This window comes from Microbulbifer bruguierae, from assembly GCF_029869925.1.
GTDB classification, from domain to species: domain Bacteria; phylum Pseudomonadota; class Gammaproteobacteria; order Pseudomonadales; family Cellvibrionaceae; genus Microbulbifer; species Microbulbifer bruguierae.
This window is the reverse complement of sequence record NZ_CP118605.1, coordinates 2800687-2858357: the sequence shown is the minus strand read 5'-3', so window position 1 is coordinate 2858357 and position 57671 is coordinate 2800687. Positions and strand designations below refer to the sequence as shown.

The following is a 57671-nucleotide window of genomic DNA, read 5'->3' as shown; positions in this document are numbered from 1 at the left end:
GTCGCCGGTTCTCGATAGTGCTGGTGGTGGGGTTTTGCTTTCTGCGGTGATTCTGTGTCCACTTCCTGCGCACTGGCCGCCGCTCCGGCCGCCATCACTGGCATCGCTAACAGTACCGCCATCAATTTTTTATACATGGCTTTGTCTTCCGTGTTCCCGGTCTGGTTACGGAGAGAAGCCTAATACGCAGAACGTCGGTGAAGGGAATCCGGGGTGGCAATCAGTGCCTTTCTGAGCGGCGGGGAGCGCGGGACCGCAATTGCCCGCGCAACCAGTGGTAACGCGGGCAAGGCCGGGGTTATCCAGGCAGGCGTTATTCGGCCAATGCCTTTTTCTGTAACTCGATCAGTTCCCGGATGCCCGCTTTACCCAGTGCCAGCATCTCGGCAAATTGCTGCTCGGTGAAGGGCGCCCCTTCAGCAGTACCCTGTACCTCGATCATGCCGCCATCTTCGGCCATCACCAGGTTCATGTCGGTATCCGCATGACTGTCTTCCGGATAATCCAGATCCAGCACCGCGTGGCCCTGGTATATACCGACCGAAATCGCCGCCACCATATTGATCAGCGGATCAGTGGTGATCATTTTTTCCCGCTGCATAAAACGCAGAGCATCCACCAACGCCACACAGGCCCCGGTAATGGACGCGGTACGGGTGCCGCCGTCCGCCTGGATCACATCGCAGTCCAGGGTGATCTGGTGTTCACCCAGCAGTTTCAGATCCACCGCCGCACGCAGGGAACGGCCGATAAGACGCTGGATTTCCACCGTGCGCCCACCCTGTTTGCCGCGTGCCGCCTCGCGCCCCATACGGGTACCGGTGGAACGCGGCAACATCCCGTACTCGGCCGTGATCCAGCCGCTGCCCTGACCGCGCAGGAAGCGCGGGACCTCCGCCGCGACCGATGCATTACACAGCACCTTGGTGTCTCCGAACTCCACCAGTACAGAGCCCTCCGCGTGGCGCGTGTACTGGCGCGTAATGCGCACATCGCGCAGTTGTTCAGGATTGCGGCCACTGGGTCGCTGCATATAACACCTCGAATTTAAAAGAATCCCTAAAAGCCCGGCATTATAGCCGTCAAATCCTGCAATCACCCTGTGCTATGCTTTGCCGCTCTTTCCCACTGAGCAGCCTTTATCGGAGCAGGGCAGAATGGCCAACAACAAAGTGCGCAGCATGACCGCCTTCGGGCGCGCCGAAGTCAATTACTCCACCGGTACGGCCATATGGGAGATGCGCTCGGTCAACCACCGCTATCTGGAACCCCATTTCCGCCTGCCGGAAGCAGCGCGGGCACTGGAGCCGAAACTGCGGGAAACCCTGCGCAAAACCCTCAACCGCGGCAAGGTGGAAATGACCCTGACGCTGAAGCCCAATGTCGGTGAAGCGTCCCGACTGCAGGTAAACCAGCCGCTGGTGGAAGAACTGATTAAAGCCGCCAACCTGGTCGTCCCAGCCGCCGACAGCCTCTCCCTCAACCCGTTGGAAATTCTCAAGTGGCCGGGTGTGATCGCCGAGCCGGCAACCGATACCAATGAGCAGTCCAATGCCATTTTCGAAAGCTTCAACCAGGCCCTGCAGCAGGTACTGGAAAATCGCGAGCGCGAAGGTGCGGAGCTGGCCGGCTTTATCGAGGCACGCATCAAAAGTATCGGCGAACAGGTCACCGAAGTCCGCGCACTGCTGCCACAAATACTGGAAAATCAGCGCGAAAAACTGCGCACCCGCCTGCAGGAACTGCTGACGGAAATCGACCGGGATCGCATCGAGCAGGAAATTGCCCTGCTGGCACAGAAAGCCGATGTCGATGAAGAACTCGACCGTCTCGACGCCCACATCACTGAAACCCGCCGCGTATTGAAAAACGGCGGCGCCATCGGCCGCCGGCTGGATTTCCTGATGCAGGAATTCAATCGTGAAGCGAACACCCTGTCGTCAAAATCTGTGGTGACAGATACCACCCAGGCGGCGGTAGAACTCAAGGTGTTGATAGAGCAGATGCGTGAGCAGGTGCAGAACATCGAATAATTCTCGGATGTCCCGCAATACGAACAGGAAGCACGCACTACTGATCGCCAAGCAGTGGCCCGAACCCGCCTCCACCGCCGCCGGTCGACGTACACTGGATATTCTCGATCTGTTATCCGAGGCTGGTTATGCGGTGGAGATTGCCAGCCCGGCGCAGCCCACGCCGTTTCAGGCAAAGACCGGTTATGCAGAGCACCAGATCGAGGTGAATGAATCCAGCTTTGACGACTGGGTTCGCACGCTGGATCCGACCCTGGTGATTTACGATCGCTTCGTGATGGAGGAACAGTTTGGCTGGCGGGTGCGGGCGCAATGTCCAGACGCCATCACACTGCTCGACACCAGCGATTTTCACAGCCTGCGCGAGGCGCGCCACCAGGCGCTGAAAAGCGGTGAGCCGGTGAACCTGTTCAATGCCACCGCGGAGCGGGAAGTGGCGGCCATGGCCCGCTGCGATCTCACCATCATGATTTCGGAAGTCGAGGTGGAGCTGCTGAAACAGCACTTCTGCCTGCCGGACTGGCAGCTGCACTACCTGCCGTTTCTGGTGCGGGCGCTACCGGACCCGGAAACACTGCCCGGTTTCGAGCAACGGCAGCACCTGGTAATGATCGGGGGTTACAAACACGCGCCCAACCGCGATGCCACCGTCTGGTTTGCGCAGCAGGTGTGGCCGCGGCTGCATCCACTGCTGCCCGGAGTGGAGTGCCACGTGTACGGCGCCTACTCGGATCACGCCATGCATCGCCTCAGTGATCCGGCAACCGGGTTTCGGGTGCACGGGCGTACCGAGGATGCGCTGGCAACCCTGGCCCGCTACCGGGTGAACCTGGCACCGCTGCGCTTTGGCGCCGGGCAGAAGGGCAAGATTCTGGAAGGCTGGCTCACCGGCACGCCCACGGTCACCACCCCCATCGGCGCCGAGTCCATGGCAGCTGAAAATGCCTGGAGCTATGCGCTCAGCGATAGCCCCGAGCAGTTTGCCGCAACCACTGCGCAGCTTTATCAGAACCCGTCCGCGTGGCTCGCCGCGAGGGACGCCGGTATACGCGCACTGGAAAGCGGGTTTTCCTACCCGCACCACGCGGCAGCATTTATCGAGCGACTCGAAACCATCGCGACGAATCTGGAAGCCCACCGCAACCGCCAGATCTGGGGCCGCATTCTTCGGCGTACCGAGCACCGCGCCGAAGAGTTTATGAGCCGCTGGATCGAAGCCAAGAACAACGCGCAAAGCGACAGGTAACCGCCTGGTGTAACTGTCCGCACAGGGCTTTGACAAAAAGACACGGTAAAGACCGCCGCAAACGTTTCCATGCATAATTTCAGACCCGTCACCACCATCGCCGCGGCGCAACTATTTGGCACCTCTCTCTGGTTCAGCGCCAACAGCGCGGCGGATGATCTCGCCCGCAGCTGGCAGGTGGATACCACCGATGTGGGCTGGCTGACGAGTGCGGTACAGGGGGGCTTTATTCTCGGCACCCTGGTGCTGGCCCTCGGCGGTATCGCCGACCGCTATCGCGCCAGCAGGCTGTTTGTGGTCAGCGCGCTGGCAGGGGCACTGTTCAACGGGTGTTTTGCATGGCTTTCCCACGGAATGGGCAGCGCACTGGTGTTTCGCTTTCTGGTGGGCGTCTGTCTCGCGGGTATTTATCCACTGGGAATGAAACTTGTCGTCAGCTGGGCGCCGGAGCGGGCCGGGTCCGCGCTCGCGCAACTGGTGGCCATGCTGACCCTCGGCACGGCACTGCCTCACGGGTTGCGGGAGCTGGGTACGGGACTGCCGTGGCAACTGATCATCACCGCGTCCTCGTTGCTGGCGGTACTGGCGGCGCTGCTGATCCACCGGCTTGGCGACGGCCCGCACCTCCCTCAGCCCACAAAATCCAAGGCTTTACCTGTGCGCAGCGGTTTCACCCAGCCGGCAGTTTTGCAAGCCTTCCGCATCCCCGCCTTTCGCGCCGCCGCCTGGGGCTACTTCGGGCACATGTGGGAGCTGTATGCGTTTTGGGCGATTGTGCCGCTATTGGTATCGAGCACGCTGCTGGTTGAGCAGTACCCTGTGCTGGGTATTTCGGGCCTGTCGTTTGCGATTATCGCGGCGGGAGCTGTGGGCTGCCTGCTGGGCGGGGCGCTGTCACGGCACATTGGCAGCAGCCGGGTGGCGCTGGGGGCACTGACCGCATCCGGCAGTTGCGCGCTGTTGTTTGCAGTGTTCTGGGACCATTTGCCGGCAGCCACACTGGTGATCCTGCTGCTCATCTGGGGCGCTGCGGTGATTGCCGACTCACCGCAGTTTTCCGCCCTGTCTGCCACCGCTTGCCCGCGGGAGCTGGTGGGCGCGGCTCTGGCGATTCAGAACTCGATCGGTTTCGCCATTACCGTGGTATCCATCACCGGCGTCAGCGCACTGTTTCAGCTGACCGGGCCAGAAGCCGTGTGGCTGCTACTGCCTGGCCCGGTGTTCGGGGTGCTCGGTTTTATCGTTGCCAGCCGACATCAGCCGCTGGCGCAGAGATACACTTAGCCCGCCTGTTGCGCCCGTTCCACATATTCCTGGTACGCGGGGATGGCTACCGCGAAGATTGTGCCGATATAGGCGATGCCCAGCACGATACTCAGAACAAAAGCCACGATTACGCCGGTTGAATTGCGGGTTACCCGCGGGCCAAAGCTGTTGATGCCATCGGTGCCCGGAAAGAACAGCAGATATATGATCAATATAAAGTTCAGCAATGGCACAAACATCAGCAGCGACCACCACCCGGATCGCCCGAGATCATGCAGGCGGCGGATATACACCGAAAGCCCGAAGACCACACTGAACACCACGGTGATCCCGTTGACGATCAGTCCCAACGTCAAGTTGATCGGCACCAGAATTGCGGCGGCAATACCGCCAATGGCCATCAACAGAAAGGCGCCCAAAAATCCGTAAGTAACAAACCGCATACGACCAAGCCGGCCATCGAATGCAAAAAATTTGGGGCTCACTTGCTGGTGATCGAGGCCTGTATCCAGATCAGACGTTTGCGGAGACGCATAGGGATTGGCGACGGTGGACATAACAGTTTCCTTGTATTGTTTTTGTGACCCGGCCTGCGTACTCGCAGGCGCGCTCTCTTCGCGCCGGCGAGACCGGGTCCCGGATTATTGCAATGCAGGAAAAATTGGACAACCTCCAGCGGATTCGCCAATCGAAGTAACCGGAAACCTACCTGACCGGGCTATTTCCCCCTGCATAGCGAAACCAGCGCCAAGCTGGAATTACCCAAGTCATGCAAGCGACGAATGTAGAGCGAAAAGCCGTAGGCAACGCCGAAGCGACTATGGATTAGACCAGAAAGCGTTTGCGCCCGAGGCGGCCGGAGAATGAAAAAAGCTTTGGAGCTGCGGCGGCTAACTCTCTTGGATTTTATGCACCGCTATACAGATTTTTTATTTATCGGTGAAACTACCAAATTCATCCTAATTTTGTCGCGTAAATCATATTTTTGTCCGACCCTGACCATGAGGTTCGGACAACTATCTCCGTTATAGACGGGTATTAGGAAAATTTCTTGGAACAAACCGTTTTCCTGTGCAACGGCGATGTCCGCCCGGCAGATCGATAACCGGCGAGGCCAGGCTTTCCCCTCAGTGATTAAAGGGGAGGGAAGCCCCTCATCAGGTGGGACACTGCCGTCTTTCCCTTTCGGGTCTGGTGATCCTGTCAAACACAATATTCAGGAGATATCAGTAACAATGAAACCAATCCATCTGACAACCAAATGGGCCGGCGCCTTTTTCGGCGCATCGGCACTGCTGCTCGGAACTGCATTTTCCGCGCTGGCAGTGGAACCCGGGCTTTCGGCAACGACCGTCGCGCAAGCAGAAGTCGTCACCGACCGCATCATTATCAAATACAAAAATACCCTGGCCGGCGCCAATGCAAGCAGCATGTCACAGACCGCTCTGGAGCGCTCAGCCCATGTCGCTGGCCACGGCCTCGATCACGTGCGCCGCCTGGGGACCGGTGCGCAACTGCTGAAGCTGAAGAAGCGCACGGACAAGACCGAACTGGACGCCATCATCAGCCGTTTGCAGCAGGATCCGGAGGTGGAATACGCGGAGCCCGATCTGATGATGCATGCGCTCGCCACCCCGGATGACACCTATTACAGCTCTCAATGGCACTACTACGAGTCCACCGGGGGGCTGAATCTGCCCACTGCCTGGGATACCACCCAGGGTGAGGGTATTGTGGTTGCGGTGATCGACACCGGCTACCTGCCCCACGCGGACCTCGCTGCCAATATCCTTCCGGGTTACGACATGATTTCCGACACCTTTGTTTCCCGTGATGGTAATGGCCGCGACTCGGATCCCTCCGATCCCGGAGACTGGACGCTCAACAACGACTGTTACTCCGGCTGGCAGGCTACCAGCTCGAGCTGGCACGGCACCCACGTGGCGGGCACCATTGCCGCGGTAACCGACAACGGCAGCGGGGTAGCGGGTGTCGCCTACAAAGCCAAGGTGGTTCCGGTGCGTGTGCTGGGCCGCTGTGGTGGCTACACGTCGGATATCGCCGACGGCATTGTCTGGAGTGCGGGCGGGTCGGTCTCCGGGGTACCCAGCAACCCCAACCCGGCCAAGGTCTTGAACCTGTCCCTGGGGGGCGGCGGCAGCTGCGGTACCACCACCCAGAACGCCATCAACACGGCGCGCGGTCTGGGCGCCACGGTAGTGGTGGCGGCGGGCAACTCCAGCACCAACGCCTCCAGTGCCACGCCGGCCAACTGTTCCGGGGTGGTTACCGTAGCCTCGGTGGACCGCAGCGGCGGCCGCGCCTGGTACTCCAACTACGGCAGCGTGGTGGATGTAGCGGCGCCTGGCGGCGACACCTCGGTGGCGGCCAATGGCGTTCTGTCCACACTCAATAACGGCAGCACCACTCCCGGCAGCGATGTCTATGCCTACTACCAGGGCACCAGTATGGCAACGCCCCATGTCGCCGGTGCCGCTGCGCTGATTTATTCCATGGACACCACCCTTGGACCAGACGATGTGGAGAGCATTCTTACCAGTACCGCTCGCAGCTTCCCGGCCAGTTGCAGCCAGTGTGGCTCGGGCATAGTCGACGCGGCCGCGGCCGTTGCCTACGCCGGTGGCGGAAGCAGTAGCGGGGGCAGCAGCAGTAGCAGTAGTAGCAGCGGTGGAAGCAGCAGTAGTGGTGGTAGCAGTGGCGGCGAGGCCAGCGGCTGGATCGAAACCAACCTCTCCGACAGCCGCCGCAGATGGCAGCACTTCACCCTGGACGTAGATTCCGGGATTTCCAACCTGAATGTGGATATGTACGGTGGCAGCGGCGACGCAGACCTCTACGTGCGCTACGGCGCCCAACCCACGACCGGCAGTTACGATTGCCGTCCCTACCTGAACGGCAACACCGAGAGCTGTAGTTTCACCAGCCCGGCGGCCGGGACCTGGTATATCAGCATCCGCGCGTATCGAACCTATTCCGGGGTGACCCTGGAGGCCGCCGCGACCCCCTGATTTCTGCCTGGTGCAGATTGCGCCAACCCAACCCTTTGGCCGGCAGATTGCCGGCCTTTTTTGTGCCCGGATACCGTTAAGACAAACACTATTTTCCCGCCTCCAGCACGATCCTGTAGCGGGCCTCCCCGCTTTCCAACCGCGCAAAGGCATCATTGATACGGCTCATGGGGAAGTGTTCGACCAGCGGCGCAATCTGGTGGCGGGCGGCGAACTCGAGCATATCGGCGATGGTTGCAGGGCTGCCGACGGGCGATCCCGATACCTGGCGCTGAGACATCAGGAGATTGAACACATTGAGGTCCAGCGGCGCGGTGGTAGCGCCGACGAAGTGCAGTCGCCCGCGGGGCTTGAGGGTAGCGAGATAGGCGTTCCAGTCGAGCTTCACATTTACGGTGGAGATGATCAGGTCGAACCGGCTGGCGGCGGCTTTCAGTGCTTCGGGATCGCGGCTGTTGAGGGTGTGGTGCGCACCCAGCGCCAGTGCCTCGTCGCGCTTGTTGTCGCTGGAGGTAAACGCAGTCACATCGCACCCCCAGGCGTTGAGGAACTGCAGCGCCAGATGCCCCAGACCACCGATACCGATAACTGCCGCGCGGCTATTGGGTTTGATGCTGAACTGTACCAGCGGGTTGTACACGGTGATGCCGGCACAGAACAGGGGGCCGACCACTTTCGGATCGAGCCCTTCCGGAATGGGTACCACACTGCTGGCACTGGCACGCACCTTATCGGCGAAACCACCGTGATGGCCGATGATGGTGGGCTGGGCCTGGGCACAGAGATTGTGGTGGCCGTTATCGCACTCGCCGCAATGACCGCAGAAACCTGCGTGCCAGCCGAGCCCCACGCGCTGGTCTTTTTGCAGATGGGTCACACCGTCGCCGAGGTCGGTAATGCGCCCGACCACCTCGTGTCCCGGCACCAGCGGGTAGGCACTCATACCCCATTCATTGTTCACCACACTCAGGTCGCTGTGGCACAAGCCGCAGAACTCTACGGAAATTTCTACCTGCCCGGGCTTGAGCTCCCCAGGATCGTAACGGAATGGCTTGAGTTCGGCACCGGCGGCGTCGGCGGCATAAGCGTTGATCATGATGGCTCCGTCTGGTCTGGTTGCATGTCGTTAAAAAATCTCGCGGATTTCGAAATCCGGTCTCCCAGGACATTGTTCACGTCGCCGCCTGTGGCAACATTACCCGCGAGGTCAAAACAACCATAACGATATAGACAACTTGCGAGGTTCCCGTGGGGCTCGTCACCGCCGCCATTCCCTTTTTTCTGCTCGCTGTACTGATTGAACTGGCACTGGACCGCTGGCGCGGCTGGGGGCTGTACCGGTTAAACGACGCTATCGGCAGTCTCAGCGCGGGGATTCTCAGCCGGATTCTGGGGCTGGTGCGGGTGGGCATCCTGATGCTCATTTACATCCCCCTTTACCAGTGGATGCTGCCCACGTATCAGGACCTCGGCATTGCCTGGTCCATGGACAACCCGTGGCATCTGCTGCTCGCGGTGATCGCCTACGACTTCTGCTATTACTGGAAGCACCGCATCAGCCACGAGATCAACATCTTCTGGGCCGAGCATCTGGTGCACCACCAGAGCGAGGACTACAACCTCACCACCGCACTGCGCCAGTCCAGTGACCTGGTGCCGCTGGGCTGGATCTTCTACCTGCCGCTGCTGCTGATCGGCATGCCGCCGGAACTGCTGATCACTGCCGGCGCCATCGACCTGATCTACCAGTTCTGGGTCCACACCCAGAAATTCCCCAAGGTGCGCTGGATGGAGTGGCTACTGGTCACCCCCTCCAACCACCGGGTACACCACGCTCAGAACAAGGTGTATGTAGATCGAAATTACGGCGGTGTACTGATCGTGTGGGACCGGTTGTTTGGTACCTATCAGGAAGAACTGGAGCAGGAGCCCTGTATCTACGGGGTGCGCAAACCGCTCAATACGTTCGATCCACTGGCGGCCAACCTGCAACACTTCAAGCGAATGTGGCTGGACGCGGTTTACACCAAAAGCTGGAAGGAAAAGCTCACCCTGTGGTTCCGCGCCACCGGCTACCGACCCGCAGATGCAGAGGCGGCGATGCCGGTCCCCAGTTGCGACCTGGTTCATTTCCGCCGTTTCGACCCCGAGATCGCATCGGGCCTGCGCTGGTACGCCCTGGCCCAGCACCTGATTTACTCCGGTGCCACCCTGGCCCTGCTGTGGTACGGCAAACATCTTACCTGGGGTACGGCGACGCTGATGGTGTTAATGCTGGTAGTCGGCTTGGTAGTGAACGGTCGCATACTTGACGGTGAAGTCCGCTCCCGCAGCTGGGAGCTCGCCAGGCTGTCGTCCCTGGTGGTATCACTGCCGCTGATGCCATCCGCGCTGTGGGCACCTGTGACCGGCTACTCAATTCTTAGTATGACTGTTTGGTGTTTATTGGTTTTTTCTGGCAAGAACGATACAGTCAATTCCGTTCGCAACTAGCAACAGGAATCTCGTGGTAGCCGCACACCCTCCCCAAAAGGCAAGGCGGCTGAGGTTCCCCTGGCGCTCCCGGCCGGGAAAGGGGTGTCGGCCACTTTGCTGACCGGTACCCCGAAATACCCAACACCCTATTTCCCCCAACCCCGGCCGGGGGACTGCCTGTACTCCGTTCGCACGCCGCCGCCCGCTTTCGCTATAATCCCCGCCCACTCCAAATTCCAGTTATCCAGCAAGGTCCAGCGTGTCTAAAGGTACTCTCTATACGGTCTCCGCGCCTTCCGGCGCCGGCAAAACCAGTCTCGTCAAGGCGTTAATCGAGAACGACAGCCAGGTCACCGTATCTGTGTCCCACACCACGCGGCCCATGCGGCCCGGTGAGACAGACGGGATCAACTATCATTTCGTGAGCCGCGATGAGTTCGTGGAGATGCTCGGCCGGGCCGCGTTTCTGGAACACGCTCAGGTTTTCGAGAATTTCTACGGCACTTCCAAGGCCTGGGTTGAAGAGACCCTCGCCAGTGGCCGCGACGTGATTTTAGAGATCGACTGGCAGGGCGCCGCCCAGGTGCGCAAACAGATACCGGAAACCGTGGGAATCTTTATCCTGCCGCCTTCGCAACAGGCGCTACAGGAACGCCTGACCGGGCGCGGCCAGGACGCGCAGAGTGTGATCGACAAACGCATGGCGCAGGCGATCAACGAAATGTCCCACTATGTGGAAACGGATTACCTGATCATCAACGACGACTTCACTGCGGCACTGACCGAACTGCGCGCCATTCTGGTCGCCGAACGCCAGCGCCTTGCGCGCCAGCAGGTAGAGCACGCAGCGTTGCTGCAGTCGCTGTTGCGCAAGCAGTAGGGCGACGCACCCCGCTTTAAAAAATTCAGTGGCGTATTCATAGCATCATATGTGCACTGTTCGATTTGCGTACACCGCGCGGTCCGGTAGAATAGCTACCCCCAGTCTGTCCGGGCACTGACCCGACGGACAACAGAATTCGCCAATTCTCGCCCATTCGGGCGAACTCACACTGGAACAGAAGCTTTATGGCCCGTATTACCGTTGAAGATTGCCTCGATCACGTAGACAACCGCTTTGAGCTGGTCATTGTTGGCAGCAAGCGCGCCCGCCAGATCGCCACCGGCGGCCGGGATCCGATGGTTCCTGAAGAAAACGACAAGCCCACCGTGATCGCCCTGCGCGAAATCGAAGAAGGCTTCGTGGACGCAAGTATTCTCGACGAGCCGGAAGAAGAGCCGGTGCGCCACGTCACCCCGGCGCCGGTTTTCCTGTCCGAGCAGGATCTGTAATCCAGTTTGACCGTATTAATGCAGGATTTGCAGGAAACCTAAGAGGCGAGCGCGGCTTTGCACACCATCGACAGTCTGGCCCATCGCCTCTCGTCCTACCTTCCCTCCGATCAGATTCAGTTCGTCCGCCGCGCCTATTTTTATGCGGAACAGGCCCACGAAGGCCAGACCCGGCGATCCGGAGAGCCCTACATCACGCACCCCCTCGCCGTTGCCACCGTACTGGCCGGTATGCATATGGACGCCCAGAGCCTGGCCGCGGCCATGCTGCACGATGTGATTGAGGACACCGGCGTACCCAAGGCGGCGCTGGCGGAACAGTTCGGTGAGGAGGTCGCGGATCTGGTGGACGGGGTTTCCAAGCTGACCCAGTTCGAGACCGACAGCCCGGCGGAAAAGCAGGCGGAAAACTTCCAGAAAATGGCCCTGGCGATGGCGCGGGATATCCGCGTGATCCTGGTCAAACTGGCCGACCGCCTGCACAACATGCGCACCCTGGGCGCCCTCAAACCGGAGAAGCGCGCGCGCATCGCCCGCGAGACTCTGGAAATCTACGCGCCTATCGCCAACCGCCTCGGCATGAACGACGTGCGGATCGAATTTGAAGACCGCGCCTTTTTCGCTATTCACCCGCTGCGCGCCAGCCGCCTGCGCGCTGCGCTGGTCGCTGCACGGGGCAACCGCAAGGAGTTACTGGAAAAACTCCAGAACTCCATCGAGCTGCGAATGGAGCGGGAAAATATCGATGCGCTGGTCATCGGCCGCGAAAAACACCTGTACAGCATTTACCAGAAGATGCGCTCGAAGAAGAAGTCGTTCAAGGAAATCATGGACGTCTATGCCTTCCGCATCATCGTCGACAGTGTCGACACCTGCTATCGCTCCCTCGGGGTTATCCACAACCTGTACAAGCCGGTCATTACCGAGTTCAAGGACTACATCGCCATCCCCAAATCCAATGGCTACCAGTCCCTGCACACGGTTCTGCTGGGCATGCACGGGGTGCCGATCGAGGTACAGATCCGCACCAAGGAAATGGACGAGATGGCGAATAGCGGTATCGCCGCTCACTGGCTGTACAAATCCTCCGGCGATGAAGTACTCAATACCGGCGGTACCAGCCAGGTGCGCGCGCGCCGCTGGGTACAGGGGCTGCTGGAAATGCAGCAGCGCGCTGGCGACTCGCTGGAATTTATCGAGAACGTGAAGATCGATCTGTTCCCGGACGAGGTGTACGTGTTCACCCCCAAAGGCAAGATCATCGACCTGCCCGCCGGGGCCACCGCAGTGGACTTTGCCTACTCGGTCCACACCGATATCGGCAATTCCTGTGTCGCAGTGCGGATCAACCAGCGCTTGGCGCCACTGTCACAGCCACTGGAAAGTGGGCAGAAAGTAGAGATCCTCACCAGCAAGAACGTGCAGCCGAATCCCAACTGGCTCAACTTCGTGGTGACCGCGAAAGCACGCAGCGCTATCCGCCACTATCTCAAGCACCAGCGCCACCACGATTCCATCGCCCTGGGGCAGCGGCTGCTGGAAAAGGCCCTGGCCAAATTCCACCTGAAGCTTTCCGAGCTGGGTGAGGAGCAGATCCAGCGCGGGGTCAAAGAGGCGCGCTGCGAGAGCTTCGACAACCTGCTGGAAGAAATTGGCCTCGGCAACCGCGCGGCCTATTCCGCCGCCAAACTGCTGGTGCCACCGGGCACGGTAGAGACCGAGGCGAGCAATATCTCTTCACCGCTGACCATCGATGCCCAGGAGGGCATGATGATCAGCTTTGCGCGCTGCTGCCGCCCGATCCCCGGCGATACGATTATCGGCCATATCAGTTCCGGTAAAGGGGTGGTGGTACACCGGGATACCTGCCGCAATGCGGCGGAGCTGCGGGAGCACCCGGAAAACATTATGGCGGTGAACTGGTCCCCGGATGTGAAGGGGGAGTTTCTCGGCGATGTGCGGGTAGAAGTCGAATCCGAACGGGGCATCATCGCCCGTCTTGCCACGCGTATCACGGAGGAGGGCGCGAGCATTGAGCAGATCCACGTGGACGAAAAGGACGCGCAGCACAGCGTGATCGCGCTGACCCTGGAAGTGGCCAACCGGGTTCACCTGGCACGGGTGATGAAACGCCTGCGCAACCTGCCCGCTGTGCTCAAGATTGCCCGCCCGTAACTTATCAAGTTTCTGAACGGATTCTATAAGTTCGCAGTTGTCCGGCGCGAAGGCAAAGTTACCGATAACTTTGCCACCTCCCAGCGTACTGCCCAGCACCTCTACCCATTACCTCTACCCATTACCTCTACCCATTGCCTCTACCCATTGCCTCTGCTCACTACCTGTGCTCAGTGGTAGTCGGATGATCCGGCCCGCCCCCGGTGCCCACCCGCCAAACAACCTGCCGGCGATCGTTTGTCGCGCGGGCACCGGGGGTGGGCCTCTGTGGTTGGGGCGAACTGGCGGATGTTTTTGCAGAAAAATTGTGAAAATGAACGACGCATTGCGCGATTAATTCAGGAATGTGGATGGGTTCGCATATCGTCCGTATCGCCCCGTCATTGCTCCCCAAACCCCATAAACCGCGCTATATTCTCCCGCTTTCTTTTTCAGCAAGCAGGCCTTGTCAGGCCGGGAGAAGTAATCCATGCCCAATCGCGCCGTGATAAAAACCGATAAGGCACCGGCCGCAATCGGCAGCTATTCGCAAGCCGTCAAAGTGGACAACACCGTCTACCTGTCCGGTCAGATTCCCCTGGTTCCAGAAACCATGGAGCTGATATCCGACGATTTCAGGGAGCAGGCGGTTCAGGTATTCAAAAACCTGCGCGCCGTTTGTGAAGCCGCCAACGGTTCACTGGACACTATCGTAAAGCTGAATCTTTATCTGACCGACCTCAGCAACTTCGCCACCGTCAATGAGGTCATGGAAGAAATTTTCACCAAGCCCTTCCCGGCGCGTGCGGCCGTAGGTGTCAGCGAGCTGCCCAAAGGCGCGCAGTTTGAAGCCGAAGCGGTGATGGTGATTTAACACAGAAATTCGCACAGGCGGCGCCGCCCGACCTATGGGCGGCGCGAAGAGAAGGGAATCAATCGTTTTCCAGCAGGGTGGTGTAACCCGCGCGGTAATCCGGGTACAGCATCCGATAGCCACTAGCCAGCATGCGTTTGTTGCTCAATTTTTTCGAGCGGCGCTCGCTGGTGGCCACTTCCTCTCGCAGATGCGCGCTGGTGTAACCCATAGATTTTGCCAGCCAGCTCTGCAACTCGTACATCGGCACCGGCGTGCAGTCGGCGCCGATATACAAACGCTCAATCTCCATGCCTTTCTTTTGCCCCTCGATCAGATGGGCGAGAAAGCCTACTGCATCGTCCACATGGATACGGTTGCTGAACTGCGGCGGCAACGGCGGCGCACAGCGGCCGGCACGCACCTGGGACAGCAGGCGGTCGCGGCCGGGGCCATAGATTCCTGCAAAACGCACCACGCAGGTTTCCGTCACTGAGGACTGAACAATCTTTTCCGCGGCCAGCAGGGCCTCACCCTGATAGCTGCCAGGCAGGGGTTGCGAGCGCTCATCCAACCACTGGTCACCGCTCTGTCCGTACACCCGGGTGGAGGATATCCACAGGAACAGGCGCGGGGGCCTGGGCAAATCTGCCAGCGACTGACGCAGGGCGTTGGCGGTTTCCACGTAGGCGCGCTGGTAAGCCTGCGGGGTGCTGGCGCCAGGAGTGAAGGTGGCAATGACGATATCGGCACCGCCGCTCAGATGGCGGTGAATATCCTGCGGTTTGGTCGCGTCGCCGCGGCGCCAGTTGACCACGTCGGCGCGCCGCTTGCGCGCCAGTGCCTGCAACGGATTGCGCCGCACGCCAAATACATCGTACGCGTTGCGATCCAGCTTCAATGCCAGACGGGTCCCCAGATCACCGCAACCGAAGATCCAGACTTTTTCCTTTGTCATAACCGCTTGAATAAACCCCCGGATGCCGAAGATCGGCCCCTGATGTATTGCGCGCCACGGGACAGGACACCGAATCGACGCTTCCCGAAAACAATGAAGATAAGAGAATTTTTATGGGTTACTGCGAATTCTCAGTCACAAACCCCATTTATAACCTGTTTGCCGCTCACAATCTGTGACCGGGACCCGCAGTATACTGTGGGCCCCCGCACTCATCAGCCACGAAATGCTAACTTCGCGACTTCACCATCCGGAAAATGAGCAGTAGCACGATGGCGCCGATCACCGCAGTGATGATGTCGCCCAGGGAAAACCCCGTTACCGGGCCGCCAATGCCAACCATCGAGCCGAGCCAGCCGCCGATAAAGGCACCCACGATACCGATGACCATTGTGACAATCCAGCCACCGGGATCCGGGCCCGGCAAGATCCATTTGGCCAGCGCGCCTGCAATCAGGCCAAGAATAATCCAAGACAAGATTCCCATAGCGATTCTCCGCTTGTGTGTACGTTGAACACTTGCCCTTACACATATAGCAAGAAAAGCGCCATGGCACCGGTCGAGCGGCAGTTTAATAGCAAAAATTACTATTAATAAACTTTGCTAATAGCATTTTTTTCTAGGTTGAGACATTTATCCACCCCTATTCGAGATTTGCTGGTCCCCAGGGGGCATTTATGAATAAACTCTATCGCCAAGTTTTATCTGATTGCGATCGCTATGACACTCAACGAATTGCGCTACATCGTTACCCTGGCCCAGGAGCAGCATTTTGGCCGCGCCGCAGAACGCTGCTTTGTAAGCCAGCCCACCCTGTCCATCGCCGTCAAAAAACTGGAAAAAGAACTGGGCGTGGCATTGTTTGAACGCTCCAAGACCCGTGTGCAGGCGACGCCGCTCGGGGAGCGGATCGTAGCCCAGGCGCAACTGGTGCTGGAGCAGTCCGCCGCCATCAAGGATATCGCCAGCGCCGGTAAGGACCAGTTGAGCAGCCCGCTTTCCGTAGGCGCCATCTTTACCATTGGCCCCTACCTTTTCCCCCACTTTATCCCTCAATTGCAGCAATTGGCGCCTCAGATGCCGCTGTATGTAGAAGAGGGCTACACCTCGACCCTGCGCGCACGATTGCGCAAGGGCGAGCTGGACGCAGTGATTCTCGCGCTGCCATTTACCGAGCCTGATGTGGTCACCCAGCCCCTTTACGACGAACCTTTCGTGGTGCTGATGCCCTCGGATCATCCGCTCGCCAGTTATGATGCGCTGGCACCGGAGCAATTGTGTGAAGACAATGTGCTGCTGCTAGGGGAGGGCCACTGCTTCCGCGATCAGGTGCTCGAGGCCTGCCCACAACTGCAGCAATCGATTGAAAAAGAGGCGGGCAGCGGGCATATCCGCACCGCTGCCGACGGCAGCTCCCTGGAAACTCTGCGCCACATGGTGGCCTCGCGCCTCGGCATCACCGTACTGCCCCTGTCAGCGGCTGCCGCTTCCCAGTATGCCTCTGGCGTGCTGGTAACCCGTCCGTTCGTCGCACCGGCACCACAGCGCACCGTAGCGCTGGCCTGGCGCGCCAGTTTCCCACGCCATCGCGCCATCGATATGCTGCGCGACGCCATTAACCAGTGCCAGCTCAAGAGTTCGTGAACCCCGATCGAAACCAGCCTGACCAGCCAGAAAAGACGCTCGCGGAAACTCCCGTCACTGCCCTCAAAGGTGTCGGCGCCAAGCTGGCGGAAACACTGGCCAAGCTCAATATCAGCTCCCTGCAGGATTTACTGTTCCACCTGCCGCTGCGTTACCAGGACCGCACCCGGGTGGTACCGCTGGCGGGCCTGCGACCGGGGATGGATGCCGTGGTGGAAGGCGAGGTGCGCGCCGCCGACGTGGTTTTCGGCCGCCGTCGCAGTCTCGCGGTGCGCCTGCAGGACACTACCGGCAGTATTACCCTGCGCTTCTTCCACTTCACCGCCGCCCAGAAAAACCGCCTCGCCCCCGGCGCCCGGGTGCGCTGCTATGGCGAAGCCCGCCGCGGCAGTGCCGGTGTAGAACTGTATCACCCGGAAACCGAAATCATCGGCGAGGAAATCTCGCCAGCGGCAGAAACACTCACTCCGGTTTATCCCCTCACCGAGGGCCTCGGACAGGGGCGCCTGCGCGCATTGATCGGCCAGGGGCTGGACTGGCTGGCCCAGGGCAATGTCACCGAACTGGTACCGGCATCACTGTTACCCAAAGCACTGCGGATGCCATTGGCCGGCGCACTGATGTACCTGCATCAGCCGCCGGCGGACGCGGACCTCGCACAGCTTGCCGAAGGCCAACATCCGGCACAGCAGCGGCTGGCGCTGGAGGAGCTGCTCGCTCACCACCTGAGCCTGCTGGAGCTGCGTCGCAGTGCATCCAAAGTGTCCGCGCCCCCGCTGGAAGCCAACGCCGCACTGGAGCGGGATTTCCTCGCGCGCCTGCCGTTTTCACCCACCAATGCCCAGCAGCGTGTGGGCCGGGAAATTGCCGACGACCTCGCCGGTACGGCCCCCATGATGCGTCTGCTGCAGGGGGACGTCGGCGCCGGCAAAACCCTGGTCGCCGCTCGCGCGGCACTGCAGGCCATCGGCGCCGGTTACCAGTGCGCGGTGATGGCACCGACAGAGGTCCTCGCCGAGCAGCACCGGATCAATTTCTGCGGCTGGCTGGAGCCCCTCGGTATTACCGTGGCCTGGCTCACCGGCAGCATGAAGGTTTCGGAAAGACGCGCACAACTGGCGGCGATTGCAAATGGCGATGCGCAGCTGGTCGTGGGTACCCACGCTCTGTTCCAGGAAGGGGTGGCATTCCACCGCCTGGCACTGGTGATCATCGACGAACAGCACCGCTTCGGCGTGGCACAGCGACTGCAACTGCGTGAGAAAGGCGCCGTCGAGGGCGCTCCAGGGGACCAACAGCGCACCCAGCCCCATCAGTTGATCATGACCGCAACCCCAATTCCGCGCACCCTGGCGATGTCCGCGTTTGCCGATCTCGACTGCTCGGTGATCGACGAGCTGCCTCCCGGACGCCAGCCTATCAACACCGTCGCCATCTCCAGTGAGCGCCGCTATGACGTCATGGAGCGGGTACAGAATGCGGTGCGCGAAGGGCGCCAGGCCTACTGGGTGTGCACCCTGATCGAAGAATCGGAGACTCTGCAGGCCCAGGCCGCGGAATCTACAGCGGAAGAGCTGGCAGACACCCTGGACGGTGTGCGCGTAGCGCTGGTGCACGGGCGCATGAAGCCCGATGCCAAGGACCTGGTGATGAAAGCGTTCAAGGCCGGGGAGGTGGACCTGCTGGTGGCAACCACAGTGATCGAGGTGGGAGTGGACGTGCCCAATGCCAGCCTGATGATTATCGAAAACCCCGAGCGCCTCGGGCTCGCCCAGCTCCATCAGTTAAGAGGGCGGGTCGGCAGGGGAAGTATCGCCAGTCACTGCGTGCTGATGTACAGCACACCGCTGTCCGCCAATGGCCGCGCGCGCCTGCAGGCCCTGCGCACTCATGCGGACGGGTTCGCGATTGCCGAAGAGGACCTGCGCCTGCGCGGCCCGGGAGAAATCCTCGGCACCCGCCAGACCGGCGAAATCCAGCATCGCATCGCCGACCTGCAGCGGGATGCCCACCTGCTGCCACAGATTCAGAAAATTGCCGCGGCACCGGAGCTCAGTAGCCCAGCCCGCAGTGCCCTGATCCGTCGCTGGCTACACAACAAGCCGCGCTTTGCGGAAGCCTGACACAACCTCCTGCTCCTGAGCTCCAGCCCCATCTCCAGCCCATCCCCAACCTGCAGGATAAATACGCCGCCAGCGCGCCCTTCCACTATCGGTAACACCGCAGAACCGGTATCGATTTTGCAAACTTGTCCACATCGGTAATGAGACACAATTATTGTTTAGACCAATTGGTCAACAATAGTCATTAATATTTTTGCGCTCAACTTCGAGCAATGGCAGCCTCCCCCAAAAGGGCTAACTCATGTCCACTAACAGGGTGATTACAAAAACCCGATTACCGGCTGGCCCAAGTTGCCGGGCAGGCCACCACATTCACGATTACCGAATCAGAATCAGGAAGATTCCCAGTGAACATCTCCAGCGCGCCCACAACTCTTTTCAGTCTCCTGTTGTCGACAGTTCTGTCTGCCTCCCCGGTCTCGGCACAAAGTCTGTTCAGCAGCAGCGACAAGCCCGTACCTACAATCACTCTGGCCAAGGCGGAGATCCTCGCAGATATTCCCACCCCCATGCAGGGCAACGACATCAACGCCCTGCTCGCACAGGCGGCCGGCGGCGGGCTATCGGCCGCCAAAGAAGCTTCCAGTCGTGCATTTAGTGCGCAGTTGCGCAGCAAGCTCGACAACGGCCTGCGGACGCTACTCACTGAAGAGGAAGTACCCGTGGGCACCGATAGCGGCGCGCTGACCCTGCACCACGCGGTGGACATTGCGGTGATCAAGCAGTTGAGCGGCCTCGACAACCGCGGTGACTATGAAATTGAGCAGGGTAACCTCAGTGCCAGCGGGGACTTCCACCTGCGTCTGCAGGCCCCCGATGGTGCGCTGCTGATCGATAAACACCTGGATATCGCCGACCTGCGCCTCAAGGGCAACTACGAGATCAGGACCCCGCTGGGCGACGGTACTATAGAAGACGATACCGAGGCGCAACTCACGGTACTGTGTGACACCCTGGTAAAACGAATTCTCGACCGCATTGATGGCGACCTTAAGGCGAGTAACCTACAGAAACTTGCCACTAGCCAATGAATTCTGCGGTGGGCCCCCGGGCCCACCCGCTGCCCTATCTTCCGGCCCGCCATCCCCGGTCACGCCATTCCCACCTATACCAACTTCCGATCCCGAACCGTGACGACACACACATAGCCGACCGATACTGACGCACAAGTCACGGAAAAATTTTGCTCTCCCCGGTAATAAATGGCAGCCTGTAACTGTTTTTTCATAAATACAGAGCGAAAAAATTCGCCGTATCAAAAAATAATCCCCGTGCGCATAAAAAATAATACCGGGAGCGAGAATGAGAGCTTTAGCAATTCGCGGACTGGCATTCGCCGGTCTGCTCACCATCACGTCCGCAACACAGGCCCAGAGCAGTTTCTGGGGTGGTAATGACCAGGTCCCGAGCCTGAATATTGCCCCCGCAACCCTCCGGATCGATGTGCCCATGCCGGTCTCCGGCGACGATCTACAGTTAATGCTGGCGCAGGCGGCCAACGGCGGCGGACTGGCAGACCTCAAGCAGGAAGCTGTACGCACCTACACCCAACATCTACAGGGCGAATTAACTCGGCTGCTGCACGATCATCTGGAAGATGAACGGATTCCGCTGGTAAAGCAGGAGGGCGTGCTTACCCTGCAGAATGATCTGAAACTCAAGGTGATCAAGCACCTGAGCGCGATGAAGCCCAAAGGCGACTACGATCTGGAGCAGGGCAATGTGGCCCTGAGTGGCGAATTCCACTACCTGTTGAAACACAACGACGGCACCACCCTGCAGGAAAAACACATCGCCCTCCGCGACCTCGGTATCACCAGCAAATACCGCGTGCGCAATTACCGCGACGGCCGCACCAACGACGACAACACCGAAGAAGCGATCAAAGATGCCCTGAGCAAACTGGCGGAAGAGCTGATGGAGTCGCTGGAAGACGACCTGGAAGCAGACAAGCTGCGGGAAATCGCCGCACGGTAGTAAAAGGCCCCCGCTGAAAATGAAAAAGGGCGAACCGAGGTTCGCCCTTTTTTGCGTCCGCCCATGCCGGCAGCCGGCCTCAGGAAGTCGCTGTGCGCTCCTCGCCGCTATTCACCACACTGTGATAGTTGTCGTCGTCGAAGGTGCCCAGATTCAATGCTCCCTCGCTCTTGGCAACAATGGTGGTCACTACCGCATCACCAGTAATATTCACCGCCGTGCGCACCATGTCCAGCAGGCGATCCACACCCATCACGATCGCAATGCCTTCCAGCGGTAGACCCACCTGCTGCAGCACCATTGCCAGCATGATCAGACCAACACCGGGAACACCGGCGGTACCGATGGAGGCCAGAGTCGCGGTCAGGATCACCGTGAGATACCCCATCAGACCAATTTCGATACCGTACAGCTGGGAGATGAACACCGTCGCCACACCCTGCATGATCGCGGTGCCATCCATATTGATGGTGGCTCCCAGGGGGATGGTGAAAGACGCCACCTTGTTATCCACACCCAGGCGCTTCTCCACCGTCTGCAAGGTCACCGGCATGGTCGCCGCCGAGGATGCGGTACTGAACGCAAATACCATCGCCGGGCGCATCTTCTTCAGAAGCTGCAACGGATTCAGACCGGTCAGCAGCTTGAACAGCAGCGAGTAGACCCCCAACCCGTGCAACGCCAGCGCCAGTAACACCACCATGAAATACTTCAGCAACTGCAAAATCGCATCCAGCCCCAGCTGTGCAATCTTGTTGGCCAGCAGCGCAAACACGCCATAGGGTGCGAACACCATCAATACGCTGACCATGCGCATGATGACATCGTTCAGATCATTGAAAAAACCGGCAATCCGCTGGCCCGGCTTACCGCTGCGGGAAATGGCATAGCCCATCAGCAGGGCAAAAACGATGATCTGCAACATATTTCCCTTGGCCATGGCCTCCACCGGGTTGGTGGGGAAAATATTCACCAGCACATCGGACAAAGGCGGCGACGGTTTCGCCTCAAAGGTGCCACCCCCGACAATGCCTTCCAGGCCGCTGCCAGGCTGGATCACCAGCGCCAGCAATAACGCCAGAGAAATGGCCAGTGCGGTGGTCACTAGATACAACACCACCGTCTTGCCCGCCAGCACCCCCATGCGACTGCCTTCCGACAGCGCGCAGGAACCGCACACCAGAGACACCAGTACCAGCGGCACCACCATCAGCTTCAGGGAGGCAATGAAAATCCGCCCGATGATGTCGAACAGGCCACTGGTGAGGTAGTTGTTGATGAAATCCGTTACCCCGGCACCGAGGATCTGGCTGGTATTGAAAAAATTGAACAGCAAGCCGACCGCAATACCTGCGATCATGGCCAGTACGATTTGTTTTGTGAGCCCCATGGTCCGCCCTGTGTTAGACACCACTAGTACCGTGGTTAAAACATTTTTGTTAGATCGTTTAGATAAGAGTGATGCACCCGCTAGCGGCACCGCCACCAAACGGGTTCAAGCCCCACACCAACCGCCACTATATCGGCAGGGCGGTGGGGGGGCAAAGCCGGTCATTCCCACGCATCCCCGCTCGGGTACAATGGGCGCTTTTGAACCTGCGTGGAGTCTGCGTTGTACCACTCCCCCATTGAGTCCCCCTATCTGGCGATCGGCGACTGGTATCCTCAGCCCCTGGAAAGCCTGCACGGACAAACGCCACCGGAACAACTGCTTCCCTGGCTGCTACATCCCGGCTCTCTCACCGCCGCCCTCAAACATCTCAGCGGCGGACCATTCCGGGTGCAGATCCTCAGCCAGGGCTGGCAAAACCCCCTGCTCGAAGAGCGCCGCGCCCTGAACCTCCGGGACAGAACCCGCGCGCTGGTGCGCGAAGTCCTCCTCTACGGCAGTGACAAAAACCCCTGGGTTTACGCCCGCAGTGTTCTTCCCGAACGCACACTCGCCGGCAAATCCCGCTATCTGCGCAACCTCGATAGCCGCCCCCTGGGGGAGCTCCTGTTCAGCCAGCCGGACATCCGCCGCGGCCCCATCGTACTCAACCGCCTAGCACGCAATCCGCGCTGTGCGCTGCCCGAGCTCAACGATTCCGAATCCAGTGCCTGGGGCCGCCGCTCCGCCTTCTGGCTCGGGGATAAACCCCTGCTGGTTGCAGAGACTTTCCTGAGCGGGTTCAATCCCCACAAACCACCCATGGCCTGAGCGGAAACCAACACCGGAAGCATCCTATGCAATTGATCAGCCAACAGATTCAGCAGCGCTGGCCGACGGCACTGCCCTACTGGCAGCTCGCCCGCCTCGACCGTCCCATTGGCTCGCTGCTGTTGCTGTGGCCCACTTGGTGGGCGCTGTGGATCGCTGCCGGCGGCTGGCCCGGGTTGCACTTGTTTGCGGTTTTCTCACTCGGTGTAGTCCTCACCCGCGCTGCCGGTTGTGCAGTCAACGACTTTGCCGACCGCAATATCGACGGCCACGTCAAACGCACCCGACAGCGCCCACTGGCGACCGGCGCAGCCACCACCAGGGGTGCGCTGCTGCTGTTTACCGGCCTGATGCTACTGGCGTTTCTGCTGGTGCTGACCACCAACCGGTTGACGGTGCTCCTGTCTCTGGCGGCGCTGGCGCTGGCCTTTTGCTACCCTTTCGCCAAACGCTACACCCATATGCCCCAGGTGGTACTGGGCGCGGCCTTCAGTATGGGCATTCCCATGGCGTTTGCCGCGGTAAGCGGGGAAATTCCACCGCTGGCGTGGCTGATTTTTACCGCCAATCTGCTGTGGACGGTGGCCTATGACACTTTCTACGCCATGGTGGACCGCGACGACGATCTCCGCATCGGCGTCAAATCCACTGCAATCCTGTTTGGAGAGATGGACAGGCTGATGACCGGCTGTCTGCAGGCAATGGTCATCGTAGCGCTGCTGATGCTGGGCGGCCGCGCGGAACTGGGCGCGCTGTTTTATTGCGGCCTGGCCGTTGCCGCGGGGCTTTTCGGCTACCAGCAGTGGCTCATCCGGGAGCGCGAGCGTGACCGCTGCTTCCAGGCGTTTTTAAACAATAACTGGGCGGGCGCCGCGGTCTTTGCCGGTATATTTCTCCATTATCTGACCCGTTGAATCCCTTTTTCATTGGCTTTTCACTGCCTGCCGCTGCTACTCGGTACGACTGTCATATATTTGTCATTAAAGTGACGTTAAATGACCGCTTAAAAATTAATGTCAGACGAGTGACAGCAAACCATTGGGGTATGGCAGGCAGATGCACAGCAAGACGATTCTAATAGTCGACGACGAAGCACCGGTGCGGGATATGTTGCGGGTGGCGCTGGAGATGGCGGACTACCGCTGCCTGGAAGCGGAAAATGCCCAGGAAGCCCACGCGCTGGTAATCGACGAGAAGCCGGATCTGATTCTGCTGGACTGGATGCTGCCGGATGTATCCGGTGTGGAACTCGCCCGCCGCCTGAAACGGGATGAACTGACGTCCTCCCTGCCGATCATCATGCTGACAGCGAAAGGGGAGGAGGACCACAAGATCAAGGGGCTGGAGACCGGCGCTGACGATTACATCACCAAGCCGTTTTCTCCCCGCGAGCTGGTGGCCCGCCTCAAGGCGGTGTTGCGCCGCACGGGCCCGAGTACGCCGGAAGAACCGTTGACTGCCGGCGGCCTGGTACTGGATCCGATCAGCCACCGGGTAACCATCCACGGCAGCCCGGTGGAGATGGGCCCCACCGAATTCCGCCTGCTGACATTTTTCCTTTCCCACCAGGAGCGCGCCTATACCCGCACCCAGTTGCTGGACCACGTGTGGGGTGGCAACGTGTACGTGGAAGAGCGCACCGTGGATGTGCACATCCGCCGCCTGCGCAAAGCTCTCACTGTCGATGGCCACGAACGCTACATCCAGACCGTGCGCGGTACCGGTTATCGCTTTTCTGTACAGACTGTGGAAAGAGTGTAACCATCTCCCTACGCAATTTTCGGGCATTCCGCGAAGCGTCGCGGAAAGTCCGGTGCTTTGCCTTCGCATAAAGTACGCAGGTGCACTGAACTCCGGTCAATGCACCCCAAAACAAGATGGCCGAACCATCATGCTCGATCGCAGTATTGGCGAGTTCTCGCGCTTCATCGTAATCGCCCTCGGCACCACCATTTTTGGTTTTTCCTCTGGTCACTGGTGGCTGGCACTGTGTGTCGGCCTCGCGGTTTACCTGTTCTGGCTGCTGTGGCAACAGAACAGTTTCGACCGCTGGCTGAGTAACGGACGGCGCGGGCCGGCGCCGACAGCGTTCGGGGTGTGGGGTGATATTTCCGATGATTTCTATCGCCTGCAGCGTCGTCACCGCAAGGAAAAGCAAAAGCTCCACGCGATGCTACGGCGGGTACAGGACAGCACCAGTGCCCTGCGTGAGGGCATTGTGGCACTGGAGGATGAGGGCAATCTGGCGTGGTGGAACCCGGCGGCGGGGCAGATGCTGCGGCTGCAGCCGGACGACGCCGGACAGCCACTGGTGAACTTTATCCGCGATCCGCGTTTTGTGGAGCACATACACCTGCGCATGCGCCGACACAACCATAGCGCCCAGGAACCGATCACGTTGCCGGCGCCCGGGGATGATTCCCGTATCCTGACATTGGAAGTCACCCGTTTCGGACAGGACGAGGCGCTGGTTATCGTGCGCGATGTGACACGGCTGCACAATCTGGAGCAGATGCGACGGGATTTTGTGGCGAATGTCTCTCACGAGTTGCGCACGCCGCTGACGGTAATCGCGGGCTATCTGGAAACCTTGCAGGCCAGTGGCATGGCGCCGCAAAAATGGGAGCGACCGCTGATGCAGATGAGCGAGCAGACGGTACGCATGACCAGCCTGGTGAATGATCTGCTGCTTCTGGCGCGACTGGAGACTTCGGAGCGCGACAGCGGCCGCGACCGGGTGTCAGTGCGCGAGCTGATGGAGCGGGTGGCCGGCGAGGCCAGATCCCTGAGTGGTGGACGCCACGATATTGCCGTAGCCTGTGAACAGGACAACATCATTACCGGCGATGCTGGCGAATTACACAGCGCTTTTGCAAACCTCGCGTTTAATGCGGTCAAGTACAGCCCCGACGGCGGCCCCATTGAGCTGCGCTGGAAAACCGACACAGACGGCGGCCACTTCGCGGTGAAGGACTGCGGTATCGGCATCGACTCACTGCATATCCCGCGCCTGACCGAGCGCTTTTACCGGGTGGATGCGGGCCGCTCGCGAGAAAGTGGCGGCACCGGCCTGGGGCTCGCTATCGTCAAGCATGTGCTGCTGCGGCACAGTGCCAACCTGAGCGTCACCAGTACCCCGGGGCGCGGCAGTACCTTTACCCTCAACTTCCCCCCGCAGAAACTGACCCCAGGCAGCTCTGCCTGATCCCCAGTGGATCCGGTTGTGGACTACCCGCAACAAACCAGTTCAAACCGACACAAATCAAAAAGGGGCCCGCAGGCCCCTTTCGTATAACAGTCTTAATACAGACCGGGAACGCTTACAGTTCGATACCAAACTGTACCGCCGCGCCGTAAGTATTGTCGGAGGCCTGGATCGCGGACACGTGCAGGTGGAGCACATCGAACGGGCTGAAGCCGATACCAGCGGTGAGCGCGTCTTCGTAGGTGCCTTCCATGTCGTGGCGATAACCTACCCGCAGCTGGGCCCAATCGAACAGGTCCATTTCGATGCCCAGGCGGGCATTCTGGGTAGCGCCGGCACCGTCAAACAGCTCCGTGGTGGTCAGATCCACGTCGGCGAGCACGGTGAAAATTTCTCCGGTGTAGCCGAAACCTGCGGTTACCAGCGGTTCCAGTTGAATTTCCATGTCACCGCTCAGGGTTTCGTATTCCTGGGCGAGGGCGTTGCGCACGGACAAACCACCCTGCAGCGCCCCCCAATTGATGGTGGCACCGAGGTCGACGTTGAAATTGGTGTGCTCCAGCGCGTAATCCTCATACTCGACATCATCACCCTCAAAATCGGCGACGACTTCGCTGTATTCGAAGGTTTCCACACGCTGATGTTTCGGTGTTATACCGAGGGAAACCAGGGTCTCGCCGAACGTGAATTCGCGCGCGAGGGCAATGCCGATTTCCTGCATCCGGTAGCCTTTGATCGCGGCCTCGGTCATCAGGTCGTCGCCATCGATGATCAGGTCGTCTTCGCTTGGCGGGTTGTTAATATCGATATCAAGGTAGCGGTCGCCAAAGTTGCTCAGAAAATCAACATCTTCTTCCGCAAGCTCGAGCTCGGTGGCAACAAAACCTGACTCGCGCACAAACAGTAGTGCAGAAGCGGCACTGTTGGGGATGGCAATGGTCAGCTGAGCGCCCACGTCCAGGGTCAGACGGCCCCGGTCCATCTGCTGCAACTGATCCAGCAGGTAATCCGCATCGTCCTGGGTCGCGTACATTTCTTCGATTTCATCGAGATAGTCGGTCAGGTTTTCCGCGGAATCGATGAAATCGTTGACGTCATTGGCCAGCAGCCCCACATCCACAGTGAATGCGAAATCGTCATTTTCCTTGAAATTAGTGGCGGTGGCCGGATTGATCAGCGCACTGTAGGTGTAATCGCCACCGGCAGCGCCGGCACCGCCCATAGAGGTGCCACGCCCGGAAAATACCTCTGCGGCTACCGGTGCCGCCCCCAGAATAGCCCCCGCAGCAACCATGCTGGCAATTTGGTTCTTGGTCCACATGTTTAACCTGTTCCTTGTATAGATTCGCGTCAGAAGTTCTTTTTGTAAGCCGATCATTAGAATATTTGGCACAGGAAAAATACCCGCCAAAATCGGTCGTGGCAATGGCTCTTTTGGACTATTTGGCAAAATATCCGTGACGTATATCACTTTACTGGTGGAGCTGCGGGCAGGTTGTAGCGAGGCACATAAAAAAGCCCCATTGTGGGGCTTTTATCAAAATCGGAGGGCTGCAGGGCGCTTACTCAAGCTCCTGCAGGCGACGTTCCTGTCCGCCTGCGCGGTAGTGCACCGGCTGATCGCCACTCACCGGCTCAGAAGTTCTCTGCACCGTGATATGCACCAGTTTTCGGACGCTGTCACGAATCAGCAGGTGCTCGCGCCCCTCGTCATCCACTGGCAGATTGCGCTCGCCGATAAGGCCATCCCGCAGGGCGCGCAACTGCGGCACATCGCGATAGCGATCCAGATCCTTGGACAGCTTTTGCTTCATGCGCTCGGACTCATGCAATGCGGCGGCAGTCTCGCGGTATTTGGCGAAGAAAAAAACAGCGGCGATGGCGGCGACAACCGCGAGAGAGGTTTCAAACCATGGGGGCATAATGCGCTCCTTTTAATACGTTCTTCCAGATAGGTTCTTCAACTTCATGGGTGTTGCAGGCACTTGCCTACAGGCCGGCCCCTACAACAGCGTGAGTGATCAGGTTCGCGATCGTTGCCACACCATGAGCTGGTTGTTCGCTGGCAGAAAATTGTTTTCTACTCGACTCAGGTCCTGGGCCGCGGCGAGCAGGTCCAGCCACTCCAGGTCGCGAATACCCCGCAGCGGGTCCTGCTCTTTTAACCAAACGTCAAACCCTGCATTGCCCGGGCCTATGTATTCACCGGCGATCTTTACCGGGCCATAGACAATCAACTGACCACCGGGCTCCAGTATCTGCGGCAAGCGGCGAAAGAAAATCTCCACCGCAGCTGCGGGCATGATGTGCAGTGTATTGGCGGTGAACACCGTATCCACCTGCAGCTCAGGCCAGGTCCCGGTGACATCCAGTTCCAGTGACGGCGGCAGATTGTCCGCCGGGCGGTGGGCAAGCCAGGCCTGAACCTCGTGCAGGTTTTCCCGGCGCTCGGAGGTCTGCCAGGTAAGCTGTGGCAGCCGTGGGGCAAAGTATGTAGCGTGCTGCCCGGTACCACTGCCCACTTCCAGCACTCTGCGGCTGTGTGCCAGCAAACGCTCCAGCTCCTGGAGAATCGGCTCGCGGTTGCGCCCGGTGGAGGGGGCGTCCGGCAGCTTGCCGTCATCCCTCTCAGGCCGACTGCTCATCACGCAGGAATACCCAGTCGTTGCCTTTGGAGTTTTCTTCGCTGAAATAGTAACCGGCGACGTCGAAGTCTTTCAGTTGCTCCGCCTTTTTTACCCGCTGGTCGATGGCCCAGCGGCTCATCATGCCGCGGGCCTTTTTGGCAAAGAAACTGATCATCTTGTACTGGCCGTTTTTCCAGTCCTTGAAGTGGGGCGTAATCACGTCCGCATCCAGATTTTTGGTCTGCACCGATTTGAAGTATTCATTGGAGGCAAGATTGACCAGTTCGCGGCTCTTCAGCGCGGCGAGCTGTGCATTGAGTGCCGCGGTGATGCTGCCACCCCAGAATTCGTACAGGTTCTTCCCCTTGCTGTTGGCGAATTTCGTACCCATTTCCAGGCGGTAGGGCTGCATCAGGTCCAGCGGACGCAGCAGGCCGTAAAGACCGGAGAGCATGCGCAGGTGTTTCTGGGCAAAGGCGAAATCCCGCTTGTGCAGGGTTTCCGCGGCAAGCCCGGTGTACACATCCCCTTTGAATGCCAGCAGCGCCGGGCGTGCATTGTCATCATTAAATGGGCGCTTCCAGTTGTGAAAGCGGTCGTAGTTGAGCACGCCCAGCTTGTCGGAAATCTTCATCAGCGCAGAAATGTCCTGGGGACTCAGCGATTTCAGCTCTTTGATCAGGGCTGCGGATTCCTTGAGGAAATCCGGTTGGGTAGTTTCCAGCTGCGGGATTTCACTCTCGTAATCCAGGGTTTTGGCGGGGGAAATTACAATCAGCATACAGCGAGCTCTAAATTAAATTTTCGGCCTGTTTAGGCTCAGAAAGCGTAGCGAGTGGGTGGCTGGTGGTGACCGCCAGAGCGCAACAACCGGAGCGTACTTACCCTACGTGAGGATTGTGACCGGGCTGGCGTACCAGCACCGCCGGGCGCTGCCAGGTGCACGCGCAGTAGCTTTTATTCGGGCTTGAGAATGTCCTGCCACCAATTCAACGGCGTCTGCCCATCCACCGGATCGTACACATTGCCGTAATACCAAACGCTGTTGGCACCATCGCAGACACTGTTGAGCATCTTCTCGATCTCGGCGAAACCGCAGCTGACATGAATGCTGTAAACCAGCAGTCGCGGGCTCTCCAGATCCAGTTCGCCACCGAGCTTCTCCAGTTCCGGGGTCAGCTGGTCTGACAGCTTGGTACTGTCACCGCGGCTGAACACCCGCACCGCCAGGTTGCCGGAGCGCTTTACCAGCTCGAAGCTGGGCTTGTCTGGATCTGTGCGATCGACCTTGATGGTGTCGCCACTGGCGATACCCTTGATAAAGGCCGGGGACCGCACCAGCTGTACGCTGTCGTCTTCGTTGACCCGCACCTGCAACCGCTCTACCACCGGCTCGCCGTCCGGATTGGTGCCGGCAAATAATTCGATAATCTGCAGCGCACTCGCCATAATCTCGCTCTCCCGACTGTGTACAATGGCTTCAATTATTTGCTGTCAAAACATCACTGGCGAGCGGCTGAGCGTGGCCGCCCGCGAAGCAGCTTTGAATCGACCATTATACAGGGAGAGATCTATGATTCCGCGTTCAATTGCAAATCGGCTCCTGGCCAGCGCCATTGCAGCCTCACTGGCTGCCGGTCTCGCTGGCTGTGCGGTCAACCCGGTGACCGGCAAGAAAGAGCTATCGCTGTTGTCCCAGAGCCAGGAGGTGGCACTGGGTGCAGAGCAATACCCGAAAGCTCAGCAGACCCAGGGTGGTGAGTACCAGATTGACCCCGCATTGCAGAGCTATGTGAGCAACGTGGGCCAGAAACTGGCAAAGGTTTCCGACCAGCCACAGCTGCCTTATGAGTTCGTGGTTCTGAACAACTCGGTACCCAACGCCTGGGCGTTGCCCGGAGGCAAGATCGCGGTCAATCGCGGGCTGCTGGTGCTACTGGAAGATGAGGCGGAGCTGGCCGCGGTTCTGGGGCACGAGATTGTGCACGCGGCAGCGCGTCACTCCGCTGCCGCGATGTCCCAGCAACAGATCCTGGGTGCCGGTATTGCCATTCTTGGGGCGACCACCAAAGACACTGCCTATGGCGACCTGATCTCCCTCGGCAGCCAGTTTGGCGGCTCCGCCTATATCGCCAAGTACGGCCGCGATAACGAACTGGAGTCCGACCGCTACGGGATGAAATACATGGCCGCCGCGGGCTATGACCCACAGGGCGCGGTGCGCCTGCAGGAGAAATTCGTACAACTGTCGAAAGGCAACCAGGCCAGCGGTCTGGATGCACTGTTTGCCAGCCACCCACCGTCGCAGTCGCGGGTCAACGCAAATATCGAGCACGCCAAAAAACTGTCCGCAGGCACCGTCAATCGCAACCAGTACCAGAAGGCGATTGCGCAACTGAAACAAGATGCGGATGCGTACAAGAGTTACGACGATGCCGTCGCCGCAGTAAAGAACAAGAATTACGATCGCGCGCTGACCCTCACCCGGCAGGCACAGAAGCAACAGCCGAGAGAAGCCGCTTTCTACGCACTGGAAGGTGATCTACTGGCGCAGAAAAAACAGTACCAGTCGGCGCTACAGTCCTACGAGATGGCGGTACAGAAAAATCCGACCCTGTTTTCCAACTGGCTGATGCGCGGCATGCTGAACGCGCAACTGAAAAACTACACCGCCGCCGAGCGCGACCTCAATCGCTCCACCCGCCACCTGGATACCGCGCACGCGCACTACTATCTTGGGCAGGTGTATGAACAGCAGGGCAATACCAAAAGCGCACTGAGCCAGTATCAAATCGCCGCTGAGGACAGTGGCGATATCGGCACCAAAGCGCAGGCACGGGTACAGGCGCTGGGCAACCAGGGATAAAATTTCCAGGCACAAAAAAAGGCGGGCGAAGAAATTCGCCCGCCTTTTTTATTGGTCATTTTCCGCAGAGAAAATTACAGCTGGACGGTAACCCCGATGCTGAAAATATCCGCATCGTTAAAATCGCGATTGGAGCCGTAAGCGACTTTGCCCGCAACGTTGCGGTTGAAGAAATGGGTAGCGTCGATGAAATAGGTATCGTCCTCACCGTAGCCGCCGCCAACAGAGGTATTTTCGTTGAAGTAGAACTCGACTTCACCAAACCAGTTCAGATCGGAATTGTCGCTGTCCTGAAGACCCAAACCTGCCGTCAGGTACTGGCCACCGGCCAGCGCGGTGAAATACTTGGTGGACACACTGCGGTAATCAAAATCGTCACCAATTTCTGCGGTGAAACCGATGTAATCCGTTGCCGTCAGCTGATGATTATATTTACCGCGAACATACAGATCGGTGCTTTCATCTTCGCGTTTTACCGCCTCGATTTCGCCGAGCAAATTCGGTGAAAACAGGAAGCCCACGCCGGCACTGTAGTCTGTGGAGAAGTCATCATCCGCCAGTTCACCAAACAGTTTCCACTGGCCGGTGTAGTATTCACCACCAAGTGTCAGAACGTCATTGTCACCTACATCGGTGTCGATCGCAGCGAGACCGCCGTAGATATTGTTGACCGGAAGAATATAGGAAAACTCTTTGCGCGGGCCCAGAGAGTTCAGGGCACCGAAATAGTACTGGGACTGCAAGCTCAGGATGTCGGCGTCAAAGTTACCGTAGTCCGCGGAAATAAAATCGACGTCGGTAAAGGATTGGTACTGATCAGCACCGGCAACGGCAGAGGCCAGCATAAGCGGAAGTGCGAACTTGAAGTTCATGGAATTATTCCCTGTTAATTGACATCACTTTAGCGCCCCCGTGACTTTCCAGGGCGTCATCGGCGCGGATTCTAATGCAAAGAAAAATTACTGCGCGATCAAAAGAATTAATTGTGACTGGCGTCGCAACGCAACTGAGATTCAGGTAAATACGTTACCGCAGACAGGGGAGAGTATGTTGCTGAACAGCTGAACCAAGTCTGAACGATGAGGAGAGTCCGGCGAGGGGAATGTGGCGAGGAGAATTTTTTGGCGCGGGATGGTACAAACCTGAGAACTCGCAGGTCGTGCTCAGCAATAAGCCTCATAAAATAAAAAAGGCCGCGAAAGCGGCCTATTTTTGGGAAAAGTTACGCATGCTCAACGCAAATTGCTTTCGTTACCGTGGCGTATATCGGTACCTTTCACCAGGTAGACTACCTGCTCACAGATATTCTTGGCATGATCGCCAATGCGCTCGAGGGAGCGCAGCGTCCACAGCACGTTGATCACCCGGGAGATACTGCGGGGATCCTCCATCATGTAAGTAATCAGCTCGCGCACGGCACTGCGGTAGTCCATATCGACCTGCTCATCTTCGGCGAGGGTTGTCATTGCAGCCGCCACATCAAAGCGGGTATAAGCGTCGAGGGCGTCGTCGAGCATCTTGCGTACCGCATTGGCGATATGCCGGATTTCGGTGTAACCGCGCGGCGCGGTGCCCTCGTCGGTAAGCGCAATCGCCATCTTGGCGATTTTGCTTGCCTCGTCGCCCATACGCTCCAGATCGCGGGCGATACGGATTACCGACATCACCATGCGCAGATCCGATGCTGCCGGCTGGCGCTTGGCAATGATCAGGGTGGCGTGCTCGTCCAGCTCCATTTCACAGCGGTCGATATCCTCTTCCACACGTAAAACTTTTTCCGCCAGCTCGCTATCGGCGTTCGCCAGTGCGTCCACCGCATCCGCTACCTGCCGGGCGACCAGGCCGCCCATTTCCAGCATTTCCGTCTTGAGGCCTTCAAGCTCTTCGTTGAACTGGCGGGAGATATGTTGATCGAAATGCATTTCCATAATCTTTTGCGGGCTCCCCCCAACCTTAGCCGAAACGGCCGGTGATGTACGCTTCTGTAAGCTCATGTTCCGGATTGGTGAACACGGTCTCGGTGTCATTCACTTCCACCAGCTTGCCGAGGTGAAAATAGGCTGTGCGCTGGCTCACCCGCGCCGCCTGCTGCATGGAGTGGGTGACGATGGCGATGGTGTAGTTCTCGCGCAACTCGTCGATCAGCTCTTCGATACGCGCGGTGGCAATGGGGTCCAGGGCCGAACAGGGTTCGTCCATCAGGATCACTTCCGGACTCACGGCGATGGCGCGGGCAATGCACAGACGCTGCTGCTGACCACCGGAAAGGCCGGTACCGGGCTTATCGAGGCGGTCCTTCACTTCGTTCCACAGGCCGGCGCGACGCAGGCTGTTTTCGACAATTTCATCGAGTTCCGCGCGGCGGCTGGCGATGCCGTGAATCTTGGGCCCGTACGCCACATTGTCGTAGATCGACTTGGGAAAGGGGTTCGGCTTCTGGAACACCATACCCACGCGGGCGCGCAGCGGTACCACATCCACCTTGGGTCCATAGATAGCTTCGCCATCCAGGGTCAGGTCGCCCTCGACGCGGCAACCTTCAATAGTGTCATTCATGCGGTTCAGGCAGCGCAGGAAGGTGGACTTACCGCAACCGGAGGGACCGATCATCGCCACGACTTCGTTGCGCCCGATATCCAGGCTTACATTGTGTATGGCCTGAGTCTCGCCATAGTACACATTGACGTTACGCATACGCAGCTTGGCGTTATCGCACAGCGGCTTGCCCACGGTCTTCAGAATTTCCGCTTTGGTTTTCACAACGCTCTGCTCCGCGGCTGGATTTTTGGCTTGGTCACCGGCGGTTACCGCCGAGCCCGCATTCAGGGTCATGGTAGTCATGGCTCTTTCTCGGTTTGCAATCTTAGCATTGCCGGCGCTTTACCAGCGGCGCTCAAGTTTTTTGCGCAGCCAGACTGCGCAGGTATTCATGGTGATCAGGACGGCCAGCAGCACCATGATCGCGGCGGAAGTGCGCTCTACAAACGCGCGCTCCGGGCTGTCGGCCCACAGAAAGATCTGCACCGGCAGTACCGTGGACGGATCGGTAACGCCGTGGGGTACATCGACGATAAACGCCACCATACCGATCATCAGCAGCGGCGCTGTCTCTCCCAGTGCCTGCGCCATACCGATGATGGCACCGGTGAGCATGCCCGGCATGGCCAGCGGCAGTACGTGATGCAGGACCACCTGCATGCGCGACGCCCCCATACCCATGGCCGCTTCGCGGATCGACGGCGGCACCGACTTCAGTGACGCGCGGCTGGAAATAATGATGGTCGGCAGTGTCATCAGGGTCAGCACCAGGCCGCCCACCAGAGGTGCCGAGCGCGGCATCTCAAAGAAATTGATAAAGATGGCCAGCCCCAAAAGACCGAATACGATGGACGGTACCGCCGCGAGGTTGTTGATGTTTACCTCGATCACATCGGTCCAGCGGTTCTTGGGGGCAAATTCCTCGAGATAAATCGCCGCGGCCACACCGATGGGAAAGGACAGTGCCAGGGTGACCAACAGGGTCAGCAGGGAACCGACCAGCGCTGCGCGGATGCCGGCCTGCTCCGGCTCTCGGGAATCGCCATTGGTGAAGAAAGTGGTATTGAAACGCTTTTCGAGTTCACCGCTGTCACGCAGGGACTGGATCCACATCGCCTTCTGTTCCGAGGTGCGGCCGAGGAAGCCCTCGTCACTTTTTGACAGGCTTTTTACATAGGTATCCACATCGTCATCTGCGTTCACCCACACGGTCTCACTCTGCCCCAGCAGGGCGGGATTGTTTTCCAGCCGCTCGCGCAGATTGAAGCCGGCACCGCTGGAGACAAGAGAGTAGAGTTCACGCTTGTCGCGGCGACCAGTGACAGTAGGAAAGCGCTCGCGCAGGGCACCGCGGATCACGCCATCGAAATTGGCCCAGGCCAGGCTTTCAGGGTCGACGGTGTCGATACCCAGCTCAGCAGGATCGTAGGTGACCTGCAGCTGAATCTGGCTCTGAACAAAAGCGCTGCTGCCTTTACTAATAATGTCGGTGAACAGCACCAGTACCGCGAGCACACCAAAGGCAATACTCACAATTCCAAAGCCACGGAAGATTTTTTCCGTGCGGTGGCGGCTGGCGAGCCGCGCCGCGATACGCTCGCGCACCTGTGTTTGAGTCAGATCAGTCATACTGTTCCCGGTATTTTTTCACGACGTGCAGGGCGATAAAGTTCAGGATCAAGGTGGAGATAAATAGCATCAGGCCCAGGGCGAAGGCAGCCAGGGTTTTCGGGCTGTCGAACTCCTGGTCCCCCACCAGCAGGGTGACGATCTGCACCGTCACGGTGGTGACAGATTCCAGCGGGTTGGCGGTGAGGTTGGCAGCGAGGCCCGCGGCCATCACCACGATCATGGTTTCGCCAATCGCGCGGGATACCGCCAGCAGTACGCCGCCGACAATACCGGGCAGGGCCGCTGGAATCACCACCTTGCGCACGGTTTCCGATTTGGTGGAACCGAGCCCCAGGGCACCGTCGCGCAGCGACTGCGGTACCGCATTGATCACGTCGTCGGATAGCGACGACACAAACGGGATAATCATGACCCCCATGACCAGGCCGGCGGCAAGCGCGCTTTCACTGGACGCTTCGAGGCCCACCGACTGGGCAAGGTCACGGATAAAAGGTGCAACCGTCAGTGCGGCGAAAAACCCGTACACCACAGTAGGCACACCGGCGAGAATTTCGATCATCGGTTTGGCGAACGCACGGACCTTGTTACCCGCATATTCGGCCAGGTAGATCGCCGACATCAGGCCCACCGGCACGGCCACCAGCATGGCGATGGCAGATACCATCAGGGTGCCGGTGAACAGGGGCACCGCGCCGAAAGCACCGCTGGAACCCACCTGATCCGCGCGCATGGCCATTTGCGGGCTCCAGTGCAGACCGAACAGGAATTCGGTAACCGGCACCGCGTGAAAAAAGCGGATCGACTCCAGCAGTACCGACATCAGGATGCCGACGGTGGTGAAGATCGCGGCGCAGGCGCAGGTCAACAGTACCGCACGCAGCACTTTTTCCACCTTTTCCCGTGCGCGCAGCTCCGGTGTAATACGCAGAAAGGCATAGGCACCGAGACCGCCCGCAAGAATCAGAATCAGCGCGGCCTGCATATACTGGCCGTTCTGACGCAGGTTGGTGAGGTGCTCGGCGGCCGCCTGCAACTGGGGCGTGACTGCTCCGAGCTGATTGCCCGCCGCGAGATTCTGAATCTGCGCATACAGCAGGTTCTGCCCGGAAAGACTGGCTGGCTTGTCGGCAATGCCACCCAACACCAGCGCGCGAATGATCGCGTCGTCAAACGCCAGCCAGGCGCCCAACAAGATCAGCGCCGGCAAACCACACCAGAGTGCGGTGTGCACACCGTAATAGCTGGGCAGCGACGCCAGGCTGCGGATACCACCGCGACTGCGGGCAGCGGCAATGGCCCGGCTGAAACCGGTGCCGTAAGCCACCAGGATCAGTAGCAACAGCAGGGCGAAGAGAGTGGGGGTCTGCATCGATTCGCTCAGTTAAAAAATTGGTCGGCAATTATCCGGTCTTCTGACGACTTTTACATGACAGTTTTCGGTGTCTGCGCCAAGCCGCGCTCATTTATATGTAAAACGGCCAAGCCCAGAGGGCTTGGCCGGTAATTCCGTCTACCTGATCTGACGCCCTAACTAAAGGTGCCGCCGCAGTTATTTCGCAGCCAGGTTGGTCAGGGCATTCAGCTTGCGGACATTGGCAGCAACCTGCTGGCGCGCAGCGGTGGGCAGCGGGATCATGCCCTTGTCCGCCAGGTAACCCTCCTCACCCCAGGCGCGATCATTGGTGAACTCGGCGAGGAATTGCTTGATACCGGGCACTACGTCGACATGCGCTTTTTTCACGTAGATGAACAGCGGGCGGGAAACCGGGTAGCTGTTGTCGGCGATGGACTCAAAGGTCGGCTCCTGGCCTTCGATCAGGGAGCCCTGCACCTTATCGGCATTCTGATCGAGGAAGCTGAAGCCGAAGATACCCAGCGCTTTGGGGTTGGCCGCCAGCTTGTTGACGATCAGGTTGTCGTTTTCACCGGCTTCAATGTAGGCGCCGTCTTCGCGGATGTTGTGACAGATGGCTTTGTAGGCATTCTTGTCCGCGTCTTTCTTGGCGGCAATCCAGCCGAATTTCTTGCAGCCACCTTCCATAGCCAGTTCGGCGAAAGCGTCACGGGTGCCGGAAGTGGGGGGCGGACCCAGCACTTCGATCTTGATGTTCGGCAGTACCGGATTGACGTCTTTCCAGGTTTTGTAAGGGTTTGCAACCAGGGACTCGGAACCGTCGGGGTTGGGTACATCTTTCGCCAGCGCCAGGAAAATGTCCTTGCGGCTCAGCTCAAACGGCGTGGCAGCCTTGGCGTTGGCCAGTACGATGCCGTCGAAGCCGATCTGCACTTCCACCACATCAACGCCGTTGCCGTTGCACATTTCCAGCTCGGACTGCTTGATACGACGGGAAGCGCCGGTGATGTCCGCGGTGTTCTCACCCACGCCCTGGCAGAACAGCTTCATGCCGCCGCCGGTACCGGTGGATTCCACAACCGGAGTCTTGAATTGGGTAGCGCGACTGAAGCGCTCCGCCACTACCGTGGTAAACGGGTAAACGGTCGAGGAGCCGACAATACTGATGTGGTCGCGCGCGGCCAGGGCGGCATTGGAAGCAGCAATGGTCAGGGCTGCCAGGGCCGAAGCCAGGACCTTGTTGTTCGCAGAACGCTTGTTCATGAGAGTCTCCAGAGTGTTCAAAAAATCTGCACGCGGCGCATGCTATGTCGAACTGGTGACGATTCTATGAATGAAAGGTTACAAACAGATTACAGTGAACTGCTCATTAATCGACCGATTGGCGCCTTCAGGTCGCACTGGCATACGGCGGGCAAAAGCGGCAGCGCTGGCAGGATCCCTGACCAACAGGTACGCTCCCCCGAATAACACAAGAATAAAGATGATTTGAGAGCACTCAAATGAAGTTTCTGCTACACACGGCGAGAGGGTTGGATCGCTTTTCCAGTGCCTGCGGTCGTCTGCTCAGTTGGCTCACCCTTGCGATGGTGGTGATTCAGGCCCTGGTCGTCGCCCTGCGCTATGGCTTCGATGGGGGCTCCCTTGCGCTACAGGATACCGTGGGCTATCTCCACGGGGCCGCGTTTATGCTCGGGCTCGCCTATGCACTGCAAACCGGCGCCCACGTGCGCGTGGATGTTTTCTACCGCGGCCTTTCCGCCCGCGGCAAAGCCTGGGTGGATGCCACAGGCTGCCTGATTTTTCTGCTGCCCCTGTGTGTGTTTATTGCGCTCGGCAGCTGGCACTTCGCAGCCAACAGCTGGGCGGTACGGGAAGCCAGCGCCAGTGCAGATGGGCTCGGCGGCGTATACCTACTGAAAAGCCTGATGCCGCTGGCAGCAATCACCCTCGGCCTCCAGGGCATCGCCCAGTTTGCCCGCGCCCTGAACACCCTGATGCAGGTAGAGTCCCCGGTTACCGCGGTCGGCAAGGCGCCCGTTCCCGCTGGATCGGCAGTGCAAAGCAGGCCCGACAAGGCGACCGTGCGCCAGTCTCCCAGCGCGGAGGTGGGCGCATGATGGAATTGATCCCGCTGCTCATGTTTGTCGCCGTATGCGCATTTCTGATGCTCGGCTACCCGGTGGCATTCACCCTCGGTGGCACCGCATTGATGGCCGCGAGTCTCGGCATTGTCGCCGGCGCTTTCGATGCGGAACTGCTCAGAGCCTTCCCCGACCGTCTCTACGGCATCATGCAAAACGGCACCCTGATGGCGGTACCGCTGTTTGTGCTGATGGGCGTGATGCTCGAACGGGCGCGTATTGCCGAGGAACTGCTGGTCAATCTGGCGAAGGTCTTCTCAGGCATTCCCGCGGGCATGGCGGTATCGGTGGTTGTGGTGGGTGCACTGCTCGCCGCCAGCACCGGCATCGTCGGTGCCACCGTGGTGACCATGGGGCTGATGTCCCTGCCCACCATGCTGAAGCGCGGCTACTCGCCCAAACTCGCCACCGGAACCATCTGTGCTACCGGCACCCTGGGCCAGATCATCCCGCCGTCCATTGCGCTGGTACTGCTGGGAGACACCCTGTCCAATGCCTACCAGCAGGCACAGTTGAATCAGGGCATATTCAATCCCAAACCGGTAAGTGTGGGCGACCTGTTTATGGGCGCGATCATTCCCGGCCTATTGCTGGTCGCGGCCTACATACTCTACCTGCTGTTCATCGCCCGCCGAGAACCTGCGCATACCCAGCGGCCTGATGAAGACATAGAAACACTACAGATCCTGAAAAGCCTGTTCCCGCCCATCGCCCTGATGCTGCTGGTACTTGGCTCCATCATCACGGGGGCCGCCACGCCCACCGAGTCTGCCGCCGTCGGTGCCCTGGGTGCAGGGTTACTGGCCTGGGGGCGCGGCGCCCTGAACTGGCAACGCGCCGGCGAAGTGGGGCAGAGCACTCTGCAGGTCACCGCCATGGTGTTCGCGATCCTGATCGGCGCTTCGCTGTTTTCGCTCGTGTTTCGCGGTTTCAACGGTGAGGAAGTGGTCACGCACTTCTTCAGCAGCCTGCCCGGTGGCGTGGTTGGCGCGACGCTGCTGGTGATGCTGGTGATCTTCCTGCTGGGCTTTATCCTCGACTTTATCGAGATCACGTTTGTGGTGGTGCCGATTGTCGGCCCGGTGCTGCTGGCGATGGGGCTGGACCCAATATGGCTGGGTGTGATGATTGCCCTCAACCTGCAGACCTCATTCCTCACGCCCCCGTTCGGCTTTGCGCTGTTCTATCTGCGCGGGGTAGCCCCGGCGGAAGTAGCCACCGGAGCCATTTACAGCGGCGTGGTGCCGTTTATTTTCATCCAGCTATTGGTGATGTTGTTGCTCGCGGTTTGGCCCTCACTGGCGACCTGGTTGCCTAGCTTCGTAGCCGGGTAGGTTTCGGGGTTTTAGTGCTGGCCCGGTGGTGGTAGAGCACCGGGTACGGGTTTTCAGGACCGCTGTGAACCCATCCCTGGGCGCTTCGGCGCAAACATCCTGTTTGCGACGATCCTGAAAACCCGCACCCGGCACCCCACCTTCAATTTTCACCACGTAACTTCGTAGCAATTTTCGTAGCAATTGAAGAGACCACTTACGAAGCGCAGCAGTTACATGCGAAGGCCAAGTGCCGGGGATTCGTTTTTGAAAGCGTCGGAAACAGGGATGTTTCCGACGCAGGCTACAGGGACGTATTCATGCCGGTTTCAAAAACGAATCCCCGGTGCTTGGCCGCCACCGGACCAGCTTCAGAGCACCTCACAACCCCCGGGCTTTCCACAGACGATAAACCGCTGGCAAAACCACAAGCGTCAGAAGCATCGCACTGACCATCCCCCCCACCATCGGAGCCGCAATCCGCTGCATCACTTCAGAGCCGACTCCCGAACCAATCATCACCGGCACCAGGCCAATAAAGACCGTCGCGGTGGTCATCAGTACCGGACGCATCCGCTGGCCCGCACCGCTGCGGATGGCATTGCGCAAGTCGTCCAGAGTCGGTCTGCGATCGTCGGCTTCACTTTCTATCTGCGCCTGCTTCCAGGCCTGATTGAGGTACACCAGCATGATCACGCCGATCTCCACCGCCACCCCGGCCAGCGCGATGAAACCCACACCCACCGCCACCGACAGGTTGTAACCCAGCCAGTACAGCAGCCACAGGCCACCGATCAGCGCCAGCGGCAGGGTGCCCATGATCACCAGTACCTCGCCCACATGGCGGAAGCTGAAGTACAGCAACAGCACGATGATCCCGAGAGTGATTGGCAGCAGCAGCCCGAGCCGCTCGCGCGCGCGCTCCATATATTCGTACTGCCCGGACCAGGCCAGCGCATAACCCGGAGGCAACTCCAGCTCCTGCGCCACCAGCTTCTGGGCCTCCGCCACCCACGAGCCCAGGTCGCGACCGTGAATGTCGATATACACCCAGCCATTGGGACGCGCATTCTCGGTCTTGATCATCGGCGGACCGCCCTGCACCTCGATTTTCGCCACATCCCCCAGGGACAGGTGGGTACCGTTCGGGGCAACCAGAGGCAGCCCCCGTAAACTCTCTGGTGAGTCCCGCCAGGCCTGTGGATAACGCAGGTTGATCGGGTAGCGCTCCAACCCCTCTACGGTTTCGCCGACTTTCTTGCCGCCCACCGCGGTGTCGATCACCGTCTGCACGTCCTGGATATTCAGGCCGTAGCGAGCCGCAGTACTGCGGTCGATCTCGATATCGATATAGCGCCCGCCCTCGACCCGCTCGGCAAACACCGACGTAGTGCCCGGGACCCCGCCCACCAGGGACTCCAGGCGGGTGCCGATGTTTTCAATTTTGTGCAGGTCGGGGCCGGCAATCTTGATCCCCACCGGGGTCTTGATGCCGGTGGCCAGCATGTCGATACGGGTCTTGATCGGCATCACCCAGGCATTGGTCACGCCCGGCAACTGCACCGCCGCATCCAGTTCCTCGCGCAGTTTTTCCGGGGTCATGCCCGGGCGCCACTGGTCGCGGGGCTTGAAGCGCACGATGGTCTCCACCATGGTCAGCGGCGCCGGATCGGTGGCGGTCTCAGCGCGGCCCATTTTGCCCCACACCTGTGCCACTTCCGGCACCTGCATGATCATCTTGTCGGTCTGCTGAAGCAGTTCGCGCGCCTTGCCGATGGAAATACCCGGATGGGTGCTGGGCATGTACATGATGTCGCCCTCATCCAGCGGCGGCATAAACTCGCTGCCGGTGCGGGACAGGGGATACAGGCTACTGGCGAGCAGCAGCAATGCCACACCGATGACCCATCTGGGATGGCGGATGGCCAGCTCCAGCATCGGCCGATAGGCCGCGGTGAAGGCGCGGTTGATGGGGTTGGCCTGCTCCGGCTTCACGTCCCCGCGCACCAGGTAGCCCATCAGCACCGGCACCAGGGTGATGGCGAGGCCGGCAGCGACGGCCATGGCGTAGGTTTTGGTGTAGGCCAGCGGTGCGAACAGCCGTCCTTCCTGGCCTTCCAGCGCGAACACCGGCAGGAAGCTGAGGGTGATGATCAGCAGGCTGAAAAACAGCGGCGGCCCCACTTCGCTGGCCGCCTCACCCACTACCTGCCAGCGGTTTTGCTCCGTAAGCGGGGTGCGCTCCATATGCTTGTGCAGGTTCTCGATCATCACGATAGCGCCATCCACCATCGCCCCAATGGCAATGGCAATGCCGCCGAGGCTCATGATGTTGGCGTTGATGCCCTGCAGGTGCATCACGATAAACGCACCGACGATGCCCAGCGGCAGGCTGATGGCGATCACCAGCGACGAGCGCAGGTGAAACAGGAACAGGGCGCACACCAGCGCCACCACGATGAACTCCTCCAGCAACTTTTGCCACAGGTTATCCACAGCGCTGTCGATCAGCTCGCTGCGATCGTAGGTGGGGACGATTTCCACGCCTTCCGGCAGGCTGCGCTGCAACTCATTCAGCCGTGCGCGCACGTGGTCGATCACCGCGCGGGCATTTTCGCCGTAGCGCATCACGATCACGCCGCCCACCGCCTCGCCCTCGCCGTCGAGCTCCGACAGGCCGCGGCGCATCTGCGGCCCCAGGTGTACATCGGCCACATCCCGCAGCAGCAGCGGGGTGCCGCTGGCGTTGACCATCAGCGGCAGCTCCCGCAGGTCTTCCACGCTCTGGATGTAGCCGCTGGCCCGCACCATGTATTCCGCTTCCGCCATCTCCACCACCGAGGCGCCGGACTCGCGGTTGCCACGCTCGATCGCCGCCTGCACCTGGGCCAGGGTCAGGTCGTAGGCGCGCAGGCGCAGAGGGTCCACCTGCACCTGGTACTGGCGCACCATGCCGCCGACGGTGGCCACTTCGGACACCCCGGGCAGGGTCTGCAGCTCGTATTTGAGGAACCAGTCCTGCAGCGAGCGCAACTGCGCCAGATCGTGCTGGCCACTGCGGTCCACCAGCGTATAGCTGTAGATCCAGCCCACTCCGGTGGCGTCCGGACCCAGCTCCGGGGTTGCCGCTTGCGGCAGGCGCGGGGCCACCTGGCTCAGGTATTCCAGGACCCGGGATCTCGCCCAGTACAGGTCAACATCGTCGTCGAAAATCACGTAAACATAGGAATCGCCGAAAAACGAGTAGCCCCGCACTGTATGCGCACCGGGGACGCTGAGCATGGCGGTGGTGAGGGGGTAGGTGACCTGATCCTCCACCACTTGTGGCGCCTGGCCCGGGTAGCTGGTCTTCACGATCACCTGCACATCAGACAGATCCGGCAGTGCGTCCACCGGCGTATTGCGCAGGCTGTAGAGACCGGCGAGGGCCAATGCCACGGCACCGATCAACACCAGCGCGCGGTTGTGCAGGGACCAGTAAATGATGCGCGTGATCATTTCTGTGGCTCCTGGGTGTGGTCATGGGACATGGAGCCGTGATCCATCTGCGAGTGATCCACCTCACCCTGACCGCCGTCTTCGTCGTTCATGCCATCGTGATTCATGTCTTCGTGGTCCATGCCGTCGTGGTTCATGCCTTCATGGGCCCCATCGCCACTGGCCAGCGCGCGGGTGGCGATCACTTCGTAGTTGCCGTCCTCCCGCTTGCGCATCTGTACCCGGAGGCTCGCACCGCTGTCGAGCGCCGCACGCAGTGCAGCCTGCGCCGGCTCCGCCACATAGAAGCCCATTACCATGCCGGGCCAGTCCCAGGCCGACACCGGCCCGTGCTCGAGGCGCGCGTAGTGGTTGTCATCGGGCATGCTGAGCACCCTGGCCTCAGCCCACGCCGTATCCGCAGTCGCCGCCGGTTCGCCGCGTTTATCTTGCGGATCACCGCCAATGCGTTGCAGATCGGCGCTGATGCTGGATTCCGAGTCGATCAGGAACTGGGCCGAGACCACCACCTCGGTACCCGCCTCAATGCCTTCGAGAATCTCCACCCGATCGCCCAGCTCGCGGCCGGCACGCACCCGCACCGAGCGGTAGCGGCCACCGCCCTCGGCAATTACCACGCGATCCATCTCACCCGTGCGGATCAGCGCGCTGCGCGGCACGGTTAACGTATCCACCTGCGGGCCGTCCAGCTGCAGGCGCACGAACATGCCCGGACGCAGGGATTTATCCGCATTCGGCACCAGTACCCGCACGCGCAGTGTGCGGGTCTTCGGATCGAGATCCGGCAGGATATGCACCAGCTCCCCGCGCCAGCTGCGGCCGGGTGCGAAATCCCCGAACAGGGTCGCGGTGTCGCCCACGCGCACCTGTGCGCCCTGTTTCGGGAACAGCTCGCCCTCGACCCATACGGATTCCAGCGGACCGATGCTCATCAGGGTGGCGGCGGGGGTGATGTACATGCCATCGCGGGCGGCAAATTCATTCACATAGCCGTGAATCGGCGCAAACAGGGTGATGTTCTGGCTCACCTTGCGCGAGCGGGTGACCTCGCGCACCTGCTCGGCCGGCACCCCGAGACTGTTGAGGCGCTCGCGGGTGGCTTCGATCAGGGTGCGGTTGCCGCTCTCCAATGCCGCCACCAGCTCACTCTGGGCCTTCACCAGTTCCGGCGAATAGATTTCCAGCAGCGGCTGTCCCTGCTTGACGTGGTCACCCACCGCCTTGACCCAGCTCTTGTGCACCCAGCCACTCAGGCGCGTGTGGATGTGATGTAGCTTGTCCTCATCCAGCTGCACCAGCCCCACGGTCTCCACGCGGGTGGTCACCGGGCCTTTTTCCGCGCGCGCGGTACGTACGCCGAGATTGCTTTCCACCTGCGGCGAGATATTGACGGTACCGGGTGCCGCGTCACCTTCCTCACCTTCGTACACCGGGATCAGGTCCATCCCCATGGGCGACTTGCCGGGCTTGTCGCGACGAAAATTGGGGTCCATGGGTGCGACCCAGTAGAGAATTTTTTTTTCTGCCGCCGCGCCCGGGCTCGCGTGTTGCGGGGCGTTATCGCCGGTGGTCAGGCCGCGGCCAATCAGCACGCCCACGACCAGGGCAATCAGGGCAATCAGGGCAATCAGGGCAAAGGCGGCGAGTTTTACTTTGTTCATAACGTCTGGAACCGGTTGTTATTTGAAGTTGCCGACGGCGTCGCCAGGGGAAGGGGCATCGAGCGCGCGCAAGTAGCGAATACGGGCGAGGGCGCGGAAGTAGCCATAGGTGAGGCGCGCCGCGCTGATCTGTGCCTCGATCGCGTCCATGCGCGCGGCGATGACTGCATCCAGATCCGCGGTGTTAGCGGCATAGCCCTTGAGCACGGCATCGGCAGTGGCTTCCGCCTGGGCCAGCAGTTCCTCGCGGTATTCGCGCCGGCGGCGATCCAGGTTCTGCGCCATGGCCACGGCGCCATTCAGTTCCGCGTGCATCTGTTGCAGCAGGTTCTGGCGCTGCAGCATGCCGGCACTTTCCCGTGCGTGGCTGGCGGCCAGGCGGCGATCCTGGCGGTTCTGGCGAAACAGCGGCAGGTCAAAGGTGACCGTGACACTGGCGAAGTCGGAACCGTCGCTCATAGGGGTTCGCTCGCGCTGGCCGTAGCTCAGGTCCACCCCGAACTGGGGCTTGTAGGCTTGCTGGGCCAGGGCCACATTCATCCGCTCCGCAGCGACGCGCGCGTTGCTGGCAGCAACGGCCGGGTGCTGCTCGATCAGCGCCAGGGGTACCGGCAAAGTCTGCGCTGAGAGCCATTCGCGGGTGTCCCGCCACGCCGGCGGTTCGGGATTCAGGGCTTGCCACGCAGCGCCGCCGATCCAGCGACTGAGCTCGCCGCGAGCGCGACTGATCTCGCCATCGATTTGCGCGATGCGATCGTCCAGACGCGCCAGCGCCAGCTGGGATTGCAGCAGCTGCTGGGACTGGATCTGGGCACTGGCCAGGCGCGCGCGGTTATAGCCCACCAACTCCTGCATCCAGCGCCGGTTCTCCGTCAGCAGTTCGCGTACTCGCAGTTGCTCCGACAGGGAGAGAAACGCCAGGCCCACATCCCGCTCCAGCAGCAACGCCATATCCCCGGCACTGGCAAAACCCGCCTCTGCCACATGGGCACCGCGCGCACCCGCCAGTCCGGCGGAATCGCCGCGAGGTAGTTTCTGACTGATCCCGATGACTTTCTGGGTCATCGGCTGGTCGTCGAAGGCGAAGGTGTCGGTGGGCAGGTTGGCGATGCCCAGCTTAAGTCTGGGGTCTTCCCACTGCCCGTCGGCCACGGCATCTTCCGCTGTGGCCTTCGCCGCAGCAATTGCCGCAGCGGTCTGCGGGTCCTGTTCCCGCGCCAGTTGCAGGGCGCTCTCCAGATTCAACTGTGCCCGGGCGGGCAGGGCGAAAGCACAAATCAGCAGCGCTGGGACCAGGGGCCCCAGGGCGCGCAATGCATATCCCATGGATTAATCCTGTGTGTCTGATACGTGATCGATGACTCGACCGTAGAATTCAACGCCAACTGAGACGTTAATCGGCAAGCATCAGGCGCCGATGGGGGGGCGCAACAGGTTGCGCTGCGATGCAGCGAGCGGAGAAGGGGAAATTGATTGGAACAGTGCCGTAGCCGTTAGCGCGGTGTCCTGCCACTCCTGCGCGAGGGGCACAGCAGCACCGCAGCCGCCAACGGCACAGGTCAGCTGGCAGAGTTCTGCCGCAGAGTCCTCATCCGTTTCATCGCAGCAGGACATACTGTGGTGGTCACCGGCGTGCGTATCACTCACCGAATGCGCGGCGCCATCCGCCATCATGGCGGCGTGATCGCCGTGGGAATCGGCACCGGGATCGCAGGCAGGGGCTATCGCCAGAGCCAGGCTCTGGACGGCAAAACACCACAGGATCACGGTTAAAATCAGTGCACGCATGGGGCGGAGTCTAGGAGATGTCGGAAAAACAGACAAGCTGGCGTAGATTATGCTGCATATACACAACAATTTGCTCGACCAGCACTGGCTAATTAGTACCCAGTTTGTGCTAGAATGCGCCACGCCGACGGAGGCATAACCAGCCCTGAAGGTTCAATAAATCTAAGAACGTGAGCACCTGCGATGTCCGCCATAGATGAAGAGCCGCAACCCAGCGGTACCCTGACCCTGCAAACCCAGTCCATGCCCCGGGATACCAATCCCCAGGGTGACGTCTTTGCCGGCTGGTTGATGTCACAGATGGATGTGGCAGGCGCCATTCTCGCCCAGGGCATCGCCCGTGGCCGCGTTACCACCGTTGCGGTCGGCAGCATGGTATTCCTGCGCCCGGTACCGGTGGGATCCACAGTCAGCTGCTATGCAGAAGCGGTGGAAGTCGGCCGCTCCTCCATCAAGACCATGGTGGAAGTATGGCTGACCCGGGTGGATACCGGCGAGCAGGTAAAAGTGACCGAAGGCGAATTTGTCTTTGTCGCCATCGACGACCGCGGACGCACCCGGCCACTGCCCTGACCACACGCAGACGAGCGGCCTGATCCACAACACTACAGTGTCAGGTGTCAGGCGCAAGCACAAAAAAGGCAGAGCTGGCTGGCTCTGCCTTTTTTATTTTTCCTGTCAGTACTTTTGAGAAATTTGCCAGGTACTCTCTGGTTAAGGCTCGAGAAATTCCTCTAGCAACCCGCCCGGACGCAAATGCTTACTCCAGCTCCAACCGTACAAAATTGCTCACAAACGGCTCCACCTTCAGGGTACCCGTCGTCGCATAATCTTCCCTGGAAATATTATTCACCGCCTTAACATAGTAAGTTCCCGAAGCGATAACGATGCCGGTCCCGCCCTGATTTCGAATAGAATGGCCTTTCGCAACCAACCTACCGTCAGCGGCCACCTCATACACATATACGGTGCAATCTATAGGTCCTATCCGGGCGCTAATACAGGAGTCCAGCACCAGCTTGGTTTGTGACCGGCTATTTTTACGGTTCTCCAGCGTGACTATTTTTCCGTAATCCCGTGAAGATCGAATCGGCCTTGCGACCCATACTCTTTCTTTATTTACATGACTCTGCTGCGTTCCGCTACTCGCACTATTGCCAGAAACTCCAGTCGCAGAAACATTCCCTACGACTTCCCTGAGTGCTCCATCGACAGCACCATTCGTTATCCGCGAAACCTCCGTGCTAGTGCATCCCTGCAAAAAAATCACCAAAAACAAACCCAACTTGAAACGTACCATCCAATTTTCCTCCCTGTAAAAATTCTTCCACTAAAAATTATTCAACTACTGAATATTTTTTAATTCCTGATAAAGTTCGTTGAAATATTTTATCTCGTATTTGTAATACGGCTTATCCTTGTTTTCTGAAAATACTTTCTCAAGAAAATCGCCATACTCCAAAAAGTCATCGGTTTTTAACAACCCCTTCATTATCAATGACCGAACAGGCATCGGATCGCGAATAAAATAATTTCTTTCTAGAAGAGGCATGCTCTCCATTTCTCTGTAAACATCTTCAATATTTTGGTATCTATCGAGAAAGGGGAGAACATCACCATAAACCCATTCCATAAGCATCGGCTTTACCTCCTTTAGGGTTACTTCAGAAGTAATTTGATAATCAAAGAAGGGGCTCTCGAAGTTAATTTTTGCAGAGCTCTTATGGATCGTGCCGAGATCCCGAGAAATATGGTATTTCTTGTAATATTTCGCCAAAATATTTTCAATTTCCGAGAAGCTTTTCCGCCCCGACACACCCGTCCTGAAGGAATATCCATCAACCATATGGTAATACGAAAAAATCAACTCAACAGAAGTTTCTGAATTTTGTTTTTCGAAGCAAATCGCCCCAGGGGCATTGATCTTTTTGTACTTTTCCAGGCCAAGCTCCGCTCTCAAAGCGTCGCCAAGAGCCGCAATACTGAATGTCACTCTAAATCTCCTTCAGTCCGCTTATGACTTCACCAGCATCTGAATCAAAAATTTTTATCCACTTATTCGTACCAAAGATTTCTTGTGTTGACTCTAGTGTTCGACCGGAAACATCACTAACGGGATCCTTTAGGGCGGATCTAACAGTAAGCGTATCGAAATTCTTTGCCGCGCTCTGATTTACAGTAAGCCGCGTAGCATCCGTTAGCTTGTTTTCAATAACTACTGTATCTATCGGCACAATACTTCCTGACCCGTCCGGTGCTGGCCCCCATTTCACGTAGACCTGGTCACTCACAAAATAATCGTCTCCGCTACCATAGCGAAACTGCACCTGTGAATACATATCGTATTCATCCAGATCAACGCCGTATTTTCCCAGTGTAGTTGTTCGCAACCACTGGTACTCCGGCGACATACGGTTTACCAGACTTTTAAGTACCGTTTCAGTTTCAAATTTTCGCCCCAACGCCATACGCCGGAAAAATTCGGATTTCGATTCAGCAGCGAGCTCCGCCTTTTTTTCTTCGTCCAGCCGGCGCATCAACTCATAAGAAAAGTCAGCGTCGCCGTCTGCCTGCTTATACAGCGCAAAGAATTCAGGGTTACGCAGGTCTTCCAGGAGGTTCGGGTCGGTATCGAGCTGCCTGCGCAGTTTTTCGATCAGGCTGCTGTCAAGCTCGTCGAGAGGAATATCCTCGATACCCTCGAGCGGATCGGTCGATTTTGTTGGATCGCGCCGGGAGAGGTCGCATACCTCGTTTGCGTTGTGAACCCACAACCCATTTCCGGACACGAAGTAGCTGTGATCACTGGCCACGCGGAAGTTGTACACACGGGTTGTCCGCTCAACTTCGTCAACCGTCCGAATCAGGATATCGCCATTCGCTGTGGCGATGGCATGACCCGGGCGAAGGCCGGACGCAGGCTGCCATCCCTCTCCCTGCACCCAGAATGGGTGCTCTCCGGTCACTTCGATATGATCAAAGCCGGTGGATAGTCGATACACCGAATCGACTTCCCGCTGGAACAGGCGCTCTACAGGCTGATATGAATCTACGTATGTATGGTCATTCCGCGCAAGTACCTTGGTACCTACAGTAATATCCTGAATAGAGATCTGGCCGTGTTCCGTCCAGACAAGTGTGTCTGCAGCAAAACTGCTACAGGCCGTGTCCAGTTTTCTTGCCGACTTGGCAATATCCGAAAGCTTTGAAGCAACACGTGCCATCGCCGCCGGGCTCACGTTTTCGCCGATGAGGCGACCTATTTCATAGGGATCTCCGCTTGCTACGGCGGCTATGTCCTCGGCAATTTCATCGATAATCAGCTGCATCGTGCCATCGAAGTCCCGCACCAGGCCTTCGCCCAGCTTGTACATCGCCACTGCCGTGTCAATCGGGTGCAGCACGATCTCCACCAGGCCCCAGAACTGGTCTTTAAACCCCTCCCAGAGTCCCTCTACAAACTGGGCGGCCTGAGCGATGATGTCTTCATCGTCTTCTGTGGGCGCACTTCCATCACCACCGTCACTGGCCCCTGAGCCGCCGCCGTCTCCGTCACCTGTACCGCTTCCCGTACCGCCACCTGTGCCACCGCCTGTGCCGCCGCCCGTGCCGCCGCCTGTGCCGCCGCCTGTGCCGCCGCCTGTGCCGCCGCCTGTGCCGCCGCCTGTGCCGCCGCCTGTGCCGCCGCCTGTGCCGCCGCCTGTGCCGCCGCCTGTGCCGCCGCCTGTGCCGCCGCCTGTGCCGCCGCCTGTGCCGCCGCCTGTGCCGCCGCCTGTGCCGCCGCCTGTGCCGCCGCCTGTGCCGCCGCCTGTGCCGCCAGGATTATGACTTCCGTTTCCGGAACTGGGAGTCGTATGTTGAGGCACGCCGGCTATTTCCTGCGAAACATTGCCGCCGTGCGAACGAATTTCATCGCCGAAAGTCCGCCACGCCACCTGCATTCCGATAGAAAGTACGAGAACCAAAATCGGAAGATATTCGGTAAGTGCTGAACCGACCTGTCGGGAAAACCCGTTAAAGAACTTGTCTGACATCCTGTACTGCCTTGATCATGGCCAATCCGCGGCCGCAGTTGTGGTTAATGCATCGATTGAATAGGGCTAAAACTGTTTCCGACTCGTGAAATCAAGTGAACCAGGTGCGGCAGTTTCCCGGGGAGGGTAATAACCGTCATGGATACCGGGTGACCGGAAAGTGACCGCCCAATATAGAGCTCCACGTCACGAAGACTGCTGTTATAGCTCGCGGTAAAGTTCGCGCGGAAACCCGAAAATCGTTCGAACTCAAACGGTTGAAGGTCTATCTGCGATACATCGAGAACAATCCCGAATTTTTTCGAGGACGCCGATACCGCTTCCATAGCTGCGGTTCGGATTGCCTGTAAGTCATTCTTTAAAACCCATTGCGGGTAGTAACTGAACTCTACGACTGTCGAAGGGTAATAATTACTGGGAGATTCCGCAGTAAACACGGGTGAATTGTTTCCCGTCAGCACATCCCATTGCCACGGAGGATCGGTGTCAACACCCAAGCGAAATAAGTCGCCAACCTGAATAATTTGTAATTGTCTCGACTGAATCGGCGCCGAATCGGCCCGGGAATCCATAGAGCACAACGTCAGTAATACGCAAAACAAGACCGAGTTCAGACGGCGAAATTCTAGAAACCCTGATATCCTATTCATGGAAAAATACATGGCTAGATTTCTGCTACTCGGTACGCGATTGGAAGAACCAGCAATAAAACAATAGCCCCCAACCCCCAACGCCCATGTACTTTACTGACAGATGCGTGATAGCGGAACCGGCTCAACACCAGACAAATAAACCAGACGAACAGATAACAGAAAATCAGCCGTCCAAACAAAAAACCAATCGAAAAATTATCCATAAGTCTTCACTTATTCAATCCATTAATACCCACACCCCAATCATTGGGTGCCGATAATATATTGATATTTCCAAACATTGAAATACGGAGTTTGGATTTGTCGGAATTCATTTATTGGTATCGACAATCGATTAACCTGTAAAACCTAAAATATTGGCACGACCGTCCCACATACGGACAATGGATTACCTCGAGCACAACATTTGGTTATAGCGTTCGCTAACTCGAAACTCCCCGAAAAATAAATAAATGGTACGAATACACCAATTACACATAAAAATAGAAAGTGATATTCATCACAAACAGAAATTTTCTTCTTGCGAACTTTAATTCCAATAGCTAGCTTCGCGGCGTCGCTAATCACGCGACAGCCAGATATCTAATGGAATCAAATGAGCACCAGACCAAGTTCATTAAATTGAAGAGGGATCTAATGTTAATTCGCAGCAAAAAACCGATTCACTTGCGCAGCCAAAAGAAACAGCTGGGCCAGGGCATGACCGAGTACATTATCATCGTGGCACTGATCGCTGTTGCCGCAATCGGGGTTTTCCGCCTGTTCGGCGATACCCTTCGCAACCAGATGGGTGGGCTTGCACAGGAGATGTCCGGCCAATCTGGCACCGCCCAGATTCAGCAAGCACAAGGGTCGGCGAATGAGGCCAGGGATGAGGCGAACACCGAAAAGGATTTATCAAACTACTCTTCCGGCAACCAGACCGGCGGAGACGCTGGCGGTAACTAAGCCCGAAAATGATCTTACCGGTAGAACCCTGGGTTCTGCCGGTATTCATTAAATTTTTGATACTTCGTGGCTCGATAGACGCAAGAGCCACACCATTCGATATTTTGAAACGGATTTCAAATGAATCGTCAGAGAGGGAATGTTATCCCTTATCTGGTGGCGTTGATGATAACGATACTGCTCGCGGCACAATACGTTTTTAATGCCTACCGGATCACCAATGAGACAACCCGCCTGCAGAATACCGCCGATGCAGCGGCTTACAGTGTGGCCAACGTTTACGCACAGAATCATAATTTTGTCGCGCTCTCCAATCGCGCTCTGGTAGCCAACCAGATCACCATGGCACAAGTGGTAACAATGACATCCTGGTCAAGGATGCTAAACACCTTTGCCCAGACCATAAACGATATCGGCCAGTTTATCCCTTATGTGAACTCCGTTACGGGCTACATCGAGAACATTTCTAACAGCGTTCAGTCTGGTATCGAAATCGCAGCGCCGGTTATTGCACAAACAATCGGGCTCTATTCGTTTATGGTCGCCAGACAACAGGAGTTCGCCACGCCCATGGTTACATTGATTGCCCAGGAGATTCTCTCTGAAGTGATCGAGGCTAACGATCCCGATGTGGATTACTCTGCAGCCGAAGTTTCCGTCACTGCGTCCACAGTCGCCCATCTGAGAGAATTTCACGGTCCTAATGACTGTCTCGATGTTTCCGATACCGTACGTAATCGGGGAAATTTTCTCTCGAGTCAGCGCGAAACCGTCGCTCGCTGCCATCAGTTTCGCAATGTCGTAATGGAGTCAAGGGATGGATTTAGCGAGGCGCGAACCTATCGTTTCAGCTTCCCCGGCATGCCCAGCCGAATCACATTGTTCGGAATCCCCGCGGAGGATGTCAGTGGCGTGCCCCTCTGGTCTCGAATTTCCATTGAACGTGCGGGTGAAACCGTTTTGGGTGGAGACACCAACTCGGTAAATCGACGAGCCCCATTTACGTCGTGGAGCGCCATCGACACCATCTCGCTCCACTCGTCGACCCGCTATTGGCGACTCTTTCGCGGCACTCGAACTACTCGCCATCAGGAAAGGGTAAAACTGGGAGTAGGTCATGCCTATACCGGTCCGGAAAATGATGACGGCCACCACATCATTCATGAAAATCAGCCAGCATGGCGAGTCAACCCGCGCGGCTCTGCCTGTACAGACCTCGATTACGCGAATACAAGGCGGGCCAGAAATGATGGTGGCTTTATTCTGATGGATGTCATCGGTCTGAATTGCAACGACCTCGCGAATGACTATTCCGATAGCCTCAACACTTCCGACAATACCGGTCTGCAGTCCTTCAAGAATCTTCGCCAGGAGGGATATGTGGAAATGCAAAGTCCCGCATTTATCTATATCCGGAAATCGGGCGGAAAAATCCAAAGCGCCGCTGAAGTTGCAGGAAACATGAGTGACTCACATGCGCTGGATGAATATCCCGGAGCCGCTGATAACGCCTTTCATGGCGCGGCGGGTTCCGCAGTATTTTTCCGGCTACAAAGTGACAGCTGGATGCGAACAGACACCTTACGACGTGACCGAAGGCTGGAGTTTGGCAATGCCTACAACCCCTTCTGGGAACCACGCCTCGCCAGCATGACAACTGCTCAACGTATAGCGCTTAGAACAGCGGTTGGAGGCTGATATGAAAAAAAACCACGGCCAAGCGGCTTTGGAATTTCTTGTTGCGGCGACCTTCGTACTCGTACCGCTACTGTTCATCATTTCATATCTTGGAAAGACCGGAGATGTAAAGCACCGCGCCTACGAAAGTGCTCGCTATGCAGCCTGGGAGGCGGCGACAACGACAAAAACCCCGTCGGAAATCAATTACGAGCTCAGTCGCCGCGTCATTTCGCAGGATTTCAGCGGAATTGACAGTGTACATGACCGTACCGCCACAGGTACCCGGGATGCAGCACCCGCCCCCCTTTATTTCCATACCGATACAAACGGAATTTACCGACCGATTCTGCAAAAGCTGAGCGGAAGCTTCTCTCAATACACTCTCGCGAACAAAACACCAGACGGCGACGTGTACGGCGCGCGTGAAACGTTTCTCAATAATCCGCTTGTGGACTTCGATCTTGAACAGGATGGGCTCATTAACGCGAGCGTAAACTATCAACTAGCCCAAGAACGAAATCTGCCAAATATTGCGTCGCTGTCACCAGGCGCTAACAACGCACTGTATGCTCAAAACTGGCGTCGTGTCACATTCTCCAGCCTGGAGAATTCACTGGAGGGAGCAGTGCTCGGTGAGCGTGCCTTCGACAATTCATTATTTGATCAACTGGCTCAGTTGGCCTCGGCTGTGGGATTTGAAGAATGGGACGATTTTGAGCCCGGCATTATCGAGCGAGATGTCGTTCCCTGCAGCCGTGTCGTAGGCGGCGGCAACAATCGAGAGGCCGCCTGTGAATAAGTGCATATTATCCCAAGTCGGATACACCGCATTTAGCTATTCAATTCTACTGCTAACAAACCCCGCCCTAGCTCTTGATCTGGTGTTTCCCGATGACGCCCAGGTGAACATTGTCAGTGAGCATATGTCGGTCAACGGCCTGCCTCTTTTAGCCTATGAATTCACCTCTCCGGATGATGGTTCATCTGCACTGAAATTTTATCGAAATCATTGGCAGGAACATATCGAAGACGCCGATACCGAGCAGGCCTATCTCGAAACAACCATCGGTCAGTGGCAGGTGCTCTCGCGCCTCGAGGACGAGCACAATATTACTGTTCAAATCGGAAATCGCACACTGGCCGGATCACAAGTACTGGTCGGTATATCACCACTACCAAAATATCTCGAAAACGGCTTCAAAAACACATCCAACAATAGTCTTCCTGAACTCGGACGAGCATCCATTATCTCGCTAGTCAGATCAACTTCCGGGAATGATGCGTTCGAATCCTACTGGCTGGAGTCCGCAGACAGTGTAGAGAGCACACTAACCTATTATGCAGACTATTACTCCGCGCGACGTTATCAAATAAATAGAAAGCGTGTTGTCGATGAAATCAACCGAAGCACTGAAGCGGCAATGCTGACCGCTGTCGGACCAACTAAAAATATCAGGATAGATGCGATCAAGATGGACGATAAAACCAGATTGATCGCCACCATTACAAAGCAAGCCCAACGATGATCAATAAAAGTTTAGGGCAGTCATTTCCGGAGTACCTTGTTGGACTTCTTGTAGTGGCCGCAGCCTGCTTTACGCCAATACCCCCCCTGGATGATCGCTCGGTCGTCGGGTATCTGGTAGACGCCTTTAAAAAGAATTATCGCGCATACGAGTACGCGATATCCCAGCCCTCAGAAGAATAGCCGGAGCCTGCCAGGTGGGAGTTTTCCTCAGATTTAGATACCCGATCGCTATGATTTTCGCAGTAGCCTGTATTGCAGGTGTGATTTATTTAACGAAATTCTATTTTGAACAAAAAGAACAGCAACTCAGAGACCAAATACGTAACGAACAGAAACTTACCAGGGTTGTAGTCGCAAAACGCAATCTGGCCATCGGAGACCCGATCAATCTGGAAACAATGACTATTAAACACATCCCATTTGAGTATGTTCCCGACGGTGCGATCGTTCCGGACCAATATGCAGCGGTAGAATTCAAGCATTTGCAAGATCCAATGACCGCAGGAAAGCCTCTTCTCAGACAATTCGTGGAAGGTGTTTCGCGTATTGCCAGGTTTTCCGACCTGCTGTCAGAAGGAGAGAGAGCCATCACCCTTGAAGTGGATGGCGTCTCGAGTATTGAGCACATGATCGAATCGGGAGACTTTATCGATCTGGCCGTCCGCAAAAGCAAAGGACAGGAAATAGAGCTCCTTCTTGAGCGGGTAAAAGTGCTTTCCACAGGTAAATTCACTACCGCCGACCCGAAATTTCCGGGAATGTACAAAACCGCACAATACCCAACAATTACCCTCGGAGTCCCCAGTGAAACGGTGCGCGACGTCTTTGCAGCCGACGGCGCCGGTGACCTGGTATTTTTGTTGCGAAACCGTCGCGATGAGATGAAACCCCGCTATGAACTGACTGATAGT

52 protein-coding genes (2 of these 52 only partly in view) are annotated in these 57671 nt (G+C 58.3%); 26 read left to right on the top strand and 26 right to left on the bottom strand.

All coding sequences use genetic code 11. From position 1 onward, the window contains the following. Both PVT68_RS11910 and rph read right to left on the bottom strand, forming a co-directional pair. Positions 1 to 137, bottom strand: partial view of a tetratricopeptide repeat protein gene (locus tag PVT68_RS11910; RefSeq protein ID WP_280318324.1) — the 5' portion only. It extends 1576 nt beyond the left edge of the window; the window shows 137 of its 1713 coding nt (coding positions 1-137); its start codon is at positions 135 to 137; its stop codon lies off the left edge, out of view. 176 nt (positions 138 to 313) lie between these two features. Continuing rightward, positions 314 to 1033 carry a ribonuclease PH gene (gene rph, locus PVT68_RS11905; protein ID WP_280318322.1) on the bottom strand — a complete coding sequence of 240 codons (720 nt, stop codon included), beginning with the start codon at positions 1031 to 1033 and terminating at the stop codon, positions 314 to 316. Positions 1034 to 1157: 124 nt separating this feature from the next. Between rph and PVT68_RS11900 the strand changes: the two genes are divergently transcribed. The 3 genes from PVT68_RS11900 to PVT68_RS11890 all read left to right on the top strand — a co-directional run bounded on the left by PVT68_RS11900 (position 1158) and on the right by PVT68_RS11890 (position 4563). Beyond that, complete coding sequence (locus PVT68_RS11900) at positions 1158 to 2033, top strand: YicC/YloC family endoribonuclease (RefSeq protein ID WP_280318320.1); 876 nt, start codon at positions 1158 to 1160, stop codon at positions 2031 to 2033. A 7-nt stretch (positions 2034 to 2040) separates the two neighbouring features. Then, a complete protein-coding gene (locus PVT68_RS11895) occupies positions 2041 to 3279 on the top strand; it encodes a glycosyltransferase (RefSeq protein ID WP_280318318.1) in 1239 nt (412 codons plus the stop codon). A gap of 69 nt (positions 3280 to 3348) precedes the next feature. Continuing rightward, positions 3349 to 4563 (top strand): MFS transporter, encoded by a 1215-nt coding sequence (locus tag PVT68_RS11890; RefSeq protein ID WP_280318316.1) that lies wholly within the window; start codon positions 3349 to 3351, stop codon positions 4561 to 4563. Here PVT68_RS11890 and PVT68_RS11885 read toward each other — a convergent pair. Beyond that, entirely contained in the window at positions 4560 to 5102 is a 543-nt protein-coding gene (locus tag PVT68_RS11885) for a DUF805 domain-containing protein (RefSeq protein WP_280318314.1), read from the bottom strand. The genes PVT68_RS11890 and PVT68_RS11885 overlap by 4 nt on opposite strands. A 678-nt stretch (positions 5103 to 5780) precedes the next feature. On the opposite strand from PVT68_RS11885, the gene PVT68_RS11880 reads away from it, so the two are divergent. After that, the gene (locus PVT68_RS11880; RefSeq protein ID WP_280318312.1) at positions 5781 to 7574 is read left to right on the top strand and encodes a S8 family peptidase; all 1794 of its coding nucleotides are present in this window, start codon (positions 5781 to 5783) and stop codon (positions 7572 to 7574) included. An 88-nt stretch (positions 7575 to 7662) separates the two neighbouring features. On the opposite strand, the gene ahr is transcribed toward PVT68_RS11880, so the two are convergent. Then, on the bottom strand, positions 7663 to 8670 hold the full coding sequence (ahr, locus tag PVT68_RS11875) for an NADPH-dependent aldehyde reductase Ahr (protein ID WP_280318311.1): 1008 nt from the start codon (positions 8668 to 8670) through the stop codon (positions 7663 to 7665). Between the two features lie 152 nt (positions 8671 to 8822). Between ahr and PVT68_RS11870 the strand changes: the two genes are divergently transcribed. The 5 genes from PVT68_RS11870 to PVT68_RS11850 all read left to right on the top strand — a co-directional run bounded on the left by PVT68_RS11870 (position 8823) and on the right by PVT68_RS11850 (position 14409). Further along, positions 8823 to 10067: a sterol desaturase family protein gene (locus PVT68_RS11870; protein ID WP_280318309.1), complete on the top strand. Its 1245-nt coding sequence runs from the start codon at positions 8823 to 8825 to the stop codon at positions 10065 to 10067. A 241-nt stretch (positions 10068 to 10308) separates the two neighbouring features. Continuing rightward, positions 10309 to 10929, top strand: coding sequence for a guanylate kinase (gmk, locus tag PVT68_RS11865; RefSeq protein WP_280318307.1), 621 nt, complete (start codon positions 10309 to 10311; stop codon positions 10927 to 10929). Between the two features lie 188 nt (positions 10930 to 11117). After that, positions 11118 to 11381: a DNA-directed RNA polymerase subunit omega gene (rpoZ, locus tag PVT68_RS11860; protein WP_280318305.1), complete on the top strand. Its 264-nt coding sequence runs from the start codon at positions 11118 to 11120 to the stop codon at positions 11379 to 11381. A 57-nt stretch (positions 11382 to 11438) separates the two neighbouring features. After that, complete coding sequence (locus PVT68_RS11855) at positions 11439 to 13556, top strand: RelA/SpoT family protein (RefSeq protein ID WP_280318303.1); 2118 nt, start codon at positions 11439 to 11441, stop codon at positions 13554 to 13556. Positions 13557 to 14025: 469 nt separating this feature from the next. Further along, positions 14026 to 14409 (top strand): RidA family protein, encoded by a 384-nt coding sequence (locus PVT68_RS11850; protein ID WP_280318301.1) that lies wholly within the window; start codon positions 14026 to 14028, stop codon positions 14407 to 14409. Between the two features lie 58 nt (positions 14410 to 14467). Here PVT68_RS11850 and PVT68_RS11845 read toward each other — a convergent pair whose 3' ends face one another. Both PVT68_RS11845 and PVT68_RS11840 read right to left on the bottom strand, forming a co-directional pair. Continuing rightward, on the bottom strand, positions 14468 to 15346 hold the full coding sequence (locus PVT68_RS11845; RefSeq protein WP_280318300.1) for an NAD-dependent epimerase/dehydratase family protein: 879 nt from the start codon (positions 15344 to 15346) through the stop codon (positions 14468 to 14470). 229 nt (positions 15347 to 15575) lie between these two features. Next, complete coding sequence (locus tag PVT68_RS11840; RefSeq protein ID WP_280318298.1) at positions 15576 to 15833, bottom strand: GlsB/YeaQ/YmgE family stress response membrane protein; 258 nt, start codon at positions 15831 to 15833, stop codon at positions 15576 to 15578. A gap of 234 nt (positions 15834 to 16067) precedes the next feature. Between PVT68_RS11840 and PVT68_RS11835 the strand changes: the two genes are divergently transcribed. The 4 genes from PVT68_RS11835 (at position 16068) to PVT68_RS11820 (ending at position 21091) form a co-directional block, all read left to right on the top strand. After that, the gene (locus PVT68_RS11835) at positions 16068 to 16991 is read left to right on the top strand and encodes a hydrogen peroxide-inducible genes activator (protein WP_280318296.1); all 924 of its coding nucleotides are present in this window, start codon (positions 16068 to 16070) and stop codon (positions 16989 to 16991) included. Beyond that, a complete protein-coding gene (gene recG / locus PVT68_RS11830; protein ID WP_280318294.1) occupies positions 16988 to 19114 on the top strand; it encodes an ATP-dependent DNA helicase RecG in 2127 nt (708 codons plus the stop codon). The genes PVT68_RS11835 and recG overlap by 4 nt, the downstream gene beginning before the upstream one ends. A gap of 347 nt (positions 19115 to 19461) precedes the next feature. After that, positions 19462 to 20145 carry a hypothetical protein gene (locus tag PVT68_RS11825; RefSeq protein ID WP_280318292.1) on the top strand — a complete coding sequence of 228 codons (684 nt, stop codon included), beginning with the start codon at positions 19462 to 19464 and terminating at the stop codon, positions 20143 to 20145. 271 nt (positions 20146 to 20416) lie between these two features. Then, positions 20417 to 21091, top strand: coding sequence for a type 2 periplasmic-binding domain-containing protein (locus tag PVT68_RS11820; protein ID WP_280318290.1), 675 nt, complete (start codon positions 20417 to 20419; stop codon positions 21089 to 21091). Between the two features lie 79 nt (positions 21092 to 21170). Here PVT68_RS11820 and PVT68_RS11815 read toward each other — a convergent pair whose 3' ends face one another. Next, positions 21171 to 22481, bottom strand: a complete 1311-nt coding sequence (locus PVT68_RS11815; protein ID WP_280318289.1) for a dicarboxylate/amino acid:cation symporter — start codon at positions 22479 to 22481, stop codon at positions 21171 to 21173. A gap of 222 nt (positions 22482 to 22703) precedes the next feature. Between PVT68_RS11815 and PVT68_RS11810 the strand changes: the two genes are divergently transcribed. From PVT68_RS11810 to phoR, 4 genes are all read left to right on the top strand, one after another. Next, positions 22704 to 23291 (top strand): chorismate--pyruvate lyase family protein, encoded by a 588-nt coding sequence (locus tag PVT68_RS11810; protein ID WP_280318287.1) that lies wholly within the window; start codon positions 22704 to 22706, stop codon positions 23289 to 23291. Positions 23292 to 23317: 26 nt separating this feature from the next. Then, on the top strand, positions 23318 to 24205 hold the full coding sequence (gene ubiA, locus PVT68_RS11805; protein WP_280318285.1) for a 4-hydroxybenzoate octaprenyltransferase: 888 nt from the start codon (positions 23318 to 23320) through the stop codon (positions 24203 to 24205). A 142-nt stretch (positions 24206 to 24347) separates the two neighbouring features. Continuing rightward, positions 24348 to 25052 carry a phosphate regulon transcriptional regulator PhoB gene (phoB, locus tag PVT68_RS11800; protein ID WP_280318283.1) on the top strand — a complete coding sequence of 235 codons (705 nt, stop codon included), beginning with the start codon at positions 24348 to 24350 and terminating at the stop codon, positions 25050 to 25052. A gap of 130 nt (positions 25053 to 25182) precedes the next feature. Continuing rightward, complete coding sequence (phoR, locus tag PVT68_RS11795) at positions 25183 to 26496, top strand: phosphate regulon sensor histidine kinase PhoR (protein WP_280318281.1); 1314 nt, start codon at positions 25183 to 25185, stop codon at positions 26494 to 26496. A gap of 115 nt (positions 26497 to 26611) precedes the next feature. Here the strand turns inward: phoR and traF are convergent, their stop codons facing one another. From traF to PVT68_RS11770, 5 genes are all read right to left on the bottom strand, one after another. Beyond that, the gene (traF, locus tag PVT68_RS11790) at positions 26612 to 27817 is read right to left on the bottom strand and encodes a conjugal transfer protein TraF (protein ID WP_280318279.1); all 1206 of its coding nucleotides are present in this window, start codon (positions 27815 to 27817) and stop codon (positions 26612 to 26614) included. A 241-nt stretch (positions 27818 to 28058) separates the two neighbouring features. Beyond that, positions 28059 to 28418, bottom strand: a complete 360-nt coding sequence (locus tag PVT68_RS11785; protein WP_280318278.1) for a hypothetical protein — start codon at positions 28416 to 28418, stop codon at positions 28059 to 28061. Positions 28419 to 28517: 99 nt separating this feature from the next. Beyond that, positions 28518 to 29141 (bottom strand): DUF938 domain-containing protein, encoded by a 624-nt coding sequence (locus PVT68_RS11780; RefSeq protein ID WP_280318276.1) that lies wholly within the window; start codon positions 29139 to 29141, stop codon positions 28518 to 28520. Then, positions 29125 to 29904, bottom strand: coding sequence for a peroxide stress protein YaaA (gene yaaA, locus PVT68_RS11775; protein ID WP_280318274.1), 780 nt, complete (start codon positions 29902 to 29904; stop codon positions 29125 to 29127). Before yaaA ends, PVT68_RS11780 begins: the two co-directional genes overlap by 17 nt. Positions 29905 to 30080: 176 nt before the next feature. Further along, positions 30081 to 30572, bottom strand: coding sequence for a DUF4265 domain-containing protein (locus PVT68_RS11770; RefSeq protein ID WP_280318272.1), 492 nt, complete (start codon positions 30570 to 30572; stop codon positions 30081 to 30083). A gap of 124 nt (positions 30573 to 30696) precedes the next feature. Between PVT68_RS11770 and PVT68_RS11765 the strand changes: the two genes are divergently transcribed. Then, complete coding sequence (locus tag PVT68_RS11765; protein ID WP_280318270.1) at positions 30697 to 31989, top strand: M48 family metalloprotease; 1293 nt, start codon at positions 30697 to 30699, stop codon at positions 31987 to 31989. 74 nt (positions 31990 to 32063) lie between these two features. Here PVT68_RS11765 and PVT68_RS11760 read toward each other — a convergent pair whose 3' ends face one another. From PVT68_RS11760 to PVT68_RS11735, 6 genes are all read right to left on the bottom strand, one after another. Next, positions 32064 to 32861, bottom strand: a complete 798-nt coding sequence (locus PVT68_RS11760) for a putative porin (protein WP_280318269.1) — start codon at positions 32859 to 32861, stop codon at positions 32064 to 32066. A 360-nt stretch (positions 32862 to 33221) separates the two neighbouring features. After that, positions 33222 to 33917: a phosphate signaling complex protein PhoU gene (gene phoU / locus PVT68_RS11755; protein ID WP_280318267.1), complete on the bottom strand. Its 696-nt coding sequence runs from the start codon at positions 33915 to 33917 to the stop codon at positions 33222 to 33224. Between the two features lie 25 nt (positions 33918 to 33942). After that, entirely contained in the window at positions 33943 to 34683 is a 741-nt protein-coding gene (pstB, locus tag PVT68_RS11750) for a phosphate ABC transporter ATP-binding protein PstB (protein WP_407666151.1), read from the bottom strand. A gap of 186 nt (positions 34684 to 34869) precedes the next feature. Next, positions 34870 to 36156: a phosphate ABC transporter permease PstA gene (gene pstA / locus PVT68_RS11745; RefSeq protein WP_280318263.1), complete on the bottom strand. Its 1287-nt coding sequence runs from the start codon at positions 36154 to 36156 to the stop codon at positions 34870 to 34872. After that, complete coding sequence (pstC, locus tag PVT68_RS11740) at positions 36149 to 37528, bottom strand: phosphate ABC transporter permease subunit PstC (RefSeq protein ID WP_280318261.1); 1380 nt, start codon at positions 37526 to 37528, stop codon at positions 36149 to 36151. Before pstC ends, pstA begins: the two co-directional genes overlap by 8 nt. Before the next feature lie 180 nt (positions 37529 to 37708). After that, positions 37709 to 38776, bottom strand: a complete 1068-nt coding sequence (locus PVT68_RS11735; protein ID WP_280318260.1) for a PstS family phosphate ABC transporter substrate-binding protein — start codon at positions 38774 to 38776, stop codon at positions 37709 to 37711. A 239-nt stretch (positions 38777 to 39015) separates the two neighbouring features. Between PVT68_RS11735 and PVT68_RS11730 the strand changes: the two genes are divergently transcribed. Both PVT68_RS11730 and PVT68_RS11725 read left to right on the top strand, forming a co-directional pair. Beyond that, positions 39016 to 39633 (top strand): TRAP transporter small permease subunit, encoded by a 618-nt coding sequence (locus PVT68_RS11730; protein ID WP_280318259.1) that lies wholly within the window; start codon positions 39016 to 39018, stop codon positions 39631 to 39633. Further along, on the top strand, positions 39630 to 40991 hold the full coding sequence (locus PVT68_RS11725) for a TRAP transporter large permease (protein WP_280318257.1): 1362 nt from the start codon (positions 39630 to 39632) through the stop codon (positions 40989 to 40991). Before PVT68_RS11730 ends, PVT68_RS11725 begins: the two co-directional genes overlap by 4 nt. A gap of 360 nt (positions 40992 to 41351) precedes the next feature. On the opposite strand, the gene PVT68_RS11720 is transcribed toward PVT68_RS11725, so the two are convergent. From PVT68_RS11720 to PVT68_RS11705, 4 genes are all read right to left on the bottom strand, one after another. After that, entirely contained in the window at positions 41352 to 44468 is a 3117-nt protein-coding gene (locus tag PVT68_RS11720) for an efflux RND transporter permease subunit (protein WP_280318255.1), read from the bottom strand. Beyond that, positions 44465 to 46129: an efflux RND transporter periplasmic adaptor subunit gene (locus PVT68_RS11715; RefSeq protein ID WP_280318254.1), complete on the bottom strand. Its 1665-nt coding sequence runs from the start codon at positions 46127 to 46129 to the stop codon at positions 44465 to 44467. The genes PVT68_RS11720 and PVT68_RS11715 overlap by 4 nt, the downstream gene beginning before the upstream one ends. An 18-nt stretch (positions 46130 to 46147) precedes the next feature. Next, complete coding sequence (locus tag PVT68_RS11710; protein WP_280318252.1) at positions 46148 to 47455, bottom strand: TolC family protein; 1308 nt, start codon at positions 47453 to 47455, stop codon at positions 46148 to 46150. Positions 47456 to 47536: 81 nt separating this feature from the next. After that, on the bottom strand, positions 47537 to 47917 hold the full coding sequence (locus PVT68_RS11705; protein ID WP_280318250.1) for a hypothetical protein: 381 nt from the start codon (positions 47915 to 47917) through the stop codon (positions 47537 to 47539). A 183-nt stretch (positions 47918 to 48100) separates the two neighbouring features. Between PVT68_RS11705 and PVT68_RS11700 the strand changes: the two genes are divergently transcribed. After that, a complete protein-coding gene (locus tag PVT68_RS11700) occupies positions 48101 to 48490 on the top strand; it encodes an acyl-CoA thioesterase (RefSeq protein WP_078083180.1) in 390 nt (129 codons plus the stop codon). 187 nt (positions 48491 to 48677) lie between these two features. On the opposite strand, the gene PVT68_RS11695 is transcribed toward PVT68_RS11700, so the two are convergent. Genes PVT68_RS11695 through PVT68_RS11680 form a run of 4 tightly spaced genes read right to left on the bottom strand, consistent with a single transcriptional unit; the run spans position 48678 to position 52613 of the window. Further along, positions 48678 to 49217 (bottom strand): hypothetical protein, encoded by a 540-nt coding sequence (locus PVT68_RS11695; protein WP_280318246.1) that lies wholly within the window; start codon positions 49215 to 49217, stop codon positions 48678 to 48680. Positions 49218 to 49262: 45 nt separating this feature from the next. Next, the gene (locus PVT68_RS11690) at positions 49263 to 49910 is read right to left on the bottom strand and encodes a hypothetical protein (protein ID WP_280318244.1); all 648 of its coding nucleotides are present in this window, start codon (positions 49908 to 49910) and stop codon (positions 49263 to 49265) included. Position 49911: 1 nt separating this feature from the next. Then, positions 49912 to 51951 (bottom strand): Hint domain-containing protein, encoded by a 2040-nt coding sequence (locus PVT68_RS11685; RefSeq protein WP_280318243.1) that lies wholly within the window; start codon positions 51949 to 51951, stop codon positions 49912 to 49914. A 44-nt stretch (positions 51952 to 51995) separates the two neighbouring features. Continuing rightward, on the bottom strand, positions 51996 to 52613 hold the full coding sequence (locus PVT68_RS11680) for a hypothetical protein (RefSeq protein WP_280318241.1): 618 nt from the start codon (positions 52611 to 52613) through the stop codon (positions 51996 to 51998). A gap of 576 nt (positions 52614 to 53189) precedes the next feature. Between PVT68_RS11680 and PVT68_RS11675 the strand changes: the two genes are divergently transcribed. The 5 genes from PVT68_RS11675 to cpaB form a co-directional block, all read left to right on the top strand. Further along, positions 53190 to 53552, top strand: a complete 363-nt coding sequence (locus PVT68_RS11675) for a Flp family type IVb pilin (RefSeq protein ID WP_280318239.1) — start codon at positions 53190 to 53192, stop codon at positions 53550 to 53552. Between the two features lie 120 nt (positions 53553 to 53672). After that, positions 53673 to 55250 (top strand): Tad domain-containing protein, encoded by a 1578-nt coding sequence (locus PVT68_RS11670; protein WP_280318237.1) that lies wholly within the window; start codon positions 53673 to 53675, stop codon positions 55248 to 55250. A 1-nt stretch (position 55251) separates the two neighbouring features. Next, positions 55252 to 56031: a hypothetical protein gene (locus PVT68_RS11665; RefSeq protein ID WP_280318236.1), complete on the top strand. Its 780-nt coding sequence runs from the start codon at positions 55252 to 55254 to the stop codon at positions 56029 to 56031. Continuing rightward, positions 56024 to 56758, top strand: coding sequence for a hypothetical protein (locus tag PVT68_RS11660; protein ID WP_280318234.1), 735 nt, complete (start codon positions 56024 to 56026; stop codon positions 56756 to 56758). Before PVT68_RS11665 ends, PVT68_RS11660 begins: the two co-directional genes overlap by 8 nt. A gap of 232 nt (positions 56759 to 56990) precedes the next feature. Beyond that, positions 56991 to 57671, top strand: partial view of a Flp pilus assembly protein CpaB gene (gene cpaB, locus PVT68_RS11655; protein WP_280318232.1) — the 5' portion only. Its footprint extends 222 nt past the window's final position; 681 of the gene's 903 nt are visible here — the first part of the coding sequence; it begins with the start codon at positions 56991 to 56993; its stop codon lies off the right edge, out of view.

Coding starts and splice junctions, on each gene's coding strand:
- pstC (WP_280318261.1), bottom strand. CDS start 37,528: ATGCAGACCCCCACTCTCTTCGCCCTGCTGTTGCTACTGATCCTGGTG.
- PVT68_RS11710 (WP_280318252.1), bottom strand. CDS start 47,455: ATGGGATATGCATTGCGCGCCCTGGGGCCCCTGGTCCCAGCGCTGCTG.
- phoU (WP_280318267.1), bottom strand. CDS start 33,917: ATGGAAATGCATTTCGATCAACATATCTCCCGCCAGTTCAACGAAGAG.
- PVT68_RS11725 (WP_280318257.1), top strand. CDS start 39,630: ATGATGGAATTGATCCCGCTGCTCATGTTTGTCGCCGTATGCGCATTT.
- PVT68_RS11845 (WP_280318300.1), bottom strand. CDS start 15,346: ATGACAAAGGAAAAAGTCTGGATCTTCGGTTGCGGTGATCTGGGGACC.
- ubiA (WP_280318285.1), top strand. CDS start 23,318: ATGCAATTGATCAGCCAACAGATTCAGCAGCGCTGGCCGACGGCACTG.
- PVT68_RS11900 (WP_280318320.1), top strand. CDS start 1,158: ATGGCCAACAACAAAGTGCGCAGCATGACCGCCTTCGGGCGCGCCGAA.
- PVT68_RS11705 (WP_280318250.1), bottom strand. CDS start 47,917: ATGCGTGCACTGATTTTAACCGTGATCCTGTGGTGTTTTGCCGTCCAG.
- ahr (WP_280318311.1), bottom strand. CDS start 8,670: ATGATCAACGCTTATGCCGCCGACGCCGCCGGTGCCGAACTCAAGCCA.
- phoR (WP_280318281.1), top strand. CDS start 25,183: ATGCTCGATCGCAGTATTGGCGAGTTCTCGCGCTTCATCGTAATCGCC.
- yaaA (WP_280318274.1), bottom strand. CDS start 29,904: ATGCTGATTGTAATTTCCCCCGCCAAAACCCTGGATTACGAGAGTGAA.
- traF (WP_280318279.1), bottom strand. CDS start 27,817: ATGTGGACCAAGAACCAAATTGCCAGCATGGTTGCTGCGGGGGCTATT.
- PVT68_RS11685 (WP_280318243.1), bottom strand. CDS start 51,951: ATGTCAGACAAGTTCTTTAACGGGTTTTCCCGACAGGTCGGTTCAGCA.
- PVT68_RS11730 (WP_280318259.1), top strand. CDS start 39,016: ATGAAGTTTCTGCTACACACGGCGAGAGGGTTGGATCGCTTTTCCAGT.
- PVT68_RS11815 (WP_280318289.1), bottom strand. CDS start 22,481: ATGGGGCTCACAAAACAAATCGTACTGGCCATGATCGCAGGTATTGCG.
- PVT68_RS11715 (WP_280318254.1), bottom strand. CDS start 46,129: ATGAACAAAGTAAAACTCGCCGCCTTTGCCCTGATTGCCCTGATTGCC.
- PVT68_RS11670 (WP_280318237.1), top strand. CDS start 53,673: ATGAATCGTCAGAGAGGGAATGTTATCCCTTATCTGGTGGCGTTGATG.
- PVT68_RS11720 (WP_280318255.1), bottom strand. CDS start 44,468: ATGATCACGCGCATCATTTACTGGTCCCTGCACAACCGCGCGCTGGTG.
- rpoZ (WP_280318305.1), top strand. CDS start 11,118: ATGGCCCGTATTACCGTTGAAGATTGCCTCGATCACGTAGACAACCGC.
- PVT68_RS11835 (WP_280318296.1), top strand. CDS start 16,068: ATGACACTCAACGAATTGCGCTACATCGTTACCCTGGCCCAGGAGCAG.
- PVT68_RS11885 (WP_280318314.1), bottom strand. CDS start 5,102: ATGTCCACCGTCGCCAATCCCTATGCGTCTCCGCAAACGTCTGATCTG.
- PVT68_RS11820 (WP_280318290.1), top strand. CDS start 20,417: ATGAGAGCTTTAGCAATTCGCGGACTGGCATTCGCCGGTCTGCTCACC.
- PVT68_RS11770 (WP_280318272.1), bottom strand. CDS start 30,572: ATGGCGAGTGCGCTGCAGATTATCGAATTATTTGCCGGCACCAATCCG.
- PVT68_RS11760 (WP_280318269.1), bottom strand. CDS start 32,861: ATGAACTTCAAGTTCGCACTTCCGCTTATGCTGGCCTCTGCCGTTGCC.
- PVT68_RS11840 (WP_280318298.1), bottom strand. CDS start 15,833: ATGGGAATCTTGTCTTGGATTATTCTTGGCCTGATTGCAGGCGCGCTG.
- PVT68_RS11665 (WP_280318236.1), top strand. CDS start 55,252: ATGAAAAAAAACCACGGCCAAGCGGCTTTGGAATTTCTTGTTGCGGCG.
- PVT68_RS11890 (WP_280318316.1), top strand. CDS start 3,349: ATGCATAATTTCAGACCCGTCACCACCATCGCCGCGGCGCAACTATTT.
- PVT68_RS11735 (WP_280318260.1), bottom strand. CDS start 38,776: ATGAACAAGCGTTCTGCGAACAACAAGGTCCTGGCTTCGGCCCTGGCA.
- phoB (WP_280318283.1), top strand. CDS start 24,348: ATGCACAGCAAGACGATTCTAATAGTCGACGACGAAGCACCGGTGCGG.
- PVT68_RS11680 (WP_280318241.1), bottom strand. CDS start 52,613: ATGTATTTTTCCATGAATAGGATATCAGGGTTTCTAGAATTTCGCCGT.
- pstA (WP_280318263.1), bottom strand. CDS start 36,156: ATGACTGATCTGACTCAAACACAGGTGCGCGAGCGTATCGCGGCGCGG.
- PVT68_RS11880 (WP_280318312.1), top strand. CDS start 5,781: ATGAAACCAATCCATCTGACAACCAAATGGGCCGGCGCCTTTTTCGGC.
- PVT68_RS11780 (WP_280318276.1), bottom strand. CDS start 29,141: ATGAGCAGTCGGCCTGAGAGGGATGACGGCAAGCTGCCGGACGCCCCC.
- rph (WP_280318322.1), bottom strand. CDS start 1,033: ATGCAGCGACCCAGTGGCCGCAATCCTGAACAACTGCGCGATGTGCGC.
- PVT68_RS11700 (WP_078083180.1), top strand. CDS start 48,101: ATGTCCGCCATAGATGAAGAGCCGCAACCCAGCGGTACCCTGACCCTG.
- PVT68_RS11695 (WP_280318246.1), bottom strand. CDS start 49,217: ATGGTACGTTTCAAGTTGGGTTTGTTTTTGGTGATTTTTTTGCAGGGA.
- PVT68_RS11765 (WP_280318270.1), top strand. CDS start 30,697: ATGATTCCGCGTTCAATTGCAAATCGGCTCCTGGCCAGCGCCATTGCA.
- PVT68_RS11895 (WP_280318318.1), top strand. CDS start 2,041: ATGTCCCGCAATACGAACAGGAAGCACGCACTACTGATCGCCAAGCAG.
- PVT68_RS11850 (WP_280318301.1), top strand. CDS start 14,026: ATGCCCAATCGCGCCGTGATAAAAACCGATAAGGCACCGGCCGCAATC.
- PVT68_RS11675 (WP_280318239.1), top strand. CDS start 53,190: ATGGAATCAAATGAGCACCAGACCAAGTTCATTAAATTGAAGAGGGAT.
- pstB (WP_407666151.1), bottom strand. CDS start 34,683: ATGCGTAACGTCAATGTGTACTATGGCGAGACTCAGGCCATACACAAT.
- PVT68_RS11785 (WP_280318278.1), bottom strand. CDS start 28,418: ATGCCCCCATGGTTTGAAACCTCTCTCGCGGTTGTCGCCGCCATCGCC.